This is a genomic window from Polynucleobacter sp. HIN6 (genome assembly GCF_030297575.1).
Taxonomy (GTDB): Bacteria; Pseudomonadota; Gammaproteobacteria; order Burkholderiales; family Burkholderiaceae; genus Polynucleobacter.
The window spans coordinates 1781932-1837376 of sequence record NZ_AP028137.1 but is presented as its reverse complement, the minus strand read 5'-3'; the positions used below and the strand labels follow the sequence as shown (position 1 = coordinate 1837376).

At 45.5% G+C, this 55445-nt stretch carries 65 protein-coding genes and 1 tRNA gene (2 of these 66 only partly in view); 45 read left to right on the top strand and 21 right to left on the bottom strand.

Annotation, left to right across the window (positions count from 1 at the left end):
* The 4 genes in view from rsmB to QUE66_RS09190 are tightly spaced (at most 2 nt apart) and all read left to right on the top strand, a layout consistent with a single transcriptional unit that may run on beyond the window.
* Positions 1-417, top strand: partial view of a 16S rRNA (cytosine(967)-C(5))-methyltransferase RsmB gene (gene rsmB, locus QUE66_RS09205; protein WP_286223731.1) — the 3' end only. 855 nt of this gene lie to the left of the window's left edge; only the last 417 of its 1272 coding nucleotides appear in the window; its start codon lies beyond the left edge, outside the window; its stop codon occupies positions 415-417.
* Positions 414-1001 carry a DUF4390 domain-containing protein gene (locus QUE66_RS09200; RefSeq protein ID WP_286223730.1) on the top strand — a complete coding sequence of 196 codons (588 nt, stop codon included), beginning with the start codon at positions 414-416 and terminating at the stop codon, positions 999-1001. Before rsmB ends, QUE66_RS09200 begins: the two co-directional genes overlap by 4 nt.
* Entirely contained in the window at positions 1001-3280 is a 2280-nt protein-coding gene (locus QUE66_RS09195; RefSeq protein ID WP_286223729.1) for a sensor histidine kinase, read from the top strand. The genes QUE66_RS09200 and QUE66_RS09195 overlap by 1 nt, the downstream gene beginning before the upstream one ends.
* Before the next feature lie 2 nt (positions 3281-3282).
* The gene (locus QUE66_RS09190) at positions 3283-3930 is read left to right on the top strand and encodes a response regulator (RefSeq protein WP_286223728.1); all 648 of its coding nucleotides are present in this window, start codon (positions 3283-3285) and stop codon (positions 3928-3930) included.
* A 192-nt stretch (positions 3931-4122) separates the two neighbouring features.
* Here the strand turns inward: QUE66_RS09190 and QUE66_RS09185 are convergent, their stop codons facing one another.
* Entirely contained in the window at positions 4123-4389 is a 267-nt protein-coding gene (locus QUE66_RS09185) for a cupin domain-containing protein (protein ID WP_286223727.1), read from the bottom strand.
* Between the two features lie 46 nt (positions 4390-4435).
* Positions 4436-4876 carry an organic hydroperoxide resistance protein gene (locus tag QUE66_RS09180; RefSeq protein WP_286223726.1) on the bottom strand — a complete coding sequence of 147 codons (441 nt, stop codon included), beginning with the start codon at positions 4874-4876 and terminating at the stop codon, positions 4436-4438.
* A gap of 428 nt (positions 4877-5304) precedes the next feature.
* Between QUE66_RS09180 and QUE66_RS09175 the strand changes: the two genes are divergently transcribed.
* The 9 genes from QUE66_RS09175 to QUE66_RS09135 all read left to right on the top strand — a co-directional run bounded on the left by QUE66_RS09175 (position 5305) and on the right by QUE66_RS09135 (position 15697).
* On the top strand, positions 5305-6147 hold the full coding sequence (locus tag QUE66_RS09175) for a hypothetical protein (RefSeq protein WP_286223725.1): 843 nt from the start codon (positions 5305-5307) through the stop codon (positions 6145-6147).
* Positions 6148-6237: 90 nt separating this feature from the next.
* A complete protein-coding gene (locus tag QUE66_RS09170) occupies positions 6238-7059 on the top strand; it encodes a cation transporter (RefSeq protein ID WP_286223724.1) in 822 nt (273 codons plus the stop codon).
* Between the two features lie 364 nt (positions 7060-7423).
* Positions 7424-7759 (top strand): cobalt-zinc-cadmium resistance protein, encoded by a 336-nt coding sequence (locus QUE66_RS09165; RefSeq protein WP_286223723.1) that lies wholly within the window; start codon positions 7424-7426, stop codon positions 7757-7759.
* Positions 7760-7829: 70 nt separating this feature from the next.
* A complete protein-coding gene (locus QUE66_RS09160; protein ID WP_286223722.1) occupies positions 7830-9113 on the top strand; it encodes a TolC family protein in 1284 nt (427 codons plus the stop codon).
* Positions 9114-9126: 13 nt separating this feature from the next.
* The gene (locus tag QUE66_RS09155) at positions 9127-9705 is read left to right on the top strand and encodes a hypothetical protein (RefSeq protein ID WP_286223721.1); all 579 of its coding nucleotides are present in this window, start codon (positions 9127-9129) and stop codon (positions 9703-9705) included.
* A complete protein-coding gene (locus QUE66_RS09150) occupies positions 9702-10742 on the top strand; it encodes an efflux RND transporter periplasmic adaptor subunit (RefSeq protein WP_286223720.1) in 1041 nt (346 codons plus the stop codon). Before QUE66_RS09155 ends, QUE66_RS09150 begins: the two co-directional genes overlap by 4 nt.
* 10 nt (positions 10743-10752) lie before the next feature.
* The gene (locus tag QUE66_RS09145; RefSeq protein ID WP_286223719.1) at positions 10753-13875 is read left to right on the top strand and encodes an efflux RND transporter permease subunit; all 3123 of its coding nucleotides are present in this window, start codon (positions 10753-10755) and stop codon (positions 13873-13875) included.
* Between the two features lie 14 nt (positions 13876-13889).
* Positions 13890-14258, top strand: coding sequence for a hypothetical protein (locus tag QUE66_RS09140; protein WP_286223718.1), 369 nt, complete (start codon positions 13890-13892; stop codon positions 14256-14258).
* Between the two features lie 224 nt (positions 14259-14482).
* Positions 14483-15697, top strand: coding sequence for a tyrosine-type recombinase/integrase (locus QUE66_RS09135; protein ID WP_286223717.1), 1215 nt, complete (start codon positions 14483-14485; stop codon positions 15695-15697).
* Here the strand turns inward: QUE66_RS09135 and QUE66_RS09130 are convergent.
* The 4 genes from QUE66_RS09130 to QUE66_RS09115 form a co-directional block, all read right to left on the bottom strand.
* Complete coding sequence (locus QUE66_RS09130; protein ID WP_286223716.1) at positions 15694-16212, bottom strand: hypothetical protein; 519 nt, start codon at positions 16210-16212, stop codon at positions 15694-15696. The genes QUE66_RS09135 and QUE66_RS09130 overlap by 4 nt on opposite strands.
* Positions 16213-16216: 4 nt before the next feature.
* Entirely contained in the window at positions 16217-16531 is a 315-nt protein-coding gene (locus tag QUE66_RS09125) for a hypothetical protein (RefSeq protein ID WP_286223715.1), read from the bottom strand.
* A 73-nt stretch (positions 16532-16604) separates the two neighbouring features.
* Positions 16605-17291, bottom strand: a complete 687-nt coding sequence (locus tag QUE66_RS09120; protein WP_286223714.1) for an AAA family ATPase — start codon at positions 17289-17291, stop codon at positions 16605-16607.
* A 61-nt stretch (positions 17292-17352) separates the two neighbouring features.
* Entirely contained in the window at positions 17353-18156 is an 804-nt protein-coding gene (locus tag QUE66_RS09115; protein WP_286223713.1) for a hypothetical protein, read from the bottom strand.
* 308 nt (positions 18157-18464) lie between these two features.
* Here QUE66_RS09115 and QUE66_RS09110 point away from each other — a divergent pair, with 308 nt between their 5' ends.
* On the top strand, positions 18465-19220 hold the full coding sequence (locus QUE66_RS09110; protein ID WP_286223712.1) for a hypothetical protein: 756 nt from the start codon (positions 18465-18467) through the stop codon (positions 19218-19220).
* On the opposite strand, the gene QUE66_RS09105 is transcribed toward QUE66_RS09110, so the two are convergent.
* Both QUE66_RS09105 and QUE66_RS09100 read right to left on the bottom strand, forming a co-directional pair.
* Positions 19217-19783, bottom strand: coding sequence for a tyrosine-type recombinase/integrase (locus tag QUE66_RS09105; RefSeq protein WP_286223711.1), 567 nt, complete (start codon positions 19781-19783; stop codon positions 19217-19219). The two genes, QUE66_RS09110 and QUE66_RS09105, sit on opposite strands and share 4 nt — an antisense overlap.
* A 298-nt stretch (positions 19784-20081) precedes the next feature.
* On the bottom strand, positions 20082-20540 hold the full coding sequence (locus QUE66_RS09100; RefSeq protein ID WP_286223710.1) for a hypothetical protein: 459 nt from the start codon (positions 20538-20540) through the stop codon (positions 20082-20084).
* 379 nt (positions 20541-20919) lie between these two features.
* Between QUE66_RS09100 and QUE66_RS09095 the strand changes: the two genes are divergently transcribed.
* The 4 genes from QUE66_RS09095 to QUE66_RS09080 all read left to right on the top strand — a co-directional run bounded on the left by QUE66_RS09095 (position 20920) and on the right by QUE66_RS09080 (position 23206).
* A complete protein-coding gene (locus QUE66_RS09095) occupies positions 20920-21360 on the top strand; it encodes a DUF6641 family protein (RefSeq protein WP_286223709.1) in 441 nt (146 codons plus the stop codon).
* Between the two features lie 260 nt (positions 21361-21620).
* Positions 21621-22175 carry a hypothetical protein gene (locus QUE66_RS09090; protein WP_286223708.1) on the top strand — a complete coding sequence of 185 codons (555 nt, stop codon included), beginning with the start codon at positions 21621-21623 and terminating at the stop codon, positions 22173-22175.
* A gap of 98 nt (positions 22176-22273) precedes the next feature.
* Positions 22274-22435 carry a hypothetical protein gene (locus QUE66_RS09085; protein ID WP_286223707.1) on the top strand — a complete coding sequence of 54 codons (162 nt, stop codon included), beginning with the start codon at positions 22274-22276 and terminating at the stop codon, positions 22433-22435.
* A gap of 30 nt (positions 22436-22465) precedes the next feature.
* A complete protein-coding gene (locus tag QUE66_RS09080) occupies positions 22466-23206 on the top strand; it encodes a hypothetical protein (RefSeq protein WP_286223706.1) in 741 nt (246 codons plus the stop codon).
* A gap of 276 nt (positions 23207-23482) precedes the next feature.
* Here QUE66_RS09080 and QUE66_RS09075 read toward each other — a convergent pair whose 3' ends face one another.
* Together QUE66_RS09075 and QUE66_RS09070 are read right to left on the bottom strand one after the other, a co-directional pair.
* Positions 23483-24292, bottom strand: a complete 810-nt coding sequence (locus tag QUE66_RS09075) for an energy transducer TonB (protein WP_286223705.1) — start codon at positions 24290-24292, stop codon at positions 23483-23485.
* Positions 24293-24295: 3 nt separating this feature from the next.
* The gene (locus QUE66_RS09070) at positions 24296-24976 is read right to left on the bottom strand and encodes an ArsR/SmtB family transcription factor (RefSeq protein WP_286223704.1); all 681 of its coding nucleotides are present in this window, start codon (positions 24974-24976) and stop codon (positions 24296-24298) included.
* Positions 24977-25010: 34 nt separating this feature from the next.
* Here QUE66_RS09070 and QUE66_RS09065 point away from each other — a divergent pair, with 34 nt between their 5' ends.
* The 7 genes from QUE66_RS09065 to QUE66_RS09035 all read left to right on the top strand — a co-directional run bounded on the left by QUE66_RS09065 (position 25011) and on the right by QUE66_RS09035 (position 29460).
* A complete protein-coding gene (locus QUE66_RS09065) occupies positions 25011-25436 on the top strand; it encodes a hypothetical protein (protein ID WP_286223703.1) in 426 nt (141 codons plus the stop codon).
* A gap of 5 nt (positions 25437-25441) precedes the next feature.
* Complete coding sequence (locus tag QUE66_RS09060; RefSeq protein ID WP_286223702.1) at positions 25442-26056, top strand: class I SAM-dependent methyltransferase; 615 nt, start codon at positions 25442-25444, stop codon at positions 26054-26056.
* 191 nt (positions 26057-26247) lie between these two features.
* Positions 26248-26323 (top strand) — tRNA-Phe (locus QUE66_RS09055).
* 112 nt (positions 26324-26435) lie between these two features.
* Positions 26436-26924, top strand: coding sequence for a hypothetical protein (locus QUE66_RS09050; protein ID WP_286223701.1), 489 nt, complete (start codon positions 26436-26438; stop codon positions 26922-26924).
* Positions 26925-27036: 112 nt separating this feature from the next.
* Complete coding sequence (locus tag QUE66_RS09045; protein WP_286223700.1) at positions 27037-27435, top strand: MAPEG family protein; 399 nt, start codon at positions 27037-27039, stop codon at positions 27433-27435.
* A 114-nt stretch (positions 27436-27549) separates the two neighbouring features.
* Complete coding sequence (locus QUE66_RS09040) at positions 27550-28404, top strand: methyltransferase domain-containing protein (RefSeq protein WP_286223699.1); 855 nt, start codon at positions 27550-27552, stop codon at positions 28402-28404.
* A 30-nt stretch (positions 28405-28434) separates the two neighbouring features.
* Positions 28435-29460 carry an NAD(P)H-dependent flavin oxidoreductase gene (locus QUE66_RS09035; protein ID WP_286223698.1) on the top strand — a complete coding sequence of 342 codons (1026 nt, stop codon included), beginning with the start codon at positions 28435-28437 and terminating at the stop codon, positions 29458-29460.
* A gap of 13 nt (positions 29461-29473) precedes the next feature.
* Here QUE66_RS09035 and QUE66_RS09030 read toward each other — a convergent pair whose 3' ends face one another.
* Positions 29474-29794 (bottom strand): DMT family transporter, encoded by a 321-nt coding sequence (locus QUE66_RS09030; RefSeq protein WP_286223697.1) that lies wholly within the window; start codon positions 29792-29794, stop codon positions 29474-29476.
* Between the two features lie 46 nt (positions 29795-29840).
* Between QUE66_RS09030 and QUE66_RS09025 the strand changes: the two genes are divergently transcribed.
* The gene (locus QUE66_RS09025) at positions 29841-30833 is read left to right on the top strand and encodes an NAD-dependent epimerase/dehydratase family protein (RefSeq protein WP_286223696.1); all 993 of its coding nucleotides are present in this window, start codon (positions 29841-29843) and stop codon (positions 30831-30833) included.
* Between the two features lie 155 nt (positions 30834-30988).
* Positions 30989-31171: a hypothetical protein gene (locus tag QUE66_RS09020; protein ID WP_286223695.1), complete on the top strand. Its 183-nt coding sequence runs from the start codon at positions 30989-30991 to the stop codon at positions 31169-31171.
* A gap of 69 nt (positions 31172-31240) precedes the next feature.
* Here the strand turns inward: QUE66_RS09020 and QUE66_RS09015 are convergent, their stop codons facing one another.
* Complete coding sequence (locus QUE66_RS09015; RefSeq protein ID WP_286223694.1) at positions 31241-32068, bottom strand: hypothetical protein; 828 nt, start codon at positions 32066-32068, stop codon at positions 31241-31243.
* Between the two features lie 74 nt (positions 32069-32142).
* Here QUE66_RS09015 and can point away from each other — a divergent pair, with 74 nt between their 5' ends.
* Together can and QUE66_RS09005 are read left to right on the top strand one after the other, a co-directional pair.
* Complete coding sequence (can, locus tag QUE66_RS09010; RefSeq protein WP_286223693.1) at positions 32143-32799, top strand: carbonate dehydratase; 657 nt, start codon at positions 32143-32145, stop codon at positions 32797-32799.
* A gap of 8 nt (positions 32800-32807) precedes the next feature.
* A complete protein-coding gene (locus QUE66_RS09005) occupies positions 32808-33101 on the top strand; it encodes a DUF1330 domain-containing protein (protein ID WP_286223692.1) in 294 nt (97 codons plus the stop codon).
* Here the strand turns inward: QUE66_RS09005 and QUE66_RS09000 are convergent.
* The 3 genes from QUE66_RS09000 to QUE66_RS08990 are packed head-to-tail and all read right to left on the bottom strand — an operon-like array spanning position 33098 to position 35129.
* A complete protein-coding gene (locus QUE66_RS09000) occupies positions 33098-33826 on the bottom strand; it encodes a pseudouridine synthase (protein WP_286223691.1) in 729 nt (242 codons plus the stop codon). The two genes, QUE66_RS09005 and QUE66_RS09000, sit on opposite strands and share 4 nt — an antisense overlap.
* On the bottom strand, positions 33826-34722 hold the full coding sequence (locus QUE66_RS08995) for an aspartyl/asparaginyl beta-hydroxylase domain-containing protein (protein ID WP_286224773.1): 897 nt from the start codon (positions 34720-34722) through the stop codon (positions 33826-33828). Before QUE66_RS08995 ends, QUE66_RS09000 begins: the two co-directional genes overlap by 1 nt.
* A gap of 14 nt (positions 34723-34736) precedes the next feature.
* A complete protein-coding gene (locus tag QUE66_RS08990) occupies positions 34737-35129 on the bottom strand; it encodes a c-type cytochrome (RefSeq protein WP_286223690.1) in 393 nt (130 codons plus the stop codon).
* 63 nt (positions 35130-35192) lie between these two features.
* Between QUE66_RS08990 and QUE66_RS08985 the strand changes: the two genes are divergently transcribed.
* Together QUE66_RS08985 and QUE66_RS08980 are read left to right on the top strand one after the other, a co-directional pair.
* Positions 35193-35555, top strand: coding sequence for a hypothetical protein (locus QUE66_RS08985; RefSeq protein ID WP_286223689.1), 363 nt, complete (start codon positions 35193-35195; stop codon positions 35553-35555).
* Positions 35556-35679: 124 nt separating this feature from the next.
* Positions 35680-35964: an HU family DNA-binding protein gene (locus QUE66_RS08980; RefSeq protein ID WP_108509234.1), complete on the top strand. Its 285-nt coding sequence runs from the start codon at positions 35680-35682 to the stop codon at positions 35962-35964.
* Positions 35965-36028: 64 nt separating this feature from the next.
* Here the strand turns inward: QUE66_RS08980 and rodA are convergent, their stop codons facing one another.
* The 5 genes from rodA to QUE66_RS08955 are packed head-to-tail and all read right to left on the bottom strand — an operon-like array spanning position 36029 to position 41580.
* Positions 36029-37180 carry a rod shape-determining protein RodA gene (rodA, locus tag QUE66_RS08975; RefSeq protein ID WP_286223688.1) on the bottom strand — a complete coding sequence of 384 codons (1152 nt, stop codon included), beginning with the start codon at positions 37178-37180 and terminating at the stop codon, positions 36029-36031.
* Positions 37162-39072 carry a penicillin-binding protein 2 gene (gene mrdA / locus QUE66_RS08970; RefSeq protein ID WP_286223687.1) on the bottom strand — a complete coding sequence of 637 codons (1911 nt, stop codon included), beginning with the start codon at positions 39070-39072 and terminating at the stop codon, positions 37162-37164. Before mrdA ends, rodA begins: the two co-directional genes overlap by 19 nt.
* 5 nt (positions 39073-39077) lie before the next feature.
* Positions 39078-39602: a rod shape-determining protein MreD gene (gene mreD, locus QUE66_RS08965; RefSeq protein WP_286223686.1), complete on the bottom strand. Its 525-nt coding sequence runs from the start codon at positions 39600-39602 to the stop codon at positions 39078-39080.
* Positions 39599-40513 carry a rod shape-determining protein MreC gene (gene mreC / locus QUE66_RS08960; protein ID WP_286223685.1) on the bottom strand — a complete coding sequence of 305 codons (915 nt, stop codon included), beginning with the start codon at positions 40511-40513 and terminating at the stop codon, positions 39599-39601. Before mreC ends, mreD begins: the two co-directional genes overlap by 4 nt.
* A gap of 23 nt (positions 40514-40536) precedes the next feature.
* On the bottom strand, positions 40537-41580 hold the full coding sequence (locus QUE66_RS08955; RefSeq protein WP_108509229.1) for a rod shape-determining protein: 1044 nt from the start codon (positions 41578-41580) through the stop codon (positions 40537-40539).
* A 62-nt stretch (positions 41581-41642) separates the two neighbouring features.
* On the opposite strand from QUE66_RS08955, the gene gatC reads away from it, so the two are divergent.
* The 13 genes from gatC to QUE66_RS08890 all read left to right on the top strand — a co-directional run bounded on the left by gatC (position 41643) and on the right by QUE66_RS08890 (position 54127).
* Positions 41643-41936 carry an Asp-tRNA(Asn)/Glu-tRNA(Gln) amidotransferase subunit GatC gene (gatC, locus tag QUE66_RS08950; protein ID WP_286223684.1) on the top strand — a complete coding sequence of 98 codons (294 nt, stop codon included), beginning with the start codon at positions 41643-41645 and terminating at the stop codon, positions 41934-41936.
* Positions 41933-43444: an Asp-tRNA(Asn)/Glu-tRNA(Gln) amidotransferase subunit GatA gene (gene gatA / locus QUE66_RS08945; RefSeq protein ID WP_286223683.1), complete on the top strand. Its 1512-nt coding sequence runs from the start codon at positions 41933-41935 to the stop codon at positions 43442-43444. Before gatC ends, gatA begins: the two co-directional genes overlap by 4 nt.
* The gene (gene gatB, locus QUE66_RS08940; protein WP_286223682.1) at positions 43441-44916 is read left to right on the top strand and encodes an Asp-tRNA(Asn)/Glu-tRNA(Gln) amidotransferase subunit GatB; all 1476 of its coding nucleotides are present in this window, start codon (positions 43441-43443) and stop codon (positions 44914-44916) included. The genes gatA and gatB overlap by 4 nt, the downstream gene beginning before the upstream one ends.
* 7 nt (positions 44917-44923) lie before the next feature.
* Complete coding sequence (locus tag QUE66_RS08935; protein ID WP_286223681.1) at positions 44924-45562, top strand: DUF484 family protein; 639 nt, start codon at positions 44924-44926, stop codon at positions 45560-45562.
* 21 nt (positions 45563-45583) lie between these two features.
* On the top strand, positions 45584-46540 hold the full coding sequence (locus QUE66_RS08930) for a tyrosine recombinase XerC (RefSeq protein WP_286223680.1): 957 nt from the start codon (positions 45584-45586) through the stop codon (positions 46538-46540).
* On the top strand, positions 46537-47745 hold the full coding sequence (locus QUE66_RS08925) for a class I SAM-dependent rRNA methyltransferase (protein WP_286223679.1): 1209 nt from the start codon (positions 46537-46539) through the stop codon (positions 47743-47745). The genes QUE66_RS08930 and QUE66_RS08925 overlap by 4 nt, the downstream gene beginning before the upstream one ends.
* Before the next feature lie 46 nt (positions 47746-47791).
* Positions 47792-48844: a CobW family GTP-binding protein gene (locus tag QUE66_RS08920; protein ID WP_286223678.1), complete on the top strand. Its 1053-nt coding sequence runs from the start codon at positions 47792-47794 to the stop codon at positions 48842-48844.
* 184 nt (positions 48845-49028) lie between these two features.
* Positions 49029-49514, top strand: a complete 486-nt coding sequence (gene dksA, locus QUE66_RS08915; RefSeq protein WP_286223677.1) for an RNA polymerase-binding protein DksA — start codon at positions 49029-49031, stop codon at positions 49512-49514.
* Positions 49515-49528: 14 nt separating this feature from the next.
* Positions 49529-50434, top strand: coding sequence for an acetylglutamate kinase (gene argB / locus QUE66_RS08910; RefSeq protein ID WP_108509220.1), 906 nt, complete (start codon positions 49529-49531; stop codon positions 50432-50434).
* A 10-nt stretch (positions 50435-50444) separates the two neighbouring features.
* Complete coding sequence (gene slmA / locus QUE66_RS08905; protein ID WP_286223676.1) at positions 50445-51098, top strand: nucleoid occlusion factor SlmA; 654 nt, start codon at positions 50445-50447, stop codon at positions 51096-51098.
* Positions 51095-52237: a homoserine O-succinyltransferase MetX gene (metX, locus tag QUE66_RS08900; RefSeq protein WP_286223675.1), complete on the top strand. Its 1143-nt coding sequence runs from the start codon at positions 51095-51097 to the stop codon at positions 52235-52237. The genes slmA and metX overlap by 4 nt, the downstream gene beginning before the upstream one ends.
* A complete protein-coding gene (metW, locus tag QUE66_RS08895) occupies positions 52228-52815 on the top strand; it encodes a methionine biosynthesis protein MetW (protein WP_286223674.1) in 588 nt (195 codons plus the stop codon). Before metX ends, metW begins: the two co-directional genes overlap by 10 nt.
* On the top strand, positions 52802-54127 hold the full coding sequence (locus QUE66_RS08890; RefSeq protein ID WP_286223673.1) for an AmpG family muropeptide MFS transporter: 1326 nt from the start codon (positions 52802-52804) through the stop codon (positions 54125-54127). The genes metW and QUE66_RS08890 overlap by 14 nt, the downstream gene beginning before the upstream one ends.
* Here QUE66_RS08890 and QUE66_RS08885 read toward each other — a convergent pair.
* Positions 54099-54881: an exodeoxyribonuclease III gene (locus tag QUE66_RS08885; protein WP_286223672.1), complete on the bottom strand. Its 783-nt coding sequence runs from the start codon at positions 54879-54881 to the stop codon at positions 54099-54101. The two genes, QUE66_RS08890 and QUE66_RS08885, sit on opposite strands and share 29 nt — an antisense overlap.
* 8 nt (positions 54882-54889) lie before the next feature.
* On the opposite strand from QUE66_RS08885, the gene pyrE reads away from it, so the two are divergent.
* Positions 54890-55445, top strand: the 5' portion of a protein-coding gene (gene pyrE / locus QUE66_RS08880) for an orotate phosphoribosyltransferase (protein WP_286223671.1). It continues 116 nt past the right edge of the window; the window shows 556 of its 672 coding nt (coding positions 1-556); its start codon is at positions 54890-54892; the stop codon falls past the right edge of the window.

Below are 55445 nucleotides of genomic sequence, written 5' to 3'. Positions count from 1 at the left end.
ACGCTTACTCGACTTCGGCTTCTTAATGATCAAGTGCGCGTAATGACAGGCGATGCCGGTCAACAGGATTGGTGGGACGGCAATTTATTTGACAAGATTCTTTTGGACGTTCCTTGTTCCGCATCTGGAATTGTGCGCCGTCATCCTGACATTGTCTTTTTACGCAGATCTGAGGACCTTGAGCGCTTGGTCAAGACTCAACGAGTCATTCTTGAGAATGCCTGGGCAATGCTAAAGAATGGCGGCACCTTGCTTTATCTAACCTGCTCTATTTTTCCTGAAGAGGGTGAAGAGCAGATCGCCCGGTTTGTGAAAGACCACCCAAATGCTTTACGATTAGAAGCACCAGGCCAGTTGTTGCCAAGCGAGTATCACGATGGATTTTTTTATGGCTTATTAAAAAAGCATCAACCATGACCACCTTCTTACGACATTCTTTGTGGGGACTGGCTTGCCTGATCGCGGTGTGCGTGACTGGCCCTGCCCAAGCACAAGTCATCAAGGTGAAGCAGGCAGAGTTGGAAAAGGTTGAAAGCGCTTGGTTATTAAACGCCAATTTTGGAATTGAATTACCACCCGGCCTAGAAAATGCCCTAAAAAAAGGGGTAACACTTCATTTCCTGGTTCAGTTTGAATTAACCCGCAGTCGTTGGTATTGGTTTGATGAAAAAGCGGTCAATGTTCAGCGTCAAGTTCGCCTATCGCATCAACCACTGATTAATCAATACCGCATCAATGCTGGAGGGTTGGCATTAAATGCGAGCTCATTAGTGGAGGCATTGCGCATCGCTGGCACGATTGGTGGCTGGAGCGTGATTGAGGCTGCAGCGATTGATGCCGATAAGCAATACGAGGCTGCGCTACGAATGACCTTAGATCTTGGAAAGCTACCAAAACCTTTTCAGGTGGACGCGCTCAATAGTCGAGACTGGTCTTTAAGCGGAGAGTGGTTGCGCTTTCCGTTTAACGCATCGATGACCTCTGTATCGGGGCGTAAATAATGAGCCCTGTATTTACCCTCAGCAATAAAGACTTTATTAAGCGCAGAGCCTTGCCGCTGGTTACTTTATTAAGCGGTCTGATTGCCTTGATTTTGCTGCTTCTCTTATCAACCGCTACATCCAATACTGAGTTCTTTGATCAATATTTCATTTGGTTGTATGCCGCCAATATTGTGGTGGGTATCTTGCTCTTACTCACCATCATTATTTTGGTGGTGGTTATTAGCATTCGTTGGCGCAAGGGTCGATTTGGTACGCGTTTAATTGCGAAGCTCGCCATGATTTTTGCTTTGGTTGGGGTAGTGCCAGGCCTTATTTTGTATAGCGTATCGTGGCAATTCGTTTCAAAAAGTATTGAGACCTGGTTTGACGTCAAGGTGGAGTCTGCTCTGAACTCCGGCTTGGAATTAGGACGCGTGACCTTGCGCATTGCCCAAGAAGAAATTCTGGCGGAGGGAAAGTTTATTGCGGAGCAGGTAGTTCAGGTTCCGCCAGGCACGAGCTCCGAACAGGTGGGAAGCATGATTGCCAAGATACGCAATCAGTTTGGGATACAGGAGGTGAGCTTATTTAATATGCAGCGCACCTTGATTCTCAGCACTGAATCCAGACCGAAACAATTTTTCCCGGCGCCCAGTGCCGAGGTCGTAGCTGAGGCCTTTCAGAAAAACGGCATCACCTTCCTCGATGAAATTGAGCTTACCAAGGGGCAGCCTGGATACCGCGTGCGCGCAATCGTCCCCATTGTTCGCCAAAAAGCGGTTCCAACCAAGACCGGTGCCTCACGATACGTCGACGATAAGTACTTCTTGCAGCTGGTTCGATTCATTCCGGAGCCATTAGCCAAAAATATTTATGCGGTTGAGTCTGCCTATAGCGAATACCAAGAGAAAGCACTGGGGCGTATTGGGCTACGCAAGATGTATATCGGCACGCTCACTCTCACACTATTTTTTGCTCTATTTGTTGCAGTGACTTTGGCACTTCTCTTAGGTCGTCAGTTGGCGCAACCGCTGTTAATGCTTTTACGTGGAACCCAGGCGGTCGCACAGGGCGATCTAAGCCCCAAGCCTGAACTTGATACTGGTGATGAGCTGGGCATGCTGACCCGTCAATTTAATGTCATGACCAAGCAGCTCTCGGATGCGCGCGATTCGCTCCAGGAATCAAAGTCGTTTTTGGAGACCGTACTGGGCAACTTAACAGCCGGCGTTTGTATCTTTGATAACAACTTTAATTTGGCATCTAGCAATCCCGGGGCGGCTAAGATTTTGGGGCAAGACCTGTTGCCCATTACTGGTAAGCCCCTTAACTCGGTTGCTGAGCTGGCTGAGTTTGATGGCGCAGTCCGTGAGGGCTTTGCTACCCAAAATTTAATTACCTCTGCCAAAACAGGGGAAGCTAACAAAGCCGAGTTAGTTTGGCAAAAGCAAATTCAGGTACACCCTGTTAATGAGTACGAGAACGATCTTGGCTCAACCCTATTTGTACGTGGAACCCAACTTTCCCCCAGCCTAAAGATGATTGTGTTTGATGATATTAGTGACGTGATTGCGGCACAGCGTTCGATCGCATGGAGTGAAGTCGCCAGGCGCTTGGCGCATGAGATTAAGAACCCACTCACGCCAATTCAGTTATCGGCAGAGCGCCTGCAGCAAAAGCTCGTTGGCAAATTAAGCCCCGACCAAGACGAGATGATCGAGCGCAGCACTAATACTATTATTGGTCAAGTACAAGCCATGAAGCAGATGGTTAATGAGTTCAGGGATTTTGCTAAGACCCCTAGCCCAGCCTTGGGAAGTCTTGATTTAAATGGTTTGATTCAAGAGGTGATGGGTTTGTATGAGGGCAGCAACATCGAGGTTCGTTTGGATTCCAGGTGCCCGCGGGTCATGGGCGACCCAACGCAATTGCGGCAAGTAATTCATAATCTCTTACAAAACGCTCAAGATGCTAGTTTAGAAACCAATCGTCCTCAACAACTTATCGAGATCACAACGGAGCTTGTGCAAATTCAAGATGCCGATCAAAATAGATCTGCAGTGCGCATGACGATTACTGATAGTGGGCCTGGTTTTCAGGCTAAGATATTAGCAAGAGCATTTGAGCCCTATATAACAACTAAGGCTAAGGGAACTGGATTGGGATTGGCGGTCGTGAAAAAAATTATTGATGATCATGGTGCAAAAATTGAGATCCGTAATCGCAAACAAGGAGACGATGTATTGGGCGCCCAAGTATCTATTTTGTTTGTAAAGCTTGCTAAAGAGGCGACCTAACGATGGCGAGCATTTTGGTAGTTGATGATGAGATGGGCATCCGTGAGTTATTACACGAGATATTGACCGAAGAGGGTCATACGGTATATCCCGCTGAGAGTGCCAATCAGGCAAGAGCAGTGCGAGAGCAAATGGAGCCCGATTTGGTACTCCTCGATATTTGGATGCCAGACACTGACGGCATCACTTTATTAAAAGAGTGGGCTCGAGATAATTTGCTAACGATGCCAGTGGTCATGATGTCTGGTCATGCAACTATTGATACGGCTGTTGAAGCAACACGTATTGGCGCCCTTAATTTTCTGGAAAAGCCCATCGCGCTCCAGAAGCTTTTAAAGACAGTCAGTAAGGCTCTTGAGCGCGCTCCCCTGAAAAAACCAGACGAACTAGAACCTCAAGCCCAGCCCAAATCAATTGATTTACCTAAAACTACGAATCAGGATGAATACATTAGCGGAATTGCAAAAAGCTACTACTCCCTGCCACTTCGTGAGTCGCGCGATCTCTTTGAGAAGGCCTATTTTGAATACCAAATGGTGGTCACGGGGGGTAGCATGACCCGTATCTCAGAGTTCACTGGCCTTGAGCGAACCCATCTCTATCGCAAGCTAAAAGCACTCGGTATTGATGTCACCAAAAAGCAAGAGTAACGATTTATGGGCCTAACTCTTAACTTAGCTCGTTCTATAGAGCAGAGGACTGCTGATCCGTTCTGACGGAAATTCCACCGCGATTTCAGGTATCTAGCGATAGCAAAAATCAGGCGTGTTACAAAATGTCCTTTTAAAGGACAAACTGTGCGTGTGGTTACGTTTTGATTGTTCAATAGTCTAATTTTTATACTACTTTCTGCCAGCAAGATATTTGACACCATGAAGACCATAACTTTCCTCATGGGGCTGTTGATACTTTAAGTGGAAAATATCGCCCACTGAATAATTTGATCGAACGCCATCGGTTGTAATGGTCATGGATCCCTCAATGATGAGTGCTAAAGCCTCAAAATTATGGGTATGAATATCTAAGCCTTTATTTGCTGGATATTCTACGAGGACAGGATCAGGAAACCCACGCTCTTTGAGTAACGCTAAGAACTCGGGTTTATCCATACAAACATCTCCTGTAATACAAAGGACCATCTTTTGCTGTCGATTTCTAGACTAGCGCTAAAGTGACTTCTATGTTACCCCGCGTAGCGTTTGAGTAGGGGCATACTTGATGCGCCGTATCAATCAGGTCTTGAGCAACCGCTCGATCCAGTCCTGGTAATGAAATCATTAATTTCACAGCAATACCAAATCCTTGAGGGATTGGGCCGATATCAACACTGGCATCAATTGCTATCCCATCGGGTACTTTAATTTTCTTTAATCCTGCCACATGCCGAAGTGCGCCGATAAAGCAAGCCGAATAGCCTGCCGCAAACAGTTGCTCGGGATTTGTGGCGGTTCCAGTACCACCCATTACTTTAGGGAGTGCCAGATTGACGTTCAATAAGCCATCATCGCTAACCGATTTACCATCCCGACCACCGGTGGTGTGGGTTTTGGCGGTGTACATGATTTTTTCTAGTTTATTCACTGGGATTCCCTTCATTCATCTATAGAAAAAGTTTATCCGAAATGCGTGCGGTGTGATAAGCCCAAGACAGAGTCTATATTAGTATTTCACTAATTGGTAGGACGCAGGTTTGGGTTCGACAGTTTTTATTGCGTGAAATCAGCCCTGTTCGCTTAAAAGACAACTCAACCCCACCTGACCTATCAGGCAAGAGTGATTGATCCTATATAATCTCAACTCTTGGCCTGGTAGCTCAGTCGGTAGAGCAGAGGACTGAAAACGTAGGATAGAGGACTACAACAGTTCTGCACATTGACGCTAAGCACAGCAAGACTCACTGCCCAATCGGCACCGAATCTCTTGGCTCCGAGTGGTTTCAGATATCGCCCATGCGGCATCGACAGCGTTGAGTTGGCGACCGAAAATACTTTTCCTGTTTGTATTGCGCATAGCAGAGTTTCATTATGGGAGAGCGAAAAAGAAAATTGCAGCAATTTCTGAGTCAACACAAGAAATGTATTTTTTGTGGCGGAACTGTAAATGCGACAACTATTGAGCATTGCCCTCCTCGCGCATTATTTCAAAATCGAACTGCTCCTGATGGGTTTGAATTTCCATCATGTGTCCCATGCAATAACTATTCATCTGATGAGGACTTGATTGTTGCTGTAATTGCAAGAATGGGCTCTCCAAAGTTTGGCGATTCTGATGGCAAGTTGGTGGGAATGATGAAGGCTTTAAACCGACAAAGGCCCGAGTTCTACAAAACCTTTTTGCCTTCAGCGACTGAAGCAAGGGCAAACAATCGCCAACTAGGCATTGAACCTGGCACAGGAATGACTCATCAAGAGATGGGTGTTTTAAACATCAATGACGAAACAAGAGCGGCGATTAGAGTTTTTGCGAAGAAGTTGGCCAAAGGAATTACATATTTTGAGTCAGGGCTTATTTTTAAAAATGAGGATTGTCTGGCGCTCAATTGGTTTACAAATGCAAATGTTATTAAAGATGGCGGCCATAAAGTATTTGAAATGCTGAGTCACATTAATGGGGTGACGCCTGAGCTTAGTAGAAACAGGGTTATATTGAATAACCAGTTTGAATATAAATTCTCGCTCTCTGATGATAAAAATTTAATTCTTATACAGGCAAAATTTGGAGAATCATTCTTCCTGGTAATAACAGGCTGTATGACCCCTGGACATCTCGAAGATCTCTTGGAAAAAACCCATCAAGATTTGGAAAGAGACTATCAGCCATTTGAAATTATCCAAGGTAAAGGGGCCAACCCAGTCAAGCCTCGATAGATAGAGGATCGATTATTGTCTGTTCTAAATGGAACAAGTTTATTGAGCGTCTAGTTACGGGACGCTGTAATTCCGCTACACTATTGAGGTATGAGTTCTGACCAGATCTTTACTGTTACTGAAACCACTTTTCTAGTGCCAGCGATGGATTGCCCATCCGAAGAACAGATGATTCGTATGGCATTAAGCTCATTGGTAACCCATTCAATGAGTTTTGACATTCCTAATCGCAAAGTGGTGATTTGCCACTCAGAAGACCCCAATCAAGTTCTAGAAAAGCTATTGTCATTAAATTTTGGCGCAAGCATTCAGAGTAGTAGATATCTTAATTCGGTGCCCACACAAGTTCAAGATAAAGAAGAAACAGCTAGAGAGCGTCAAGTCTTAGTTTGGCTGTTAGCACTCAATGGCGCCATGTTCTTTGTGGAAATCATTGCTGGTTGGCTGGCGCAATCAGCGGGCTTAATTGCCGACGCTTTGGATATGTTCGCTGATGCAGCAGTCTATGGGGTAGCTTTATATGCGGTAGGCAAAGCGGCAATAGATAAGTTAAGCGCCGCAAAGCTGGCTGGAGTGGTTGAGCTATTTTTAGCAGCAGGTGCAATTTGGCGAGCGGGCTATCAAATTTATACAGGAGCAGAGCCTGAAGCTAATACGATGATTTGGATTTCTGTGCTGGCTTTAGCGGTCAATGTCACTTGCTTATTCTTAATTTACAAACGCAAGAATGATGGAGTCCACATGCGGGCAAGCTACATCTTTTCTGCCAATGATGTTCTAGCTAACTTGGGAGTGATTATTGCTGGTGTATTGGTAGCTTGGTTTAATAGCCCGATTCCCGATTGGATTATTGGTTTAGCTATTGGTTTCTTGGTATTAAGTGGGGCAATTCGGATATTGAGGTTGAAATAGGTTTGGACATCGTCGCCCTCACTCCACCAGCCTCGATAGATAGAGGGCTGTTTATGTCTGTTCCAGGTGGAACAATTTTGAGAGGCGTCTAGTTACTGGACGCTCAATGGCAGCTATCGGCCAATAGCAGACCTTCTGAGATTGTTGAGCCGCCTCTTTCACCAGAGTCATTAGGGTATTCAACAGTTTGTGGCAATACAGCAGCCTGATTACCTGAATCGCTTCCAAAGCCATCCTACGGGCTGGCTTTTATTTTGGGGTACGGGGCTCGAGTAAGATAGCAGCTATTTGAATGATTAATCCATTTGAATTACGTGGAAAAGCTCTTAATGCGAAATAAATGGAAATATGATTTAATTAGTTTATGAGAAAAATCTTGATAATCCTAGCCCTGCTAGCTTTATCGATTCAAACCTCCTATGCTACGGTTGCTGCTTACTGCCAAGAAGAGCAAGCAGCAACTTCTCATGTTTCTCATCACGAGCATGAGAAACCAGCCAGTATTGCCTCAGCTAGCGACTCTACAGGCTACGATTCTGATTGTGGAGTCTGTCACTTAGCACATTCTCCAGCATTGCATTCCACTTTTATCATTTCAATTGCCACTAACATCTTTCATTATGAAGATACTCGAGTGGAGTTTTTAGTCAATATTTCTCCTCCCCCTCCTGAAAAACCCAATTGGTTCGGTCTCGCCTAAGTTAGCGAGAGCCTCAACCTAATTCTTCTCCTCTCGCTAACTCTGTTTTGAATAAACAAATGGAGTTTTTATGTTGCGAGAATATTCTGGCGTAGTTCGTCGCTGCGTCATTCAATTTACTGGATTGGTTTTTATATTGGGATCGCCAATAGCACTGGCTAATGGTGAGCGCAAAGGTGAATCAGCCCTAAAGTCCTTCTATGAATCCTCATGGGAGCGCCAACCTGACTCTAAGTCCTATCAGTATCGAGTAGAGGCCGCGCTTGCTAGGCAAAAAATTGCTAGCAGCCTTTTGGTGAGCCCAGCTTCGGTGGAAGTGTCGCAAAAGACCGATAGAGCTAACAGTAATCAAGGCGCCAGTGAAACCATACTGGGTTTAAATATCCCGCTGTGGTTATGGAATGAGCGGTCAAGCTCAATTAATTTAGCGGATGCTGAATATAAAAAGCTTTTGTCTCAATACTATCTATCCCAATTGAGAATTGCAGCAGAAGTAAGGGATGCCTATTGGAATTATCAGAAATCAAAAATTGAGTCTGATTTAGCGCTACGTAGGCATGAGAATGCAAAGAGCTTAGCTCTTGATGTTGAAAAGAGATTTAAGGCTGGAGACTTATCTCGCGCAGATCTTCATCAGGCCAATGGGGCCCTCGCATCATCAGAAGCTTTTTTAGTCGAAGCGCAGGCCAATGTCATTAATGCTGAGCAAAGGGTAAGGTCTCTGTTGGGAAGTGAGTACTTTAGGAAAATTCAATTTGGTGACATAGATAAAAATATTGAACCGTTACCAAAAGTTCCTGAAAAATTATCAGGATTAGATTCTAGTTTACCAATCGTTGTAGCACTTATAGATCAGTTAGAGGTTGCTAAAAAGGCAGTTGACTTGGCAAAGTCTCAAACTCGGGCTTCTCCACAATTGCAGATATGGACTACAAAGGGCCGTGAAGTTTATGGCGTTCCGTATCAGCAATCGGTTGCTATTGGATTAGTGATTCCTTTTGGCTCAGATGCTCGTAATACCAATAGACTGGCCAGTGCTACTGCTGAGATGGTGGATTCAGAGATTCGATTGTCCTATGAGCGAGAGTCTGTATTAAATAATGTGGAGTCAAATGCGGCTTTGGTGAAGTCAGCACAAATGAAGCTTGCCGCTGCAGATAAGAGGTCTAACTTAGCCAACGAAACGCGTCAATTTTTTGATAAATCATTTCGCCTTGGTGAAACCGATTTACCTACAAGATTACGTATTGAGCTTGAAGCAGTAGATGCAAGCAGACAGGCAGCGATTGCAAAAATCAATTATGCAGTTTCAGTTTCAAATTTACGACAGGCTTTAGGTCTGTTACCAGAGTAAGGTCACTTTAGCTATGAATTTATTAAATAAATACACTCAGTTGTCATCAAAACTATTAATTGCACTATCTCTGACAATCACATCGGTAGCTTATGCAGGGCCTGGTCATGATCATGGGGAGGAAAAACTCACTACGATACAAACTCAAGCATCACCTCGCTTTTATGCTGAATCTGATCTCTATGAGGCGGTAGGAGTGATCAATGGAAAGGAAATCACACTCTACCTAGATCGCTACTCCTCCAATGAATTGGTCAAAGGAGCTAAGGTTGAAATTGAGCTTGAGGGCTTTAAAATTAGTTCAGAGCCCCATGGTGATGGAGAGTATCTTTTTCGCCTAAAAAATAAAATTAAAGATCAGCCTACTGCGATCACCATCACGGTTAACGATGATGGTGTTACCGACATACTAGCAGCCACTATCGATCTAAGTTCCTTTGAGCACTCCTCATTGATTTCTTGGAAATCAGCAATAAAGATCTTGCTTTATTTCAGCCTCTTGATGGCAGTCGCCTATTTTTCTTATCGTAAGAAAGAGGTGTTGATGACGCATGCAAAAAAATTAATTAAACAAATAAAGGAGCGGGTATGAATCGCAAACAAAGAGATTTTGGATTTCGCTCTATTGTCCTTATTGGTTTATCTGTGACGCTATTTGCTTTTAAGGTTCATGCTGGGCAAGGTCATGGCGAGTCGGAAGCATCCCAAGTTCAGGGCGACGTCCCGAAAAGACGGTCGGACGGCAGCCTTTTTATTCCCAAGCCTGCGCAACGCCAGTTACAAGTGATGACAACTCCTGGCCAGTTCGGTGAATATGCCAAAACCTATGATTTAGCTGGAAAAGTCATCATGGATCCCAACTTTGGCGGTAAAGTGCAGGCGATTGTTGCTGGCCGTATTACGCCGGGACCAGCTGGTTTTCCATTGCCCGGACAGAAGGTAAGTAAAGGCGATGTCTTGGCGTATGTAACGCCAGAGGCTGGCCCAGGAAAATCAAGATCACTTGCGGAAAGTCGACTGAAGCGTTTGAGAGATCTTAGCGATACGGTTCCACGTAAGACTATTGAAGAGGCAGAGGCGGCTGTCGCAAACGAGGAATTAAGAGCCCCAGTCAGCGGAATTATTTCTACTACGGGTGTCGTATCTGGCCAAGTAGTGCAAGCAAGAGATCTAATCTTTGAGGTCGTTAATCCATCCAAGCTATTAATAGAAGCGCTTGCCTATGATTCAAGTCTGAGTAAGAACATTGCTGATGGCAAAGTGGATGTTAATGGCAAAGTGATTGGGCTCAAGTATCTTGGTGGTGGACAGACCTTAAGAGAGCAAGCTTTACCTCTTACTTTTTCTGCTAAATCGGATGATCTCCAATTTTTACCCATAGGCCAGCCCATTCGAGTGTTTGTAAATACCGATAGCAAAGTCACTGGAGTAAAGGCGCCTTCAAAATCATTAGTCAAAAGTAGCTCGAACCAAACAATTGTCTGGATTAAAAAGTCTCCAGAAATATTTGAGCCCAGAACAGTTATATATGAGCCTTTAGATGGTCAAAACATTGTTATCACTAGCGGCATTAAAGATGGTGAACGAGTCATTACTGATGGGGTATCACTCATCAATCAAATTCGTTAAGGACTAAGACATGTTTACTTGGTTATTAGATTTCAGCTTAAAAAATCGCATGATAGTGATTTTGCTCAGTGTTATATCTATGGTCTATGGCGCGTACACTTTAAGCAAGATGCCTGTGGATGTCTTTCCCGATTTGAATAAGCCTACTGTCACCATCATGACTGAGTCTGGCGGAATGGCTTCAGAGGAAGTTGAACAACTCATTACATTCCCACTCGAAACGGCTATGAATGGTTTACCGGGAGTAGAAGCCATTCGCTCGGTATCTAGCGCTGGCCTTTCTTTCATATACGTTACTTTTGACTGGTCTGTAGACATCTATCGCGCCAGACAAATGGTTTCAGAAAGACTCTCATCTATGGACGGAGCAATTCCGGATGGCATTGTTTCGCGTATGGGGCCCATTAGTTCGATCATGGGTGAGATTATGCAAATTGCCATTCCGATTGATGAAGCTAAGATTTCATCCATGCAGGTTCGCGAGTATGCTGATTGGGTTCTGCGACCTAGGTTGATGGCTATCCCCGGGGTAGCGCAAGTCATTCCTATTGGCGGACAAGTCAGGCAGTTTCAAGTACAACCGAATACTCGTCGTATGGCGGAGCTAGGTCTTAGCATATTGCAGATTGAAGATGCATTGCGGGGCTACTCTGCAAATACGTCTGGTGGATTTCTTGAGTCCAATAATCGTGAATATCTTATTCGTCATATAGGGCGAACTTCTAGCCTTGAAGATTTAAAGAACATTGCCGTATCGAACCGCAACGGACAAACAATACTTTTAAGACAAGTTGCCGATATTACTTTTGCACCAGCAGTTAAGCGAGGCGATGCCGGTTATGAAGGTGGGCCAGCAGTCATTCTAGGTGTACAAAAACAACCTTCAGCAGATACGGTAGTGCTAACAAAAAAGATTGAATCGGCTATTACAGAATTAAAGCAGGGTTTGCCAACTGGCATGGATGCTCCGAAAGTAACATTTAGGCAGGCGAGCTTTATTGATGCATCCATTAGCACTTTAGAGGGTAAGCTCATTGGCGCATCAATTTTTGTTGCTGTAGTGCTGTATTTCTTTTTAGGAACAATTCGTCCAGTTCTCATCTCATTAACAGCAATTCCAGTTTCAATTCTGTTAACTGCTCTGGTTTTTAAGTATTTTGGTTTATCAATTAATACGATGACTTTAGGAGGCTTAGCCATTGCAATCGGCGGCCTGGTTGATGATGCAGTGGTTGATGTGGAAAACGTGATTCGTCGCCTAAGAGTAAACCTGGATAAAGCATCTTTAGATCGATTAAGTCCACTAGCAATTGTGAGAGCCGCCTCGCTTGAGGTAAGAACCGGAATTATCTATGCTACAGCCATCATTGTTTTGGTATTCATCCCATTATTTGCACTACCAGGTATAGAGGGGCGACTATTTGCGCCTTTGGGTATTGCATTTATAGTCTCTACTCTTGCATCACTTTTAGTTTCAGTCACTATCACGCCAGTACTCTGCTTTTACCTGCTGCCCTCAATGCAGTCCCTGAGGGATCACGATACAAAGATTGTCACTTGGCTTAAAAGCCATTATGAGGTTCAGTTATCAAGGTTGTTAACGACGCCTAAAAAGCCTCTGATGTATGCTTTTGCATCTGTCATAGTAGCTGCTGCCAGTGTTCCCTTTATGGCGAGCTCATTTTTACCGCCCTTTAACGAAGGGACTTTACTGATCGGACTGCGTTTAAATCCTGGTGTCTCTCTCTCTGAATCGGCAGGCGTAGCTAGCCAAGCAGAAAAGTTAGTCAGGCAGGTTCCTGAAGTGACTTATGTTGGACGCAGGAGTGGCCGCGCAGAGTTGGACGAGCATGCGGAAGGTGTACACGTTAGCGAGTTAGATGTTGGTTTAAAGCCTGCGGGTGATTTAGATCGCTCCATGGCTGAGATACAGGCAGATATCAGGTCAAGATTAGTTAACTTACCCGCTGCAATTGCGATCGGTCAGCCAATCTCACATCGAATAGATCACATGCTTTCAGGAGTTCGGTCCCAAATTGCAATTAAGATTTTTGGCGATGATTTAGATGTGCTGCGTAGCCAAGCCGATCTTTTGAGATCCAAATTAGCGGGCATTGAAGGCTTAGTTGATCTAGAAATAGAAAAGCAGGTTTTAGCGCCACAAATTAAGGTCCGAATTGATTACGATAAAGCAGCGCAATACGGGGTTTCAACATCTCAGATTATGGCCACCTTGCAGGGCATGGTTGAGGGGGAGAGACTCTCACAAATTATTGAAGGTAATCGACGGTTTGCCTTAGTGATCAAGTTACCAGACTCAGCAAGAAATTTAGAAGGTCTTGCTGATATCTTGATTGATACGCCAAATGGAAAAATTCCACTCTCAAAAATTGCTAGCATTGAGGATGGGGATGGCCCAAATCAAATTAGCAGAGACGGCGGTAAGCGAAGAATTGTCTTATCGGCTAATGCATCAAAGCGTGCCCTGTCGGATATAGTGGCTGACATTAGAGCTGTTATTTCTAATCAGACTCTTCCAGAGGGTTACTTTATCACCTTGGATGGTCAATTTAAAGCGCAAGAAGAGGCATCTAAAGTAATTGGTTTGCTATCAATTGGATCATTTCTTTTGATGTTTGCGGTTTTAAATAACCGCTATAAGTCCATACGCTTATCTTTAATGATTATGTCTAATATTCCATTGGCTATGGTCGGAGCAGTGATTGGTTTATGGATTTCAGGCCAGCCACTCTCGATTGCTGCATTAATAGGATTTATCACGCTAGCAGGAATATCTGTGCGTAACGGAATCTTAAAAATTAGCCATTACCTAAATTTGATGCAGTCAGAAGGTGAATCGTTTAGTCTGGAAATGATCATTCGCGGATCAATTGAGCGCTTAAGTCCTGTATTAATGACAGCTTTGGTTACAGCTTTTGCCTTGGCGCCATTGTTATTTGAGGCAGAGCGTCCTGGTACAGAGATATTGCATCCGGTAGCGGTAGTCATTTTCTCTGGGCTTATCAGTTCCACCTTATTAGATACCTTTTTAACACCAATTATGTTTTGGCTTTATGGGAAAAAGGCATCTGAAATAGCGTTGAGCAACATGAAAACTAACGAAGTATTTTAATTTTAGGAGCATTTATGAAATCAATGATGGTGATTGCAACCTTGCTAATCAGTTTTATTGGCCTAGCCTATGCTGGAGCCGGCCATGATTTAAAGCCAATGCATGGTGGTGTCATAGTAGAAGCTAAGGACATTGATATTGAATTGGTTACAAAGCCTGATAGCCTATCGCTGTATTTGACCGACCACGGTAAACCGCTACCTATAGACGGTGGGACAGCAAAGCTGACAGTCTTAATTGGATCTGACAAAAAAGATTATGAGCTTCTGCCTAATGGAGGCAAATTCGAGCTGAAAGGAAGTTTTGCTATTCCCAAAGGGGCTAAAGCCATAGCAGTTATCAAGATAAAGGCGAAAGTAATAACAGCAAGATTTAATTTATAAATTACTTCAATTCAATCTAGTCTATAGATCGTTTTGAAGTGATCAGGTTGCTATCGTTGATTGGTGGAGCCATGTTTCGCCAAAGTCTGCTTTGAGTCGTTAGCAGCCGCTCATATCAAGCCGCGATAGGAAGCAGGTTAGCTATTACTTTTCTAAATAAAAGAGGTCGCTCAAACCCCAATCTGAAGCTAAGCTAGCAAGCGTCCCGTAACTGGACGCTGAACTTGCAAAATTTACAATATCTTTTCCTCAATCCTGCCACCCAAGCTTCGTCTAAAACGGTCGCATTGCTTGGTGGCGAATTAACCCTCTTCAAACGATCTCATAGCCGTAACTGGCAATGTCGTTTCAAGTTGCCCAGTGGCCAATGGCATTCAGCCTCTACAAATACTGAAGATTTGGCTTTTGCAGAGACCCAAGCCATAGCCATTTACGAAACCATCAAAGTCAAGATTGGTGCTGGACTGTCCCCCATCGCTAAAACCTTCAAGCAAGTAGCCCAGGATGAGGTCAGCCGTATGGCCCTGGCCATGAACAATCAAGTGGGCAAGCGCACTTATCGAGACTATACCTTTGCCATCAACAAGTATCTGATTCCCTTCTTTGGCAAGTATGAGGTGGGAGCGATCACCACGGAGTTGATCGTTGATTTTGAATCTTGGCGCACCAGCGAGATGGGCAAGATCCCCATGGCCAGCACCAAACGCAATCACGCCAGTGCCTATGCCCGTGTTATCAATCTGGCTAGAGATCGTGGTCTCATTGGCATCAATCAACCAGTACCCATGCTGGATGCCAAAGGGAAATCTAGCCAAGCAAGACCCGCCTTCACTGAGCAAGAAATCGCCGAGCTATTGAGCTATACCCAGACTTGGCAACGCAGTTCATACACTACCCGAACGGCGCATATGCGAACCTTGTGCACTTACTACATTGAGTTTTTGGTCAATACTGGTGTTCGTCATGGAACAGAAGCATTACCACTCAGATGGCGGCACTTACAGTGGCATTGGATCGGCAACAAAAGATATTTGCGGATATGGGTATCAGGTAAGACGGGCCCCAGATACTTGATCGCAAAAAATGCCGTGATCCGGGTGTTCGAACAAATCATTCGCTGGCACAGGCTACCTTATTCAGGATTGGCAGCCGTGATTGAAGCCAAGCTAGATGCTTTGATATTTCGTCTGCCCACGGGCGAGCAAATCAGTAACATGGAAAACATCTTTCGAAACTTAATGGTTCGCAGTCATATGCGAACAGATGGCAGTGGACAGAATCGAACCTTATACAGTCTGCGCCACACCTATGCCACACTGGCCTTGGCCAAGGGTGTAGATATACACACATTGGCCAGGCAAATGGGCACTAGCGTGGGCATGATTGAGCGGCATTACTCGAAGTTGACACCAATGATGAACGCGGAGAAGTTGGCTTAGCCCAGTGACGAAATATATCTTTGTTTGATCAGCTTACGAACAAACGCACCTGTTGCTAAATTATTAGAATTAATTCTTTCAAACATACGCAAATCTCGCTGAGTAATTCTAGAGTTAACAAACAGAGTCTGTGGTAGCAAATGATGAATCAAACAGTGCAAGCGACTTTCAGCATCATCAATACTTTTTAATAGACCATCAAGCGGGAAGATAATGGAGTTAATACTTGCCATTAGCTCATAATCTACCTGATTTCTGACATAGAGTATTAGAGCAGACGGATCAATCAGAATAAATTTAAAAATATCTAATTTTTTGGTACCTGTAAAAACAGTTAGATTAGGATATTTTTTTCCAGAGTAAAACTGACTGATATTAAATGCATAAATGTAATCCACAGGCAATTCCCCTTCATCAATTTCTTCAGTTACCTCATGAAAACAAAAAGCAAAATCTATCGTGTTTGGATCTACGCACAATGGCTGATCTGAAAAAATATAAGCTTTAGGAAACATGGTATTACCCCAAGCAAGCAACGACGTCGCCTGAATAGCAAGGCAATAACGTTACTTCGGCACCAGCGAGATTGACAAAGGGATTGCGCTTTTTAAGCTCTTGCCCAAACCAAGCTAGCTTGGCATTGGCGCGATAGGCCCCACGGAATTTACGAATACTATCTGTGCCATTGACAAGCTCGAGCACTCCATTGAATTTAGCGCCACGATACGTGGCGTTTTTGACTTCAATGGCAAAAACATCGTGCACTCGTTGCAGTTTGCTCACGCGAGCTTTTGTAGTTGTATTAGGAATGGATTTGTTTGATACGTCGTTCATTTTTGAGTCCTTTGCGAATTAGATAAATGGAAAATTGCTCTAGCGTCTAGTAGCTAGACGCTAGAGTCTTGGGTTACACCACTGAAAAACGTACCTTGTTTCGTGTGATACCTGGAACAGGTGGAAAGGTTCCTGATATTTTGTGCAATAACAAGATTTCATCCAACTTGGCTAAGTACTTGCGCAGGTCACCGTGATGCTCAATCTGCGTGAGATAGTGCAAGACCTGGTGATCAGGCAAGCTCACACCTTCTGCAGCCAGTATTTTTTGTGCACGCGGTAATACTTGGCGTGCAGTGAGCGCTGGAAAATGAACATTGTCACAGCGTGAGCGCAAACTAGGGTGAACATTCATGGGATTATTGGTGGTAATAATCAGCATGAGTTTGTCCGAGTATTTGTCTAACGCTGTCCATAGCTGGTGAACGTCATCAGCGGCATTGTCAAACTCATGAAACACCATGAAATACTTAGGCTGACCACACATGCTGGCAATGTGGCAGCTATGGGCAATGTAGCCCTGTAAGTCAGGCTTTTGCAACAGCGCCGCGTAGTCCGTGTCAATTTGCGCATTTGGCCCACTGATGTATTGAGGCAAAAGATTTGCCACTGTAGTTTTGCCAGTGCCGTTGGGCCCCCACAGCAGGAGATGGCCTTCCAGCTGTGACGACATGTAGGCTTGAATGCGAACTTTTACAGCTTCATTGGGGTATACCACTTCACCCAGATTTTGTGGAGAGTACTTGTCTGCTATTTTCATACCTTGATCCTTTTTGGTTAGGTGTTTGTGAGGCAGCGGGTGCTGCCCCACAAACCATTGCTTAGGCTGCTAAGCGAACGGGTTCTTGATTGGCTGCGCTGATGCTGCCCGCAATCAAATCCGAACCTTCTTTGCTAAGTGCCTTGTTTTCGGCGTTGTCTGCCGCTTTGTTGCGAGCCATTCTGATCAAGCAAGCGTTGTAAAACGCGGCATTGATGTCAGAGAGCACGCCCACGATGGACAACATCCCATCGGGTTCGGGCTTGGCCAGTAGCAAGGCATACTCGCCAGAGACGCCCGACATGGGCAACTTGGCCAAGGGATTGACGGCCGCTTGCTCAATGCCAGCTTTGACTTGCGCTTGTGCTGCAGCCAAGTCAGCTTGACGTTGCAAGGCCTCTTCGCTGACGATCATGCGACGCTTGACCTCCTCAATGCCCCCTTGCTCAGCGATCCAGCCAGGCAAGTTCACAGCAGCGACATCGTGAGAAATTGCTGCTTTGAGCACGTAGGTGTAACCGTGGGCCCTTTTTCTATCGCTTCCGAAAACAAACCGCACAAACATGGTCAAGGTTGTGGTGTTGCGTTGAACGCGAACCCCGTCTGCGGTCAAGCGAGCTTTGAGCTCCGAGCGCAAGGTCTTTTTGTCTTCGTCGCTGGCGATGACGAACTTGCTATTGAACACATCCAGACAGCTTGCTAACAAGCTATACAAACCCTCGTTGGCTTTTTTGTAATCCGTGGCTTCCCACTGTTTACGCTTGGTGACCAAGCTGTCCAACTGCGTTACCAGTCCACCTGCGAAAGCCAGGTTTTCTGCGCTGGGTTCAAATGCTGCTTTTGTTGTAACAATTACTTGTGCCATGTTTCCTCCTTATTAAGTAAATGGCATTTAGAAAATGCTGCGTTGCGTGATTTGCAAGACAGCAATCGTGAATCCTGCGCATAGCTTTACGGCGGCTAAACGCAGGTTGTAATGGCGTCATGTTGTGAAAGAACAGTGACCGTAATCACGATGTATTGATTATCAAGATTTGTCATTTTTTTAAATACATTCACGTATTTTTATTAATATTTGTGTTAACACTTGTTGATATCCATTGCCATTTAGGCGATTTAATGTCATGTGAAAATCAGGATAAAATCCATAAACCACGTTTTTTTGATAACACCATGGACGAAAAAGAATCCTTTGAGCCCTTACCCAACAAGCACCTACGGGGAAGCTTGACCCGCGGTTTGGGGCTTCAGGAGGAAATCCGCGAAGCTAGAAAAACACCCATTTATTGGTGGTTCATGACCCTGCAAGCCAGCGAGGACTATTTGCAGTGTTGCCGCAATTTGGGCAAAGGCAGGCTCGCTAATTTGTACAAGGACTTTGGGGATGTGGATAAAAAATCCTTTGCCCAATGGTGGACTGCACAAGGAAGAAAAATATTTGCCGAGCGCAAAAAATTAAAGCGAGTAGAAGCGATTGAAGAGCGCAGTCAATTAGAGCGTCTAGCCATTACCGAAGATCGCTTAATCATTGAAGTGCCGCTGACATTGCGTCGCCAAACTGCCATTCGGCAAATTGGTAAAGAATTAAAAAAAGCCTATGAAGGTCGCGACATTGATATTTGGCAACAAAGTACTGCCAAACGACAAATCATCAAAAGTAAAGTGCGCATGAGCACCGTGGAAACTATATTGCGGGTTTTCAAAATCCGTGATGAAAACCCCAGACTTAGCAATTACGAAATTGGCCTCAAATCGGGAATTGATTTGGATTTGTTGGCGCGCACCACAGATGGTGAAGTAATTGATGAAGCATTAGAGCGTCGCCGAATGACCATTGCCGTGAGCCGCTACCTAGCACAAGCGAAGAATTTAATTGCCAATGCAGAGAATGGAATATTTCCATCTCTGCAAAAGCCAAAGAAAACCTAAATCAAATTCATCGCATTACGCATCATTTCAGGATTGGCATCAATGTACTTTTGCGTGACCGCAATCGAGCGATGCCCTGCAATTTCAGCAAGCACACGCACACCAATACCTTTGTTGGCCAAGGTGGTGATCAAGGTCCTGCGCCCACTGTGGCTGCTGGCGCCGCTGATGCCCGCATTGCGATACAAGTGAAAAAACCACACACACAGGCCATTGGGCGAGAAGCCAAGCTTGTTGTCCGTATGAAATAGCGGCATTGAACAATCTTTAACGTGACGAGTCTTGATGTAGGCCTGGAATTCGGGTTTGAGTTTTTCTGGCACATACACGGTGCGTGGATGACCGCCTTTGGTTTGCGAGCCCGCCAAACGGATTTCATTTTTGATGGAGCCATCCTCATTGACCACATCACCTAGCTTTAATAGTGCAATCTCTGCCACCCGTAGCCCGAGATAAAAGCTGGTGAGAATAAGTGCACGATTGCGTTCGGGGTATTGCCGCGAATTTGCGTAGCGTAAAACTTGATCGAGTTCTACTGTGGTTAGTGTTTTTGCTTGAGCCATGTTGTTTACCTTTCATAAATAAAAACACGCATACAGTATGTTTTCTTATTGCAAAAAGGTCGACCACATTTACAAACACAAAGACCTTCCAAGAATCAATGACTTAGTCAATCAGGTTAAGAAAAGCTGAGTTTTCTTAACCTGTAATTCACACAAGTATTTATGCAAATTTGTCGTCTAAAGACGACAACATGCAGCAAGGTTTCAAATCAGCCCTACACGCAACGAGCGGTGTGTCCAGCAACTAGACGCCCAGAACCCAGAAGATCACAGCGCATAGGGCATTTTTGAGGGGTTTTTACTGTGTAGCGTTTAAATCCACGTTGGTAGCAATAAACACGGGCTTGTTGGCACCCGTGTTTTTGCATAGCCGCGTGGGTAATGACCATTCCTCCATGGTTTCATTGGCGGGATCATCAATGCAGATATAAAGCTCTTGGGTTTGTGGGGCGTATACCGAAAATCCTGCTACTTTGGTTTTGACTTTGCTCACAGGGTTGTAGTGCAAGATCCATGAGCAGTAGACGTCATCGGCTTCGCTGACACCGGCTGCTTGCATTTTTCGTACTGCCGCCATTTGCTCATCGGATTTGGCAGTGTTTTGCCAATCCGCATAGCTGTAATAGTCCACTAAATACTTTTCCTTGGGGTTAGCCAGCTCCACCGAGCCATTGAATACGGCCCGACGAAACAGACCCTTGCCAAAGGTGGTATTGAACTTGTCGTTGATAAATCCTCGTACTGCGATATCTCTCATGATCATTCTCCTTTTTTCATTGATAGAGTTCTCGTTGCCAGTTGCCAAGTCTGGTTGCCTAGGAGTAGATCTCAAAAGATGTCGCTGATGAGTTGGTTGCTGAGTCAGTTTCTCAGTCAGAGTTACTCATTTGCCACTCACTCAGTAACCCACTTGCTAACTCACTCAGTTGCAACTCACTCACTAGCAACTTGCTTTATTTCTTGCGACTACTACTTTGTAACCAAGCAACTCGCAAAAGTATTTAGTCGGGCTTAATAAAACCCCTGGTTTTTCGGCTCAAAATTAGCCAAATTCGCCACAAATCAAAAAGAGGTCGACCAAATCGCATGATCGAAAACAAACTACATGTGCCCATTAACCCAATAGGAGAATGAAAATGAGCACATTAAGTAATTTGAAGTTGGTCGCAGTTAAAAAGCCACGAAACATGCCTGCCATTGTGATTCGTAGAAACAAGCTGGCCACCAAGCTGTGGGAGCAGATTAATTTGGCGCAGAGCCAGTTGGACGGCAAACCCTTCGTGGTCATGAAGTACCGCTCAATCAAAGACGGTGAAACAGGCTTGCGTAAACAAGTGGAAGTGCCCAAGCGAATCAAGCCTTGGTGGTTTCAAAGCGAGACTGGCAAGGTCTGCGTAGCGGTCAAATACGGCAGCTGGACCATTGAATTAGCCAAAGGCAAACCCAGTGTGGAAGTGTCTAGTGGTGAGGAGTTGGTCAAGGCCTTGACTGCTATCAAAGCTGCCGTGGAAGCGGGTGAGTTAGATGCTCAAATTGAGACTGCCAGCGCCAGTTTGCGCAGCGGGTTTAGACGTTGATTGCGAGGGGCGCTCTAGGCGCCCCGGCAGTCGGGACAGCGCAGTCCCGACGACCCTGCGCAGCTCAAGCCATGCACACCAGCACTGAGCTCAGTGCAGGCTTTGGTGTCCGGGCGTTCGGGCTTTTTCAGTCCCACATGGGGCGAGTTTTGAAAATGCCCGATGAGGCGGAGCAACCCATCACAAAGGTGGGCCACATTGGCAGGAACCTTTGTGACTGATATTGATAAGATAGGATATTTTATAAATCAGGAAGACACATGAAAATTATTGATTGGATCATTCATGCCTACTCAATCAATTTTGAGCAAATGGGTCTTTACAGCCAACTTGAATCATCAACTATTGATCACCGAGAAGAAGGCGATTTAAGAATAATTGAGGACAGTGTCAAATACACTGAAAATGATCACGAAAGATATATTCCCATTCGTTTGATAGCAAATGAAGAAAAATTGCTTGCTGAGCTTTATATAACTATTCCAGTGGATCTAAGCAAGGCAGACGAAGTCGATATTCTCAAAGTTCTTGGGCGCATGAATCACAAAGCTGGACCTTTTTCCACTTATTTTGATGAACAAGATAAAAAGATAAAAATTTACTCATATTTGGCTTACGCTGGATCTTATGCGATAGAAGATTCAAATGATTCCGCTAATTTTGAGGTAAGAATTTTTTCAAATGTTATGCTGAGTGCGTTAGATCATGCGCATTACTGGTCCAACAAAGTCGAGCTCTTAGAAAACCAAGATTTTGTTGCGGAAGATGTATTCAAATTAGTTGATAAAAAAGTTACATTTCAGGTAATCAAGTAAATCTAGGCGTCTATTAACTAGACTCTTGTCAAAGTTAACCAAGGGGCTTTGATAAGAGAGGCTAAATATTTTGCAAGCATGCAAACATATTCATAGTCATGATCATTCGAGAAATCACAGCCGCAAAGCCACCCACACCCGAACAACAGCGCATCAAAGCCCTGCAAGCACAAGCCAAACGTGCCAGAGATGCTGTCAAGGCTGAGCGGGCAAGACAGAAAATAAAAAATGCTCAACAAACCCTAATGAATATAAACTGATAGTTATCCTATTTATAAAGGTTTTTGACTATGCCGCTCACGCTAAATTCTCCAGAACAATTGGCCTTTTATGAGGAGCTAAAGAAAGAAGGAAAGCTCGCCGATATTTATTCTGAAAATCAACATTCAATAATTGAAAATTATGGAGAAGATTGGCTCAGGGAGTTGGATGAAAAACATGGCCCTGCTTATAGAAACCATTTATTAGTTGCCCAATTACTTTATTGGTCCGATGAACAAATGAATAAATTATTCAATTTGTTCCCATCTTTAAAAGCGCAATTTATTCCAGGAAAGCATCACCCTACAATTTTATTTTTCAATTTAGCTACACAACAAATCTTGTGCGTCGGCTTAGGAAGAAAGAATAGCTCATTTTATTTCGACTCAGAGACAAACGAACACGTTAAGCCAAGTTATCAAGAAAAAATGCCAACCCCATATTTTGATAAGTTCTATAAACTTGATCATCATTGGTTTGTAAATCAATTACTAAATGAACTAGAGGCATTTGCAACGTCTCACTATGAGTGGTCATGCCTCCCATCTGAGGAGGAAATTTATGAATTGCTAGAAAACGGTCCAAATGATGATGGCCAATACAGATTTAGCCATGAAGATTCTGAAGATGATGGGCACTCTAAAGAAGAACTCGAACAAATGCTTGAAGATATGGAAAAATTGCAGGACTATATGGATGATGCAAAAGATACTTTCATTCAATATTTCCCAAATATGGAGTTTTATGAATTAAGTCCGGGAGACTTCTAGATCCCCCGATCCATCACTGCCATTCACACCGTCAGCAGGATGGAGGACTCGCACCCATGCAGGATGGAAAATGTCTGCAGAGTCAACACAGTTAACACATTTATCAAGCCCTTCAGTAGTTTGCGTATAATGAGCACTCTTTCGTGGCCTGGCACCTCAGTCAATAGAGCAGAGGACTGCTGATCCGTTTTGACGGAAATCCCACTGTAATTTCAAGTGGCTAGGTACAGCAAAAAACGGGTGTGTTACAAAATGTCCCTTTAAAGGACAACTCCCCTATTTAGTTTGATCCAAACTTTTTGATCTCCACTGGTCCAGCTGTCTTTGATTGTGCGCAGTGATTGATTCAATGGAATCCCGTGGTAATTGCTTAAGGCACTCTGCTAGTGCTTCGGGGCTCAGTTTTTCAGTAGGCTTGCTTAGCTTAATCTCTTGCGGTGACCTACCGTCCCAAGCAAATGGATTTGAAAAAGATGGGGGATCGGGTAGGCAATCATCGCCGTAAAAAGGGGTGTCGTCGTTGGCAAACGGAGTAAATGAAATCGTCTTTTCAAAAACAAGTGGTTTACCAGTAGGCGTTGGTGGTGGAGGCGGCATGGAGTAAATGGCTTTGCGAGCCAGAGTTTCAGCTTTATCAGAGGTCTTCCAAAGTGTTTCTACGGAAGTAATGTTGCCATTTGGAGCGATCTCAATTCGGAATCGCACCTGTCCTTGATCGGGGCCCTCAACAGCAGTCCCCATCATGCTTCGAACTTGTTTGCCCCACGCATGTCTGTAGCCCTTGCTATTTTTGAGAGTGTATTGGGATGCGAAAGCCCATTCTTCTGCTGTTGGAGCTGGAGGCGCTTCTTGGCTTGCTAGCGCATTCGGTATTGGTGATTCTTTTGACGGAATCTTGACAGGCTTTTCAATTTCCTCTGGCTCATTTAGTTTAATTACAACGATATCGTCATTAGTCTTTTTTAACGATTTTGCTTTTAAAGGAAACCATAAAAGTAGCAAGAAAACATGTAAAGCCAAAGATAAAACAATCGCCGCTTTAAAAACGGATTGTGGCGTTTGAATAAGGCGCTTAAGACGGAACAATCACTACTCGTCTTGTTTAGCTAGTTTCAGATTCATATTGAGCCAGTTGGGAATGCCATCCTCAGCCCGCACGGCCTTAAAGCCTTTCTCTCTTAAACGTTTAACGGCTTCGTATGAGAGAACGCAATATGTGCCTCGACAGTACGCCACAATCGTTTTTGATTTCGGAAACTCGCCTAGGCGTTCTCCCAGTTCTTCAAGAGTAATATTGATTGCGCCTGACAAATGTGAATGGGCATATTCTTCGCTTGGCCGAACATCTAAGAGCGTGATCTCTCCACGCTTAGCTAATTTAAGCACCTGATTCACTGGCATGCCCTCTAGACTATCGCGAGCAGTGAGGTACTTATTCACAAGGCTATCAATTTCTTCAATGTGGCGTTGCCCAACACCTTGTAGCTTTAAAAATAGGTCAATCACGTCAGAGTCCGCAATTTCATAGACGATGGACTTGCCTTGCCTATTCGTGCTCACAAGACCCACTTGCTTCAGTACTTGAAGGTGCTGTGACACATTGGCAATTGGCAGCTTAACCTTTTTAGCAAGGCCTTCAACGGCCGTAGGACATTGAATAATGAGTTCAATGAGCTCTAGACGTACCTCCGAACCAAGGGCTTTCCCGAGTTTGGCAAATTGCTCGAACAGTTTTTGCTTGAAAGTTGATTTTTGTTTGGGCATAATCATTCAATGATTTTATTGAATATAAGTGAGGGTGTAAATGCTTAAAAGAGTCTTGGGTGTGATTATCGCTTTGTTCTCATTGAGCGTTTTGGCTAACAGCCCTGTTCCGCTAGAGATTAATGGTCAAAAAGCCTTGGTATTCATTAATCAAGATCCTCCCGGAACCAGATGTAATACCAATGTTCAAATTGCCGCTGAGATTGCCAATGCGTACCGATTACCTATCCTAATCCTTCCTCAAACGGCAGTTCCACCACTAACGCCTGCTCCATCGGTATGGTTTAACGGACAGAATGTTGCGGCCAGTGGTGGTGCTCACAATGGTATGGTGAGCTATCAAATCATTGCGGAAATTCTGGAGCTTGAGGGAACGCTAAAACAAAAGAAGCAAGGAAAGTTATTTAATCAAAGCGTGAGACCTGAGTTTGATAAGTTCAAATCAACCATTAAGACTGGACAATAATCGCTATGAGTAACAAGTCTCATTGGGACAATGTCTATGACACCAAAGCGCCTGAAACGGTAAGTTGGTATGCCCCTCACCTTGAAACATCTTTAAATCTCATTCATCAGGCAACCTTAAATAAAGATGCCGCAATTATTGATATCGGTGGTGGAGAATCTACTTTAGTCGACGACCTTTTAGCTGAGGGTTATCAAGATATTAGTGTTTTAGATATTTCTCAAAAGGCTATTGATGTGGCAAAAGCACGGATTGGCAAGCAATCCCATCAAGTTCACTGGTATTGCGCTGACATCACGCAGGCCACATTGCCCCAAGGCTATTTCGATGTTTGGCATGACAGAGCAGTTTTTCATTTTTTAACTGAAGAAGCTCAGCGAGCCAGATATGTAGAACAAGTGATGCGCTCAGTTAAGCGTGGTGGCTATGTGATTATGTCGACCTTTGGACCCGAGGGGCCTGAAAAATGTAGTGGTTTAGATGTGGTTCGCTATGACGCAGAGCATCTTCATGGGCAGTTTGGCAAGAAATTCAAGCTAATTAACAGCTCAACCGAGCTTCATAAAACCCCTACAGGCAGCACACAGCAATTTCTTTATTGTTTTTGTAGGATGGAGTGAACTTTTCCAATATCAAATTAAAAAGCGATATATTTGAGCCAATTTTTTTGCCTTAGCCAATTCCAGGGCTGGACGCTCACTTCTCGAACTGTCCTTTTAAAAGACAAAGTAACAAATCCACCCTTACCGAACCCGTATCCCCACCTGACCTATCAGGCAAGAGTAACTGATCCTATATAATCTCAACTCTTGGCCTGGTAGCTCAGTCGGTAGAGCAGAGGACTGAAAATCCTTGTGTCGGTGGTTCGATTCCGCCCCGGGCCACCAAAATGCATCAAAACCACCTTCGGGTGGTTTTTCTTTTTACACAGCAAACAAGAGCTTCATCATTATTTAATGGTGTAATAAGCGACAAGAATTACTTATTGGAGAGCTCGTAATGAGAGAAATTTCAATTGATGATTTATCTTCTTTTGGTTTGTTGATCGGATTTATCGTAGTCTTTTTCATATTAATCGTGTATCACGGACTATGTTTGTGGGGTGCTCAATCTATATATCACCGGCACGCTAAAACACTGATTGCCAAAAATCAATACTTCAGAATGGAAATTTTTTTCTTCATGGGCCTATCCGCCCTTGCCTTAATTCATTTAAGTGAAATTGGAATACTTTCTATATTGGGACTAAAGCATGGAGTAGCAACCAGTATTGATCACGCAATTTTTGTGATTGGTAGTATTTACACGACTATTGGGGCAGAGGGGGCCGTTTCAAATTTACCAAGCCGATATCGCATTCTTGCTGTGGTTCTCTCTATGAGCAGCCTTTTTTGTTTTGCTTGGAGCACGGCCGTAATGATGGATATGATGCGAACTTATCGCAATATAAGAGCGATTAACCAAAGCCCTGAATCTAGTTCTAATTAGTTCAGAGAAGTCATAGGATTTTTAATACCGACCTATCAAATATTAACCATATGCCACTCTTCTAGATCTTTTGGGGTTACGTTAATGTCTTTAGCTTATCTAGGATCTCAACATGCTACTAGTAACCTCCATCATTGCTGCTACTCTGACCATTATTTTTATTAAGCTATCTTTCAATGTGATTAGTTTGCGCAGAAAGAATAAGGTTGGCTTGGGTAGTGGAGGCTACGAGGACTTGGAGAGGGCAATTCGTGCACAGGGCAATTTTGCCGAATATGTCCCTTTCGGAATTATTATGATTGCCTGTTTGGAGTTAAACGGAGCACCGTGGTGGTTAGTTCTTGTGCCAGGAATTTTTCTGATTATTGGACGTTTAATTCATGCCAAGGGGATCAATACTCCGCCTCCAGATTTCAGTTTGCGTGTGCTCGGCATGAAATTTACATTCAATACATTAATTGCCCTGGTGGTCTTGAATTTATGTTGGACCCTCTATCAATTGATGATTTAGGCGCTCTGTTTTAAATAAGCACTATTGACTGGCTCAACCTAAAAACTAGAGGGTTATTGTCTCCGGGTAGATGGCTTCCCCATACAATGCTCAAAAATAACTTTTAGGACATTTATGCGCCTTTTAGCCATCATCATATCCACCATTTCACTGTCAACCGGTTGTGCATTACATAACTATGGAGATGACCAATTTCAATTGAGAATGGCTGCCCATGGAAAAGACATTATGTGGGTACCCACGAGGGTCGATACAGCAACGCAGATGCTCGTACTAGCGCAAGTAAAGCCTGGCGATATAGTCTATGACCTTGGCTCGGGTGATGGCGTCATTCCAATTCAAGCGGCCAAGCGCTATGGTGTTCGTGCCGTTGGAATTGAATACAACCCCGATTTGGTTGCGCTATCAAAGCGCAATGCGATTCGTGAGAATGTACAAAACTTGGTGACCTTTAAACAGGGCGATATTTTTGTAGAAGACTTTTCATCAGCAACAGTTCTAACTTTATTTTTGGGTGAAAGCCTAAATTTAAGACTGATGCCAACGATTTTGAAGATGAAACCTGGGACTCGAGTGGTTTCCAATACATTTCGGATGGAATCTTGGATTCCTGATCAAGAGGTATCCGTTAGATTAAGTGAGACCACGATTGGCACATTAAATGAAACCATTTATTTATGGATCGTGCCCGCAAATATTGATGGCACATGGGAGTTTGCGGGTTTGCCTGGCTTAGATAAAACCGCAATTCGGTTTGTTCAGAAAAAGCAGTTCTTTGATGGCAGCATTACCTCACAAGGTAAGCGCTCGATTGCATTTGAGGATGGTCGAATTCGAGGGGATGGGATTCGGTTTGATTTTGAGGGCAATGGAAAAAAATATTCGTTTAATGGACAAGTGAATGGATCTCAAATGCGGGGCACTCTCAATGGAGACCCCAAATTAGTCGTTGTTGGCAAGCGACTTTAGCTGGCTGTATTCATGGTGGATTGATAGAGTATGTTTTCATTCGCCAATCTTTCTATCCCTCTGATTCAGGCGCCAATGGCTGGGGGCATTACCACCCCAGCCTTGGTTTCGGAGGTTTCTAATGCGGGCGGTTTAGGAAGCTTCGGTTTTGCTTATAGTTCTCCCGAAACAATTGGCCACGACCTAAAGCTTGCACAGTCATTAACGCAAGGCCCGATTAATGCCAACTTTTTCATATTTCCAAGTGCCGAATTACCTGATTCAAAAACGATAGGGCAGGTAATTGAGCTTCTTCAAGAATTGACTCCTGATATTGATTTCGTTGTTCCAAAACCACCCTTTTGCCCCGACCTTGAAACGCAATTAGAGCCCGTTTGGCAGTTGCAGCCAGCGGTTCTTAGTTTTCATTTTGGTATCCCGCCTGAATGGGTTATGCAGCGGGCCAGGGCGCTTAGTATCACCATCGGAATTACAGCAACCAGTCTTGAGGAGGCGCTAAAGATTGAGCAAGCGGGCGCCAGCTTTATTGTTGCTCAAGGCATTGAGGCGGGCGGCCATCGCGGAACATTTGAGATCGATAGTCCTGATGAGCGTTTATCAACATTTGATCTTTTGCATCAATTGGTCAAGCGCTGCACTATCCCGGTGGTTGCAGCCGGCGGCATCATGAATGGCCGTGATATTCGAAAGGCCTTGGATCTTGGAGCAAGTGCTGTGCAAATGGGGTCCGCATTTTTGTGTTGCCCTGAATCGGGAGCCTCTTCTGAATATAAGGCCCTTCTCTTAGATGAGAATCCGCGACCAAGTATTTTTACAAAAGGCTTCTCGGGGCGCTGGGCTCGGGGGATTGAGAATACGTTTACTCGCCACATGGATGCTAAGTCGACATTACCGTTCCCAATCCAAAATACACTCACTGGCCAATTACGCCAAGCAGCAGCCCGCTCACATAATGCAGAGCATCAGAGTCTATGGGCTGGCAGCGCTTTTTATAAAGCCCGAACTCTTACAGTTGGTGAGCTCATGAAAGCGTTGCAAATTGAGTTTGTGAGCTAGAAAGCATTAAGCATCAGCCCATTTTTAGCAGGATCACCCCAAGCAAAATTAGCGCAACACCAATCCAGCGAATCGGAATATTAGGGTCACCAAAAACTAAGACTCCGAGAGTAAACGTACCCACAGCTCCAATCGATGTCCAAACTGCATAGGCGGTTCCAATCGGAATTTCCTTTAGTGAGTACCAAAGCAGCACCCCACTAAGGGCCATGCTGATTACAGCAATACCAATGCCCCAAATTTTCATATTGGGAAGATCGGCGAGTTTCAAACCTAAGGGCCAGCCTATTTCACAAGCACCAGCGAGAAGTAGTGAGATCCAGTAAATACTCAAGAGTAATTAATCATCCATGTATGTGAATTACGCTAGCATAGCAAAGATGAAAATATTGATCACTGGCGCCACGGGATTTATTGGGCGGCATTTAGTAAGTCGCCTATTAGAGGAGGGTTACTCGATCAGTGGCACCGCCAGATCTGAGGCGGATGCGAAATCTTTAAATCAGCGTGGGGTCAATACGACCCAGATCGATCTTCTGTCGACGAATGATTTGCAATCCTTGGTTCGTGGTCACGATTGCGTGATTCATTGTGCGGCCCACGTTGGGCTATGGGGTCCCAAATCGCTCTATCAGAGGCTGAATATTCAGTTGACGAAACGACTGCTTGAGGCTGCGACTCAAGTGGGCGTTGGTAAATTTATTTACATGAGCTGTGCAAATGTGGCGCTCAATGACTCGGTGCCGATCGAAAATGCTACAGAAGACGTGCCAATTTGCCATCAAGATTCATTGCATTATGCTCACTCAAAAGCACAAGCTGAACAATTGGTGCTATCGAGCGCATCAGAGCGTTTTACCGCAATCGCATTGCGACCCGCCTTGGTTTGGGGTAATGGAGACATCATCGATCGCCAAATCGGACCCGCGGCAGATCGTGGACAGTTTGGTTGGTTTGGTCACGGTCGCTATCCCTATTCCACCTGTTATATCGGCAATTTATGCCAAGCAGTCTTGCAAGTTCTTATAGCAAATGTTCCTAGCGGAGCATTTTTTATTCGGGATGAGGAGCAAATGACCCTGCGCGAATTTCTGAGTGCACGACTTGAGGCCAGCGGCTATGCAGTACCAACCCTATCGATCCCACTATCGCTTGCTTGGCCTTTGGCACGATTTACAGAAAATGGATGGAATTATTTGCCACTCAAAGGAGACCCACCACTTGTACGTGAAGCAGTGCGTACTATGGGCTATCCATTTTCCGTCTCCATGAATAAGGCAAAAATTGCATTTGACTACCGCGCTCTATATTCGGTGGCTGAGGGGATGGCGGCAATTGAGAAGGGCGCCAATAAATCGCTGAATATTTCGTAATACGAAATGGTGTGCTGAAAAATGAAACAGGCCTTACAAAAAACCCATCCGTAAGTAATGCTAATAACATAAGCTTCTGATTTATATAGATTTATTTTGTAATTTCCTATGCTACATTGATTCCATCTAATTATTTTTTTACTTTTGGAGGATCTATGAATAGCAAGCTGGTTGATGAAGCGCCGTATCACCCTGGTTATGAGGATGCGTCTTTTGAGCAGGTTGAGAACCCATTAATGGCTGAATTAGCTCAATACCGCAAAATGAATGAGCGCTATATTGAAACTGCCAAGAAAATTGTTGAATTTTTAGGGGCCGGTAATAAAGCCGCGGCTTAAGCACTCTTTTTTCAAACAAAAACCACCTTCGGGTGGTTTTTTGTTATCCATTAAATAGAGAGAAATTGCTCAAAATCGCAAGGAAACCTTTCCATAGATGGACCAATCATAGGACTTAAAGGTTTGAACTACTTGCTTACTGGCCCCAACGGCAAATAAAAGATGTTTGCTGATGGAGTGTGTCACCATCGCATCAAGTGGTACAAACCAACCACCACCTGCGGTGTTATAGAGAATCCCGTTTTCATCCCAAAAGCGGATTTGAGTTCTTGGAGTTAATTGCAGGCCTACGGTTGGAAAAAGTTGCAGCGATCGCAATAACGGTGGTTGCGATGGATTAACTGCAAATGAATTATTTTTGCTATCAAATCCATACATGTAGCGAACAAGCGGAGAAAAATCAGATAGTAGAGATTGACTGGGCGATTGCGGCACAAATGATGCGCTCACTTGTGGGCCAACCGCCCACTGACCATTATTACCAAACGGAAAAATAATTCGACCGCCTAGGTTTAGATTCCATTTGGGGAAAAAATCAGGTGGCATACCCCAGATGGTGAGCATCGTATTACCTGCACTAAATTGACCACTACTTTGACCCGGGGCTGCTGGCCCCCAAGTGGAGTTGTAGGCAGTGTCAATCCGCATCATGCCCTTCCATTGATTAATCGATAGTGGTTGATAGAATCGAAGTCGATAAATATCGCTCAGATTGCCATCACCATATCCATTTTGATAAACCCATAACTCTAAAATCGAATCCTTGCTGTAATTAAACGAATCAGTTTTTAGTCTTAAGAGATTATCTGGTTCTCCCGCAGTATCTTCATCTTGAGCAAAGCTGCACTGAGTAAACAAAAAAGAAAATACACAGAATAGAGTTCTACAAATTCTCATAACTTCATTGACATATATATGAGGGAATAACAAGATCTTGTATATTAGACTTCATTGCCACCAAAGGTATAAAAATGGGTAATCACAATTCAAAGCCCGATCTTGAGCGATTGTTTGAGCAAAATCGCCAGTGGATCGAATCGGTGACAAAAGCAGATCCAGATTATTTTTCACGATTGGTTGATCAGCAAAATCCTGAGTATTTATGGATTGGATGCTCGGATTCGCGGGTTCCCGCCAATCAAATCGTCGGACTTAAGCCTGGTGAGGTATTTGTTCATCGCAACATCGCGAACATTATCGTTCATACCGATTTCAATGCGCTGTCGGTCATTCAATTCGCAATTGATCGCCTAAAAGTTAAGCATATTATTGTGGTTGGCCATTACGGTTGTTCAGGAATTGCTGCTGCCATGAATAACACCCGCATTGGAATCGCCGATAACTGGATTCGACACATTAAAGATGTGCACGATAAGCATCATCATGAGCTTTGTGCCATTGAGGAGGAGAATGCTCGGTTAGATCGTCTTTGTGAGCTTAATGTATTAGAGCAAGTAATCAATATTGGACAAACTAATATTGTGCAAGATGCTTGGGCAAAAGGACAGACTATTTCAATTCATGGATGTATTTATCGATTGCATGACGGCTTACTTAAAGACCTTCATACTAGTATCTCTGGTCCCCAAGAGCTGCATGATCGATATCATGCACAGTTAATTAGTTAAGGACAGTCATGAGCGTTCATGTCATCGGAATATTTAAAACACAGAGCCCTAAAGACTTTGATGATTATCGAGCCCAGGTTAGTGCAACGGTCGAGCTGTATGGCGGCAAGATTTTACGCAGAGGAGTTTGCGAGAAACCGTTTTGGAACGAGTTAAACGCCGCAGCTTTTGATACGTTTGTTGAGCTTAGTTTTTCAAGTCTAGAGGATGCAAAGCGCTGGGCCGGCAGCCCTGAATACGCAGCATTGCTTCCAGTGCGTGAGCGAGCAATGCACTTGACACTTTTCCCCCTGGTGGTCTAAAAGCGCTCTTCTTTGCCTAAGATGCGCCACTGCCCGCTTGGCAGTGATCCGAGACTTATTTGGCCAATGCGGATTCGTTTTAGACCAACAACAGTGAGCCCAACGAGCTCACACATGCGACGAATTTGTCGTTTACGACCTTCCCGTAATACAAAACGAAGTTGATCTTCATTTTGCCAACTTACTTTGGCTGGTTTTAGTGCCTTACCATCAAGCGATAGCCCATGCTGCAAAGAGCGCAAACCCGTATCCGACAATTTGCCGCTGACACGAACCAGATACTCTTTTTCAATCGGGCTATCCTCGCCGATTAATAGCTTGGCAATCCGCCCATCTTGGGTAAGTACTAATAAACCTGAGGAGTCAATATCAAGCCGTCCAGCAGGGGCGAGACTTTTAAAGATGGTGCGCTCGGTTCGTTGAGGTGCGTTCGCATATTGATTTTCAGGGACGATGAGGGACGCTGCTGGCTTATATTGCTCTTCATCATCTAAGTGCGAAATATAGCCTACTGGCTTATTAAGCAAAATCGTGAGGCGTTGCTCTTGTTGGCGTTTAGCGCCAGAGCGTAACTCAATCGTTTGATGCCGAAAGGCTCGCGTACCTAATTCTTGAACAACCTCTCCGTCAACGGTTACCAGTCCCTGTTCAATATAAGCATCTGCTTCCCGCCTTGAACACAAACCACGTTCGGATAGTAGTTTGGAAACCCGAATTTTTTCCATTACCAAAAAATCAACCAAATAAGGCCAATAATTAACACCCACTTAGCAATGTAATAGATCCCTCGGTGTGAGGCCTTCAGCTTTTTGGTCTGCATCCGCAGCCGATAAAAATAGGTAAAGAGAACATTCACAAAACCGAGTGACTCGCCCTCAACATTTTGTGAGGCTGCCGCACTCATCACTTGTAAACCAAACCAGCGATTAAAGCTTCGCATGATTTTGGTATGCAATGGCCTTTCAATATCGCAAAACAAGACAATCCGTTGATGTTCAGTATTGTTGGCCGCAAAGTGGATGTAGGTTTCGTCAAATACAACCGCTTCGCCATCTTTCCAATAATAGGGTTCACCATCGACATCAATAAAACACTTTGGGCTGTTTGGGGTTACAAGCCCTAAGTGGTAGCGCAATGATCCGGCATAGGGGTCCCGATGGCGAACCAATTTTGCTCCAGGCGGCAATGAAGCAAACATAGCCGCTTTGATGCTTGGGATCGATTTAAGGAGTGCTACTGTTTGGGGGCAGGACTCTTCGGCCGACGGGAGATCTTTGCCGTACCAATATAAATAAAAACGCTTCCAGCCAGTACGAAAAAACGAATTAAAGCCAATATCGTTATAGCCAGTTGCTTGACGAATTTGCCCGCTATCTTGAAGCGCCAAGGCTTCATCCCGGATGATTTGCCAGCGATCTTTTAGGGGCTGTAATTCTGGGAATTGATTAACGGGTAGGTAGGCGCTACGTCCTACTTTTGAAAACAAATAAATCAATGTGTTGATGGGCGCCAATAACACCACATAATCAGTGAGGGAGCGCAATAGACCAAAGCGTACCTTACCCCGAAAATAAATAAATAGTGCCGACCCCAAAAAGACCAGAAAAATACTATGCCGAATCTCCATGCCGCTTCCTATTTACGAAGCTGTGCCTGTCGACGTTGGATTTCCGCATCGATTTTTTTCAACATGGCATCATCTGGATTCTTCCAGTTTGCGCCCGCCTGATTGGCCATATAGACAACCGATGCCGCAAAATCACTGGCGCTCAAATCTGGCTTTCCCCCCTTGGCGGGCATGCCACGAACCCCAACGTAGCCATGGGCCGTAATCTGAACCTGACCTTCTTTAATTAGCTTTGCCCATTTTGCTTTGTCGCCCAGCTTCGGAGCCCCGGCTACTCCGGGAGTATGACAGCTGGCGCAAACTTGCTGATAGGTCGACTCACCCGTGTTGGCCAATGAGACACCTGGGAACATAAGCAAGGTGCTGACGCTAAATAAATAAGAAGCTGTAATGGGGCGCATTATGAACTCATCCTCTTTGGTCAATTTAATCCAGTAAGATAGCTTTTTAATTCAGTAACTTATATGGCACGTTTCTTTCGATCACTCCTTATTTTAATTCTGATTGGCGGCGTTTTAACTGCCGGCTATACCTATTTAATGCTTCATTGGAGCTATGCGGAGGGCGAACGAGCCGGCTATGTGCAAAAGTTCTCTAAACGGGGCTGGCTCTGTAAGACCTGGGAAGGCGAGTTAGCGATGGTCTCGATGCCAGGAACCATGTCTGAAAAGTTCTTCTTTTCGGTGCGTGATGATGCCGTTGCCAATAAGATTAACGCCAATATGGGGCGTAAAGTTGCGTTGCAGTATGAGCAGCACGTTGGTTTACCGACGAATTGTTTTGCAGAAACCCAGTATTTTGTCGTTGACTTGGTCGTTTTGGATTAGTCATATCCTAAAAGGCTCCGCGGCCAATTTTTTTCAAAAGATTATTTATTTTTATAACATTTTGTGTTTACAATTGCGTCAGCGCATGTGCGCGACACAATGAACAATCAACAAGGAGCTTCACTTGAATAAAGCAGACTTAATCGCAGCAATTGCTGACGATGCCGAGATTTCTAAAGCAAAAGCAGAGTACGCATTGAATTCTGCTATTGAGCACATCATCAAAGCAGTAACCAAAGGTGACTCGGTGCAATTAATTGGTTTTGGAACATTTGCTTCTGGCAAACGTGCTGCTCGCATGGGCCGCAATCCAAAAACTGGTGAGCCTCTCAAAATTGCCGCTTCCAAGACTGTGAAGTTTTCTGCTGGCAAGGCATTTAAAGACGCTGTGAATAAGCGTAAAAAGTAATCGAGAGCAATCTCTTATCAACCCAGCTTTGGCTGGGTTTTTTATTGCCGTTTTTTGTTACTACTTAGCTTTGTACGAGTCGTCGATGGCGATGAATGCTCATCAAGATACCAGCCCCAAACCCAAGCGTGACAAGGGCTGTGCCGCCATAGCTAAGGAGCGGGAGGGGGACGCCTACTACGGGTAGGAGTCCAGTGACCATGCCGATATTGACAAAGGCATAGGTGAAAAAGATCATGCTGATAGCGCCTCCCAAGAGGCGTGTAAACAAAGTAGGTGCATTGACTGAGATCGCCAAGCCACGCTTAATCAGTGCAAAAAAGAGTAGGATCAAAAGAACATTGCCAAGAAATCCAAACTCTTCAGCAAAAACGGCAAACACAAAGTCAGTATGTTTTTCAGGAATAAACTCCAAATGAGATTGAGTTCCTTCGCGCCAGCCTTTGCCAAAAAACCCACCAGCACCAACCGCAATGACAGCCTGAATGGTATGAAAGCCCTTTCCAAGGGGATCGCTTGATGGGTCTAGCAATGTACAAACCCTATTTTTTTGATACTCCCGAATCAATGGCCAATTGACGTCAGGAGCACAAATGCTGCCACTAAATACAACTAGTAAAAGAATCGCAATTGTGCCAATCGCCACCACAGGAATGATCCAACGCCAAGGAAGGCCCGCCAAAATAATCACATAAAGGCCAGAGGCAAGCACCAACAAAGAGGTTCCTAAATCAGGTTGACGGGCAATTAAAAATACTGGTAAGGCCAACAATAGCACTGCCACTAAATAATCAAACCCCGAACGAATGCCCTCGCGTTTCTGGAAATACCAGGCGAGCATCAGCGGTACCGCGATCTTCATAATCTCGGATGGCTGAATCACAATACCAACATTAATCCAGCGCCTTGCCCCCTTTTTAACCAATCCAAAAATAGCAACAGCAATTAGCAGAGCAATGCCAATGCCGTATACCCAAATCGCAGCTATCTCTAGCCATTTGGGCGGAATCTGTGAAACCAGCCACATAATCACAAAGGCAATTAGCAGGTTGCGGACCTGATCGATAAGCGCTACGGGCGTTCCCTGGCCTGCCGATAAAAAGACAAAGAAACTAATTAGGGCAAGGGCTAAGAAAATGAGGCCCAGACGAGGATCAAAGCCACTAAAGGCTTGCGAGAGTAATAATTTGAGTCGGACTAAGGCACTCTTTTCCATTCCGGAATCTCCTTAGGCCATTTACCATCAATGTAGTAATCAAGTGCTTTGCGAGCAATCGGCGCGGCTTGCGTAGAGCCGAAGCCCGCATTTTCAACGATCATTGCAATGGCAATTTTGGGTTTGTCGTTAGGCGCGTATGCCACGAATAAAGCATGGTCGCGCAGAAACTCAGGGGTTGAGGCATGGTTATACTTTTTTGAGTTCAAACTGAAGACTTGGGCCGTTCCCGTTTTGCCACCGGAGGTGTAGGCCGCGCCACGGAATGATGATGCTGATGTACCCGTTTTATTGGTTTCCGCCATTGCCTTTTTGATGATTTCAACATTTTCGGGTTTGAGGGTAATGCGATAACTTTCTTTGGGTGTTGTGAGTTCTTTTTGGCGTGTAAATGGATCTTCAATCGCCTTTGCAATGTGAGGCTTCATCACGACACCGTAGTTGAGCATATTGGCGAGTCCGTGCGCTAATTGCAAAATCGTAAACGCGTTATATCCCTGCCCAATTCCGAGTGAGATGGTTTCGCCTTCGAACCACTTTTGTTGTTCAGGCTTCTTAAAAGCAGTTTTTTTCCATTCCGTCGACGGTAATACGCCTTTTGCTTCTCCTTCTAAGTCAATTCCTGTCAGCTGACCAAAGCCAAATGGCTTCATAAAATCATGCATCATGTTGACGCCCATGTCGCGCGCTAACAGGTAGTAGTAGGTATCGCAAGACTCCACTAGAGATTTCTCCATATTCACCATCCCATGACCACCCACCTTAATATCACGAAAGGTATTATTGCCAAATGTAAAAAACCCTGGATCGGCAATCGCATCTTCAGGCTTGCGCTTATTGAGCTCAAGGGCCGCGAGTGCCATAAAGGGCTTATAGGTTGATGCGGGAGGATAAATTCCTTTCAAAGGTCGGTTATAGAGCGGCTTTTCCTTGGATTCATTCAATTCCTTCCAAGTCACAGGATCAATGCCTTCGACAAAATCATTGGGATTGAAATTCGGTTTTGAAACGAAGGCGAGAATATCGCCCGTTTCAGGTTCAATGGCGACAAATGCCCCACGATAGTTACCGTAAAGCTGTTCAACCAAGGCTTGCAATTTAATGTCAATCGACAGAATGACGTTTTTGCCAGGGATGGATGGCCTACTTGATAGAGTGCGCACAGGCTTCCCACCAGCGGTGATTTCAACCTCGTCGTAGCCTGGAACGCCGCGTAAGACCCTTTCATACGTTTGTTCAATGCCAATCTTCCCAACATATTGAATGCCAGGCAAGAACGCGCCTTGAAGCGCATAAGGGTCTTGACTGCCTTTCGTAGCCTCAAGCTCATTTTGCATCCGCTCCTTATCTTTTTGTGAGACTCGCCCAATGTATCCAATCAGATGGGAGGCTAATTCGTTGTATGGGTATTCACGAAAATTACGTGCACTGACATCGACACCCGGAAAGCGATAGCGATTTGCTAGAAATCGAGCCATCTCAGCTTCAGTCAACATGGAGCGTAATGGAAAAGTACCCATGTTTCGAGAATCTTCCAAGGCGCGCTTAAAGTTGCGACGATCTCTTGGGCTAATCTGAATAATCTCAGATAGTTGATTAATTAAATCATCAACATTTCCTTTAATTTGAGAGGCGTCCACCTCTAGCGTTAGCGCTGAATAATTACGTCCAATCACAATGCCATTGCGATCAATCAGTAAGCCACGATTAGCGGGAACTGGGACAATCGCAATCCGATTACTCTCAGCAAGCGTTGAATATTGCTGGTGACTAACAATTTGTAACCAAAATAAGCGGACGACGAGTAAGCCAAAACAGACGCCTACGAAGATGATTGCGATCCGCGCTCGCTCCTGAAACGAATAGAGATCGGGTTTTTTAATTGAGGACATGCAGCTTATAGAGGTCGATGTGGGTCGACATCAATCGGTCGTCGTTGCGGCAAGAGCAAAAGATAGCTGGCGAGAGGCCAAAGCAAGGCCTCAATGGCCGCTTGGATAAGGCTTGTAAGCCCCCACCAATAGATTTGCTCATTTAGAGCCCAAAGCACAAGGACTGGAAAAACAGACACTAAAGCAAAGATAGGAAATACATTCAGAATTTGAGTGGTCACAGGCAAAGCAGTGATGCGGTGATGCCAGGCAATTGCAATGTATGCCACCAGAGAGTAACTAAAGGCATGAACCCCGAGCAAGGCCCCGCTATGAATATCCATCACCAATCCAAATACAAATGCGGTAATCACGCCAACAAAGCGATGCTGATGAATATTCCAAAATACAATGCAAATAATGAGCCAGTCTGGAACCCACGCATGATTGCCCCACGGTAAAAAATTTAGCAACAGCGCAATGAGTAGGCTAAAGTAAATGAAGGGTGGCTTGACTGGGCGAAGAATATAGCCGCTCTGATAATCAATCATAGCTGCCCCTTTGGTCGCGTTTGTCGTCGACCGGTCGATGACGGTGCATTACTGTTAGACGCTGGCTTGGCGTCTAACTGCGGATCGTAGATTAAGGCAAGTGCTTGGAGGTGACGATTGACCTCAGCAATCGGACTACAGAAGACATTTGCTGAGTTTTGATCAAGATTGCGCTCGATCTTGGTAATTACTGCTACCGCAAACCCTGGGGGATATACCCCATCAACCCCTGACGTTAAAAGAATGTCGCCCACTTCCAGATCGCTGGCTACGGGTAAGTAACGGAGTTGCAATAATTGACCGCGTCCGCTTCCAACCACCGCAGCGCGAAGCCCATTGCGAGCGACAAGAACGGGGACTGCAAAATCACGATCTTCCAATAAAGATACTTCGGCCGAATTGTCATACAGACGAACCACTTGACCGAGAATGCCCATGTCATTGGCAATGGGTGAGCCTAATCGAAGGCCTTGGTTTTCACCCCGATTGATCACGACGCGTTGTGAGACGGGGTTGGGTGGATTAAATAAAATTTCCACAGGGACAGTTTTGAACGCCACCTTCTTTTGTAAATCTAAGAGGCTGCGAAGATTTTGATTTTCAATCGCCAGAAGTGCGGATTGATTGGCTAGCAGGGAGAGTTCTGCTTGTCGTAACTTGAGAGCCTCATTTTCTTTTTCAAGCGTGCTGCGACTTGTTAAATAGTCACTACCTCCTGAAATCATCGAGCCAGGCAGGAGCATTAGCTGCTCCAATGGACGTAGAACAACGCTGACTTGATTGCGAATAAAGTCCAGCGATTTGATCTGAAAATCAATAATCATCAGTGCCAGGCTAATTACAAGGCACGCAATTAATTTGGCAAGCGCTGGAATGCCTTGCTTGAAAAGTGGTGGGGCGCTATATTGCACAGCCCGCTCCGGCGCTTAGCCGCCTATTCTTGTGAGAACACTCCACCTAATTTATCCATGCGCTCTAATGCAATGCCGCAACCACGAGCAACACAGGTCAAAGGATCTTCTGCGACATGGATTGGCAAGCCTGTTTCTTCCATCAAAAGGCGATCGAGGTCACGTAGCAAGGCACCACCGCCAGTGAGCATAATGCCGCGTTCAGCAATATCGGCAGCTAGCTCAGGCGGAGTTTGCTCAAGAGCTGCTTTTACCGCTGTCACAATTTGATTGAGTGGATCAGTTAATGCTTCTAGGATCTCATTGCTGGTCACAGTAAAGCTACGGGGAATACCTTCTGAGATATTGCGACCTTTGATTTCTAGCTCTTTAACTTCTGCACCCGGGAAGGCTGAACCGATTGCTTTTTTAACTGCTTCAGCCGTTTGTTCGCCAATCAGCATCCCATAGTTGCGTCGGATGTAATTCGTAATTGCTTCATCGAACTTATCTCCACCAACCCGAACCGAACCTTTGTAAACGACGCCACCTAAGGACATCACACCCACTTCGGTGGTTCCGCCACCGATGTCAACCACCATGGATCCCGCAGCTTCAGAAACTGGCAGCCCTGCACCAATGGCAGCTGCCATTGGCTCTTCAATCAGAAATACTTGAGAAGCTCCTGCACCTAAAGCTGACTCACGAATCGCACGACGCTCAACCTGTGTTGAACCGCAGGGCACACAAATAATGATTCGAGGGCTGGGTTTTAATAGCTTGCTCTCGTGAACCATTTTGATAAATTGCTTGAGCATTTGTTCGGTAATGGTGAAATCTGCAATCACACCATCTTTCATAGGGCGAATTGCTTCGATGTTTCCAGGCACTCGACCCAACATACTTTTTGCTTCACGACCCACCGCCAAAATGGTTTTTTTGGCATTTGGGCCACCCTCTTGGCGGATCGCAACCACCGAGGGCTCATCAAGCACAATGCCCTTATCACGCATGTAAATTAAGGTGTTTGCGGTACCTAGATCAATGGCTAGGTCATTGGAAAAATAGCTACGAAAGAGACCAAACATAATGTAAGTGGGAAAATAGAAATAATAATTAGCTCAAAGATGAAATGATACTCTAGCACCCCATGGATATAAATGAAGTTCACCGCATAGCGAAGCTCTCGCGCCTGGAGTTAAGCGCCTCAGAAGCCGAGGCAGTGCTGCCACAATTAGAGGCCGTTTTTGCTCTCGTCGAACAAATGCAAGCGGTCAATACTGAGCAGATTGAGCCTTTGCCCCACCCCATTTTGTTTATAGAAGATTTGGCTCAGCCTTTGAGGGCCGACGCATGCACCGAGGCAAATACGCGGGAACAGAATATGGCGAACGCACCCGCCCAAGCCGAGGGTTACTTTTTGGTCCCGAGGGTGATCGAATGAATTGGCAGCACCAAACCCTAAAAAGCTTATCTAAGTCATTGATTAGTAAGGAAATATCCAGCCTAGAGTTATGTGAATTTTTTCTGGGGCGGATGACAAAATATCAGCATCTAAATGCCTACCTTGATGTTTTGCCAGATCAGACGCGAGCGCAGGCCAGACGTGCTGATCAGTTGATATCACAAGGGGTTACTGGCCCCTTAACCGGAATCCCGATTGCCCATAAAGATGTCTTTGTTACCAAAGAATGGGCCACCACAGCCGCCTCAAAAATGTTGGCAGGCTATAAAAGCCCTTTTGATGCAGCCGTGGTGGCAAGTTTGGGCTTGCCAGACGCAGATAATCCAAAGGCTGCAGGAATGGTGTGCCTAGGCAAAACCAATATGGATGAATTTGCAATGGGTTCCTCCAATGAGAACTCAGCATTTGGGCCGGCACTTAATCCTTGGAATACACAGCGGGTTGCTGGTGGTTCTTCAGGCGGCTCAGCGGTCGCAGTTGCCGCAGGTTTGGCGCCGATTGCGACGGGAACCGATACCGGTGGATCGATCCGCCAGCCCGCTGCTTTTTGTGGCCTGACCGGCATCAAGCCAACCTATGGACGTGTTTCACGATACGGCATGATTGCTTACGCCTCCTCATTGGATCAGGCGGGCCCAATTGGAAAAACTGCCGAGGATTGCGCCCTATTACTAAGCGCGATGTCGACGCACGATCCGCGCGATTCAACATCCCTTGCTGATAGCGGCGAAGACTATGGGCGTTTTCTCAATCAAGCTTGGTCGGGCGAAGATTCTAAAAAACCCTTAACTGGTCTAAGAATTGGTTTGCCAAAAGAATTCTTTGCCGAAGGCCTTTCGCACGATGTAGCGCAAGCGGTTCTTGCTGCTAAAGATGTGCTTCAGTCTTTGGGCGCTGCTGTTTGCGAAGTGAGTTTGCCTAAAACTAAGCTATCAATCCCGGTGTATTACGTTTTAGCTCCCGCTGAAGCGTCGAGTAACTTGAGTCGTTACGACGGGGTGCGTTATGGTCATCGCGCGAGCGAGTACTCTGATTTATTAGAGATGTATCAACGTTCCCGTAGTGAGGGTTTTGGTGCGGAAGTGAAGCGACGGATCTTAATTGGTAGTTATGTCTTATCGCACGGTTATTACGACGCTTACTATCTGCAAGCCCAGAAGATTCGTCGCATCATCGCAGCAGATTTTGCACAGGCCTTTACTCAGTGTGATGTGATTTTGGGGCCAGTAGCTCCAGATGTTGCTTGGGGTCTGGGTGAAAAGACGAAAGATCCCTTACAGATGTACCTTGAGGATATATACACTTTGTCAGCGAATTTGGCGGGCTTGCCAGCGATGAGTGCGCCCTGCGGATTCTCAAGCGCTGGATTGCCAATTGGTATGCAATTGATTGGAAATTATTTCTCTGAGGCTCGACTATTGCAAGTTGCGCACCAATATCAGCAAGCAAGCGATTGGCATTTGCGCAGACCCGAAGGGATTGCATGATGAAGTGGGAAATTGTCATCGGACTTGAAACGCATACGCAACTGTTAACCCATTCCAAGATATTTAGTGGGGCGAGTACGCAATTTGGGGCTCAGCCAAATACGCAAGCATGTGCAGTTGATTTAGCGTTACCGGGAGTATTACCCGTTCTTAATCGTCAAGCAGTTGAGCACGCGATTCGCTTTGGCTTGGCGATTGGTGCCCAGATTTCTCCGCGCAGTATTTTTGCCCGTAAAAATTATTTTTATCCTGATCTGCCTAAAGGCTATCAAATCAGTCAATATGAGATACCAGTAGTCGTCGGTGGACAAATTGAAATCGTTGTCGATGGCCAGACAAAGGTAGTTGAGTTAACGCGAGCCCACTTAGAGGAAGATGCTGGTAAATCCGTTCACGAGAACTTTGTTGGCCCTCATGGCGAACCAGCTAGCGGGATTGATTTAAATAGAGCCGGCACTCCTCTTTTAGAAATTGTCACTGAGCCCGTAATGCGCAATGCTGCTGAGGCGGTTGCTTATGCCAAAGCCCTTCATGCCTTAGTGGTGTGGTTAGGGGTATGCGATGGCAATATGCAAGAAGGCTCGTTTCGATGCGATGCCAATGTATCGGTGCGGCCCATGGGACAGAGTGAATTCGGGACGCGTTGCGAGATTAAGAATTTAAATTCTTTCCGATTCTTAGAGGAGGCCATTCAGTATGAAGTGCGTCGCCAAATTGAATTGATTGAAGATGGCGGTACGGTCATTCAGGAGACACGTTTATATGACCCTGATCTTCAGGAAACGCGCAGCATGCGCAGTAAAGAAGATGCACAAGATTATCGGTATTTCCCAGACCCTGATTTATTACCGCTCGTCATTCATTCGGATTGGATTGAAGAAATTCGTGCTGGTATGCCAGCATTACCAGCCACGCTACGCGCGCAATGGCAATCTGAATATGGACTAAGCCCTTACGATAGTCAAATCCTCAGCCAGGATCGCGCCACAGCCGATTTATTTATTGAGCTAGTCCGTCGTTTAGGCGCAAAACATGCAAAGACCATTGCGAACTTCATTGCAGGTGATTTGGCCTCGGCGTTAAATCGTTCGAATTTATCTGTTCATGAATTACCAATTGATATTGCTCAGATCGAGGCGCTACTTAATCGTTCTTTAGACGGAACGATTTCCAACAAGATTGCAAAAGAGATATTCATCTTCATTTGGGAAGATGCGCTTGCCAATAAACCGGCTATCTCAATTGATGAAATCATTGAGCAACGGGGATTAAAGCAAATTACCGATATTGGCGCCCTTGAGGCGCTTATTGATGGGGTATTGCAGGCCAATGCAAAATCCGTTGAGGAGTTTAAGTCTGGCAAAGAGAAAGCCTTTAATGCCTTAATTGGGCAGGTGATGAAAGCCTCGCAAGGTAAAGCAAACCCTCAGCAACTCAATGAGTTACTGCGCAAGAAATTACAAAGTGGATAGGAAAGAAATGAGTGCTCCAGAACTTAGTCAGGATGAACAAGAAGCCTTAGTGGCCCAATGGCTAAAAGCTTGCCCAGGTTTTTTTGAGCGTCATGCTGAAGTGTTGCAAGAGGTTCGCCTAAAAGATCCCAATAGCGATCGAGCCATCTCCTTGCAAGAGCGGCAAATGCATTTGTTACGTTCACAAAATCAAGAACTCAACTCCCGCTTAAACGAAATGCTGCGTTTTGGCAGTCGCAATGATAAGACCCAAGTAGCAATGGTTGCTTGGTTACAAAAGCTGATTGAAGCGCAAGATAGCCAGCAAGTAAGTAGCGCAATTGAGAGTGGCCTTTCCTCTGTCTTTGAGGTCGAGGTTTGTAAAGTATTGCCAATCGATTCTGCGTTTGAGGCATTGCTAGAACGCCCCATTTGCCAGTCCTTCGCGAAATGCCCAGATGTATTTAAAGAAAAGCTAGCCCATTTACAGGCCGATGATGATTGGCAGAGCGTTGCGATATTAGCAATACCATTGGAGCAAAATCGCTTTGCTGGCTTAGCCCTTCTTAGTAAAGACGGTGAACGTTTTACAGAGGATATGGGCGTGTTTTATTTAAGACAAATTGCTGGTTTGGCTGCAGCAGCGTTGCGGCGGGTTGCCGGTTAAGCTCAAGATAAGTAAACGATTGTGGACGCTCTCTCGGCAAAGATCGAGGCTTACCTAAATAACTTGCATGTTGTGCGGCAATTATCAGTTCATACGATTAAAGCGTATCGCGCCGATTTAAAAATTCTCTGCGAGAATGCGCAAGCCGAGAAGTGTGCGATCGATCAAATAAATCATGCGCTCATTCGTCGTTGGACTGCAACACTTCATGCGAAGGGATTGTCTGCGCGATCGATTGCTCGGGTTTTATCGGCATGGCGCGGTTTTTATGACTGGCTCCTGTTGGAAAGTAAAGGTCAGCTCGGACTAGGATCAAATCCGGTTGCTGATATCAAGGCTCCCAAACGCAGTAAGTTACTCCCAAAGGCATTATCGGTAGAACAAGCACTAGCCCTCATCGAGTTTGCTGCCAAGGAGGCAACTGAAAACGACAATTGGGAACTGAGTCGTGATCATGCTTTGATCGAACTTTTGTATTCATCAGGCTTGCGCCTATCAGAGCTCCTAGGCCTAGATAGTGATCCTAGTCGAGATTCTTTAGGTTGGATTGATTGGGGCGCAAGTGAAGTTTCGGTTCTTGGTAAGGGCAATAAGCGTAGGACCATTCCAGTTGGAAAGCCTGCCATGGCAGCGCTACAGCGTTGGAAATCGCAACGCGCTTTATTAACGTTGCAGGATCAGCAAGCTTTATTTGTATCTATTGTGGGTAAGCGGCTTGCGCCACGAACCGTTCAGGCCCGTTTGCGATCAATGGCTATTTGTGCCGGTTTGCCGACTCATGTGCACCCACATATGATGCGCCACAGCTTTGCCAGCCATGTTCTGCAATCGTCCCATGACTTGCGAGCCGTACAAGAAATGCTGGGTCACGCGAGTATTGCCAGTACGCAAATTTATACTGCGCTGGATTTTCAGCATCTAGCAAAAGCCTATGACAATGCTCACCCCCGCGCCAAAGTGAAGAGTAATAAAGCGTGAACTACAACATCATCCTTGAGGCCGGAAAAGAGCGGCCCATTGTGCGCAGGCACCCTTGGGTCTATGGCACTGCAATCAAGCGGGTTGATGGAAAGCCAAAAGCGGGCGCAACAGTTCAGATCCTTAGTCAAGATGGTCGTTGGATTGCTAAGGGAGCCTACAGTCCGCTCTCGAAGATCCGTGCGCGCGTTTGGTCATGGAATGAAACCGAAGCCATCGATCATGCCTTCTTCAAGCGCAAAATTAGTACCGCAATACAGCATCGGCAGCAATGGATAAAAGGCACAAATGCAATTCGATTAATTGCTGGCGAGGCCGATGGATTGCCTGGTCTGATTGTTGACCAATATGACCGCGTAATTGTTTGTCAATTTCTAAGTGCAGGTGTGGAATATTGGCGAGATGCCATCATCAGCGCCTTACAAGAGCAAACCCAGTGCTCTTTGATGGTCGAGCGATCGGATGCTGCAGTGCGAGCCCGAGAGGGATTAGCTGAGCAGAGTGGTATTTTGTCTGGCGAGCATGATGGAGAGCTCATTTTGGTCAATGAGCATGGGGTTCAGTATGGAATCGATGTACTAGAAGGCCATAAGACCGGTTTTTATATTGATCAGCGCGATAACCGCAAGCTGTTGTCTGAGCTCGCAAGCAATCGCCGGGTGCTCAATATGTTTTGCTACACCGGCGGCTTCTCTTTGGCGGCTTTGCAAGGAGGGGCGAAGAGCGTTATGTCGGTTGATTCATCGGGGGATGCCCTAGCGTTGGCGCAGCGTCAAATGGCAATGAATGGCTATTCTCCGGAATTGGCCACTTGGCATGATGCCGATGCCTTTTCTACCCTTCGAGAATTACGAAGCGCCCAAGAAAAATTTGACTTAATCGTCTTGGATCCCCCAAAGTTTGCCCCATCGGCTCAGCATCTCGAGCGTGCCCTAAAAGCTTATAAAGAGATTAATCGTGCCGCCTTGCAATTGCTCAACCCGGGCGGTCTGCTATTCACATTTTCCTGCTCGGGCGCTGTTAGCCCCCAGCATTTTGAGCAAATGATCACCTCATCCGTGAATGAGGCCATGGCACATATGCAAGATCATGGAACAAGCTACCGGGTCATGCGGCGTTTGGCGGCGGGATTGGATCACCCGGTTCTGGCTAGTTTTCCGGAAGGGGAGTATCTCAAGGGATTGCTGCTTCAGCGTACCCAATAATCGGTAAGATAGCTCTTTATCCATTCTTTTTAGAAATGACATCACGATGGCATTAATACCAGTAACGATTCTCACGGGATTTTTAGGCAGCGGCAAGACCACTTTGTTAAAGCATATTTTGACCGGTGAGCATGGCAAGAAAATTGCGGTGATTGAAAACGAGTTTGGTGAAGAGAATATCGATAACGATATTTTGGTTCAAGATACGCAAGAGCAAATTGTGCAAATGAGCAATGGCTGTGTCTGTTGTTCAATTCGCGGCGATTTGGTTGAAGCATTAAATCAGCTATGGGAGCAGCGCAAGAGTAAAAAAATTCAGTTTGACCAGGTTGTCATTGAAACGACTGGTGTGGCAAATCCTGGTCCGGTTGCGCAAACGTTTTTTATTGATGATGACATTGCGAATCATTACGTGTTAGATGCCGTTGTTACGCTGGTCGATGCTAAGCACGGACAGAAACAACTCAACGAGCACGAGGAAGTGCAGCGCCAAGTTGGCTTTGCCGATCGCATCTTTATTACTAAAACAGACCTTGCAGGCCCAGAAGAAATTGCGGCTCTAAAAAATCGGTTGATGCATATGAACCCGAGAGCACCTATCCAAACAATTACAAAGGGTGTTGTGCCGCTCGATTCCGTCTTGGATTTGCGGGGATTTAATTTAAACGCGAAGCTTGATATTGACCCCCATTTTTTGGAAGAGGATGATCACGACCATAGCGAGTGCGGTCATGATCACCACCATGATCATGAGCATCACCATGACCATGGCCACAATCATCACAATCACCATGGTCATACCGATCGGATTCAATCATTTGTTTTTAAGAGCGACAAACCCTTTGATCACCGCAAGTTAGAGGACTTCTTAGGAGGGGTCTTGTCTGTGTTTGGGGAGAAGATGTTGCGCTACAAAGGCGTCTTGTATGTGAAGGGCTCGGCCCGCAAAGTGGTTCTTCAGGGCGTTCATGAAATGATGGGTAGTGATTTGGCTGGCCCATGGGGGGCGGAGCCCAAACAAACTCGGATGGTATTTATTGGGATTGATCTACCAAAAGATACTTTGCTGGCCGGATTAGAAGGCTGCTTGGCTAACTAATTGAATTAATTGAATTACTGTACAATGCGCCGCCACGGTTGCATTTAAAAAGCCATTGAAACTTTTATAGAAAGCGTAATAATGCACCCTTGAAAGTGCAATTAAGTAACTTTTAGTAGTAACCCTGATTGGCGATTTTGCTCTAGGGTTTAAGGTGTTGATTATTTGGAACGAAGGAAAAACGATGACGACAAAAGAAGCGAGTACCAAAGCGAAGTCTGCTGAGTCCAGCAAGAAAGCTTCTGGATCGTCCGCTAAGGGCGCCCCCCTAACTGAGGCTGAATTACTAAAAATGTCTGAAAAGGACTATATGAATGCCGCTCAGTTGGAGTTCTTTCGCTCCAAATTGCAGACGCTCAAAGAGGATATTTTGAAGCACGCGAGCGAAACAACCGAGCACTTACGTGAAAACATACTGGTCCCCGATCCTGCTGATCGGGCGACGATTGAAGAGGAGCACGCGTTAGAGCTTCGAACCCGGGATCGTGAGCGTAAGCTCTTAAAGAAAGTTGAGCAAGCGTTGGCAAGGATTGAGTCGGGTGACTATGGATGGTGCGAAGAAACCGGTGAGGCGATTGGCTTATCGCGCCTAATTGCCCGTCCAACCGCTAATCTCTCACTCGAGGCTCAAGAGCGTCGTGAGCTGCGCCAAAAGTTATTTGGTGAATAGGATTTCTATTCATCATGACTAAAGCAGTACCAACACTCGCTGACATCCCCCCATTATTGAAGGCCGAGATTCTGGCCGAGGCCTTGCCTTATATTCGGCAATACCATGGCAAAACCATTGTGATTAAGTACGGCGGCAACGCCATGGTTGAAGAGCGTCTCAAAGAGAGTTTTGCGCGCGATGTGATTTTGCTAAAACTAGTTGGCATGAACCCTGTTGTCGTTCATGGTGGCGGCCCTCAAATTGATGAGGCCCTCAAGAAAATTGGTAAGACCGGCACCTTTATTCAGGGAATGCGGGTTACGGATGAGGAGACCATGGAAGTGGTTGAGTGGGTGTTGGGCGGCGAAGTGCAGCAGGACATCGTGATGTTAATTAATCATTTTGGCGGTCAAGCGGTTGGTCTAACTGGCAAAGATGGCGGTTTGATTCATGCCAAGAAAATGATGGTGCCTAATGAGCAAACCCCCTCTGGTGCCCCAATCGATCTCGGCTTTGTCGGTGAAATCGAATCGATTAATCCGGCCGTGGTGAAAGCCTTACAAGATGACGCCTTTATTCCCGTAATTTCACCGATTGGCTTTAGTGAAGAGGGTCAGGCCTACAACATCAACGCGGACCTAGTTGCGGGCAAAATGGCCGAAATCCTCAAAGCTGAGAAATTGGTGATGATGACCAACATACCGGGCGTCATGGATAAATCAGGTAAGCTCTTGACCGATTTAAGTGCGCGCGAGATCGATGCGCTCTTTGCAGACGGTACGATTTCAGGGGGCATGCTACCCAAAATTTCATCTGCGTTAGATGCCGCCAAGAGCGGCGTCAACTCGGTTCATATTATTGATGGGCGTATTGAGCACTCTCTACTCTTAGAAATTCTGACCGAACAAGCTTTTGGTACCATGATACGTTCTAGATAAAAAATAAATCATGAACAGTAGCGGTAGCCCCCTTCATCAAGAATCAGCTTCTGAGGTTAGCGGGGGCGATACCAAGACGCGTAAGCGCCCACGCCCGGGCGAGCGTCGTTTACAAATTCTGCAAATTTTGGCCGAGATGTTGCAAAACCCAAGTGGGGATCGCGTCACCACAGCCGCTTTGGCTGCCAAGATTGGCGTTTCAGAGGCTGCTCTCTATCGACATTTTGCTAGTAAGGCGCAAATGTTTGAGGGATTAATAGCATTTATCGAGCAAACCATTTTTGGACTGATTAATCAGATCAATCAAAAAGAGGAATTGGGCATTGCACAAGTGAAGGGGATGGTGCAAATGCTCTTGGTTTTTGCTGAGAAAAATCCTGGTATGGTGCGCGTTTTATTGGGCGACGCATTGCTGCAGGAAGACGAGCGGCTACAAGAGCGTATCAATCAAGTTTTGGATCGCGTCGAAACATCCTTAAAGCAATCATTGCGGATTGCACAGAGTCAACATCAGGATGGAGCTGTTACCGATACGGCTGGCTTGCAGTCTGCGCTTCTGATGAGTTATGTGGTTGGTCGCTGGCATCGCTTTGCTCGAAGTGGTTTTAAGAAGTTACCCAGCGAAGGAATTGAGCCAAGCCTACGAATTCTGCTGACTGCATGAGTGAGTTGTATCTTTCAAAGAAAACCTATCATTTTGATGCACCGCTGAGGTTGCAAAGCGGCGCTAGCATTAGTCAATACGATTTAGTCGTTGAGACTTATGGACGGCTGAATGTAAATGCAAGCAATGCGGTTCTAATTTGCCATGCGCTCAATGCATCGCATCACGTTGCAGGCATTGATCCAGACAGTGCCAATGAGTTGGGTTGGTGGGACAACATGGTTGGACCTGGCAAGCCAGTCGATACCAATCACTTTTTTGTGATTGGGGTAAATAATCTAGGCTCATGTTTTGGCTCAACGGGCCCGATGAGCATTAACCCACAAACCAATGAACCCTATGGGGCTCGCTTTCCAGTGCTCACCGTTGAGGATTGGGTTAACGCACAAGCACGTTTAGCCGATCAGATGGGGATTGAGAAGTTTGCGGCGGTTATGGGGGGCAGTTTAGGTGGTATGCAGGCCATGTCATGGGCGATCCAATATCCAGAGCGTGTTGCCCATTGTGTGGTTATTGCCTCGACGCCAAAGCTTAGTGCACAAAATATCGCATTTAATGAGGTTGCGCGCAATGCAATTTTGTCAGACCCTGATTTTTATGGCGGCGATTATTACAAGCATGGCGTCGTTCCCAAGCGAGGCTTGCGCTTAGCGCGGATGGTGGGACATATTACTTATCTATCAGACGATGATATGGCTGAAAAGTTTGGGCGTGATTTGCAGCGCTTAGCTGGCGCGCCAGACGAATATCGTTTTAGTTTTGATGTGGAGTTTGCCGTTGAGAGTTATTTGCGGCATCAGGGCGATAAGTTCTCGGGATATTTTGATGCCAATACGTATTTGCTAATTACGCGTGCGCTAGACTATTTTGATCCAGCAAAACGTCATCAGGGGGACTTGAGTCAAGCCCTAGCGCATGCTCAAGCTAAATTTTTAGTCATCAGTTTTTCAACGGACTGGCGGTTTTCACCTGATCGTAGTCGCGAAATCGTGCAAGCTCTACTCAACAACAAAGCAGATGTGAGCTATGCTGAAATTGATGCACCGCATGGACATGATGCATTCTTGCTTAATGATGAGCGCTACCATCGCCTAGTGCGAGCCTATTTTGCGACGATGGCGGGGGCGCAATGCAATTAAGATCTGATTTTGATGCGATCGCTAATTGGGTTGAAACGAACAGCTCTTTACTAGACTTGGGTTGTGGTGATGGATCGTTCCTCGAGTTCATTCGTACAAAGCGTCAAGCGATTACTTATGGTGTTGAAATTAAAGATAGCGCGGTATTGGCGTGTGTGGAAAAGGGCTTAAACGTAATCCAGCAGGATTTAGAAGGTGGTTTAGCGCTTTTCAAGGATCAAAGCTTTGATACTGTTGTGCTGTCTCAAACTCTACAGACGATCCATCAAACCGAGCGAATCTTGCGTGAGGTGGTGCGGGTTGGAAAGCAATGCGTTGTATCTTTCCCAAACTTTGGACACTGGTCACACCGCTATGCAGTCGCGCTTGGTCGCATGCCTGTTTCGAAATCCTTGCCCTATGAGTGGTTCAATACCCCCAATGTACGAGTTCTGACCATTGCTGATTTTGAAGCCTTGGCACACAAATTAGGAATTGAGATTTTGGGGCGGGTTGTTTTGCATCATGGCAAGACAGTCCACTGGTTACCTAATTTATTTGGTAGCTTAGCAATCTACCGCGTGCGTGGAGCCAAATAGCATTCGCTCGTGGTTCAGTGATTTACGGGTCTATTTTGAGTGGCCTAGTATTCGTATTTTCTTTTTAGGATTCTCGGCCGGTCTTCCACTTCTCTTAGTATTGGGCACCTTAAGTTTTCGTTTAAGGGAGCTTGGCATTGATCGCAGCACCATTGGCTATTTATCGTGGGTGGGTCTGTTCTATGCTGGTAAATGGCTCTGGGCTCCCTTAGTGGACCGGGTACCAATTCCTGGGGTTACAAAATACTTAGGGCGTCGGCGCAGTTGGTTGCTATTCGCTCAAGCGCTCATCATGATTGGTCTAGTCGGTATGGCCATGAACGATCCTAAACAAGATTTACAGATCATTATTTGGTTTGCATTGTTGGTTGCCTTTGCTTCAGCCACACAAGATATTGCACTGGATGCCTTTCGGATCGAGTCGGCCAAGCCAGAGTACCAGGCTGCTTTAGCAGCGAGTTATCAAACGGGCTATCGCTTAGCCATGATTTGGGCAGGAGCTGGAGCATTGTGGCTGGCGGCCCGTGCTGAAGAAAGCACCAGCCTCTACTTTGCCAACGCTTGGCAATTTGCGTATTTGGTAATGGCATTGTCGATGGGCGTTGGTGTGATCACCACTTTACTAAGCCCTGAGCCCCAAATGGTTCAGCTACCCAAAGCGCGTACCACAGGCGAGTGGTTGCACCAAACCCTGATTCAGCCATTTGCAGATTTTATTGGCCGCTACCGCTGGCATGCTCTTTTGATTCTGGCACTGATTGCGGTCTACCGCATCAGTGATGTTGTGATGGGGATTATGGCGAACCCGTTTTATGTGGATATGGGCTATACCAAGGATGAGGTGGCGGCAGTCACTAAAGTATTTGGGGTCATCATGACCCTATTGGGCGCATTTATTGGTGGGGTTCTGGCGCTGCGTTTTGGAGTGATGCGCATTCTGTTTTTAGGAGCCATTCTCTCGGCGGCCAGCAATTTTCTTTTTGCATGGCTCAGTACGCGAGGCCATGATCTGACCGGTTTAGTTTGGGTGATCTCAGCCGATAATCTGAGCTCCGGCATTGCGTCAGCTGCGTTTATCGCCTACCTTTCTTCATTAACCAATGTGCAATATTCAGCAACGCAATACGCATTATTTAGTTCGATGATGCTGTTGCTGCCAAAATGGCTGGCAGGATTTTCTGGGGTGTATGTCGATCGCTTTGGCTATGAGAGCTTTTTTATTTCAACCGCATTGATTGGTATCCCAGTACTCATCTTGATTGGAATCGCGATTCGGATGCAGGCTAAAGTTTCCAGTCATATTCAATCGTAAGCGGCGCATGGTCTGAGAAGCGCTGTTTTTTATAAACACTCGCCTTCTTAGCGGATTTGCCAAACTCTGGTGTGGCGATTTGATAATCAATGCGCCATCCAACATTATTGGTATACGCTTGGCCGCGCTGACTCCACCAGGTATAACAAGTGTCACTCGCATGAGGCTCGAGATGTCGATAGACGTCCATATAGCCTTCTTCGGTAAACAGTCTGGTTAGCCAAGCGCGCTCTTCCGGTAAGAACCCAGAATTTTTTAAATTACCTTTCCAGTTTTTAAGATCAATCTCTTGATGCGCAATGTTGACATCCCCGCACAAAACAATTTGCCGCCCTTTGTTTCGAAGTTTGATGAGGTGGGGTAAAAACGCATCTAGAAAACGAAATTTAGCCTCTTGTCGTTCAGGAGAACTTGAGCCAGAAGGCATGTAGACCGAGACCACTGACAGGGAGCCTATCGAGATCTCGACATAGCGCCCTTCGGCATCAAATTCAGGGTTACCAAAACCAATTTGTAAGTCATCGATGGGATGAGGGGTGAAGATCCCGGAGCCACTATACCCTTTTTTCTCGGCGTAATGGAAATAGGTATTTAGTCCATCGGGTGAGAGGATTGTGCTTTCTAGGTCAGCTTCTTGAGCCTTGAGTTCTTGGACACAGATAAAATCAGCACGCTGATCCTGCATCCACTCCATAAAGCCTTTTTTGGCTGCTGAGCGAATACCATTGAGATTGGCAGAAATGATGCGTAACATACAGGCCTATGAGTGTAAATTCAGAACAAATTCAATCGGACTTTATTCAATTCGCGCTTGAGGCAAAAGTATTGTCCTTTGGCGAGTTTAAAACGAAGGCTGGGCGACTGTCCCCCTATTTTTTTAATGCCGGACTCTTTAATGATGGTGCACATCTGGGAAGGCTAGGTGAGTTTTATGCCCAAGCACTACTGGAATCCAAAATTGATTTTGATATGCTCTTTGGGCCCGCATACAAGGGCATTACTTTGGCGGCGAGTACGGCAATCGCACTAGCGCATGCCGGTTGTAATACCCCGTTTGCCTATAACCGCAAAGAGGCCAAAGATCACGGTGAAGGCGGAACCCTGATTGGTGCTCCAGTTTGTGGTCGGGTTGTCATTATTGATGATGTGATTTCAGCGGGCACCTCGGTGCGTGAGTCGGTTGATTTAATTGAACGGGCCGGTGCCAAGCCCTGCGCGGTATTAATTGCGCTCGATCGCATGGAAAAATCAGGAGACGCAGTCAACATTGGCCAATATTCTGCGGTACAAAGTGTCGGGCAAGAATTTGGTTTACCAG

Excerpts from the sequence above, each read along its gene's own strand:
- QUE66_RS09200 (WP_286223730.1), top strand. The coding sequence starts at position 414 with ATGACCACCTTCTTACGACATTCTTTGTGGGGACTGGCTTGCCTGATC.
- QUE66_RS09195 (WP_286223729.1), top strand. The coding sequence starts at position 1,001 with ATGAGCCCTGTATTTACCCTCAGCAATAAAGACTTTATTAAGCGCAGA.
- QUE66_RS09190 (WP_286223728.1), top strand. The coding sequence starts at position 3,283 with ATGGCGAGCATTTTGGTAGTTGATGATGAGATGGGCATCCGTGAGTTA.
- QUE66_RS09185 (WP_286223727.1), bottom strand. The coding sequence starts at position 4,389 with ATGGATAAACCCGAGTTCTTAGCGTTACTCAAAGAGCGTGGGTTTCCT.
- QUE66_RS09180 (WP_286223726.1), bottom strand. The coding sequence starts at position 4,876 with ATGAAGGGAATCCCAGTGAATAAACTAGAAAAAATCATGTACACCGCC.
- QUE66_RS09175 (WP_286223725.1), top strand. The coding sequence starts at position 5,305 with ATGGGAGAGCGAAAAAGAAAATTGCAGCAATTTCTGAGTCAACACAAG.
- QUE66_RS09170 (WP_286223724.1), top strand. The coding sequence starts at position 6,238 with ATGAGTTCTGACCAGATCTTTACTGTTACTGAAACCACTTTTCTAGTG.
- QUE66_RS09165 (WP_286223723.1), top strand. The coding sequence starts at position 7,424 with ATGAGAAAAATCTTGATAATCCTAGCCCTGCTAGCTTTATCGATTCAA.
- QUE66_RS09160 (WP_286223722.1), top strand. The coding sequence starts at position 7,830 with ATGTTGCGAGAATATTCTGGCGTAGTTCGTCGCTGCGTCATTCAATTT.
- QUE66_RS09155 (WP_286223721.1), top strand. The coding sequence starts at position 9,127 with ATGAATTTATTAAATAAATACACTCAGTTGTCATCAAAACTATTAATT.
- QUE66_RS09150 (WP_286223720.1), top strand. The coding sequence starts at position 9,702 with ATGAATCGCAAACAAAGAGATTTTGGATTTCGCTCTATTGTCCTTATT.
- QUE66_RS09145 (WP_286223719.1), top strand. The coding sequence starts at position 10,753 with ATGTTTACTTGGTTATTAGATTTCAGCTTAAAAAATCGCATGATAGTG.
- QUE66_RS09140 (WP_286223718.1), top strand. The coding sequence starts at position 13,890 with ATGAAATCAATGATGGTGATTGCAACCTTGCTAATCAGTTTTATTGGC.
- QUE66_RS09130 (WP_286223716.1), bottom strand. The coding sequence starts at position 16,212 with ATGTTTCCTAAAGCTTATATTTTTTCAGATCAGCCATTGTGCGTAGAT.
- QUE66_RS09125 (WP_286223715.1), bottom strand. The coding sequence starts at position 16,531 with ATGAACGACGTATCAAACAAATCCATTCCTAATACAACTACAAAAGCT.
- QUE66_RS09120 (WP_286223714.1), bottom strand. The coding sequence starts at position 17,291 with ATGAAAATAGCAGACAAGTACTCTCCACAAAATCTGGGTGAAGTGGTA.
- QUE66_RS09115 (WP_286223713.1), bottom strand. The coding sequence starts at position 18,156 with ATGGCACAAGTAATTGTTACAACAAAAGCAGCATTTGAACCCAGCGCA.
- QUE66_RS09110 (WP_286223712.1), top strand. The coding sequence starts at position 18,465 with ATGGACGAAAAAGAATCCTTTGAGCCCTTACCCAACAAGCACCTACGG.
- QUE66_RS09105 (WP_286223711.1), bottom strand. The coding sequence starts at position 19,783 with ATGGCTCAAGCAAAAACACTAACCACAGTAGAACTCGATCAAGTTTTA.
- QUE66_RS09100 (WP_286223710.1), bottom strand. The coding sequence starts at position 20,540 with ATGAGAGATATCGCAGTACGAGGATTTATCAACGACAAGTTCAATACC.
- QUE66_RS09095 (WP_286223709.1), top strand. The coding sequence starts at position 20,920 with ATGAGCACATTAAGTAATTTGAAGTTGGTCGCAGTTAAAAAGCCACGA.
- QUE66_RS09090 (WP_286223708.1), top strand. The coding sequence starts at position 21,621 with ATGAAAATTATTGATTGGATCATTCATGCCTACTCAATCAATTTTGAG.
- QUE66_RS09085 (WP_286223707.1), top strand. The coding sequence starts at position 22,274 with ATGATCATTCGAGAAATCACAGCCGCAAAGCCACCCACACCCGAACAA.
- QUE66_RS09080 (WP_286223706.1), top strand. The coding sequence starts at position 22,466 with ATGCCGCTCACGCTAAATTCTCCAGAACAATTGGCCTTTTATGAGGAG.
- QUE66_RS09070 (WP_286223704.1), bottom strand. The coding sequence starts at position 24,976 with ATGATTATGCCCAAACAAAAATCAACTTTCAAGCAAAAACTGTTCGAG.
- QUE66_RS09065 (WP_286223703.1), top strand. The coding sequence starts at position 25,011 with ATGCTTAAAAGAGTCTTGGGTGTGATTATCGCTTTGTTCTCATTGAGC.
- QUE66_RS09060 (WP_286223702.1), top strand. The coding sequence starts at position 25,442 with ATGAGTAACAAGTCTCATTGGGACAATGTCTATGACACCAAAGCGCCT.
- QUE66_RS09050 (WP_286223701.1), top strand. The coding sequence starts at position 26,436 with ATGAGAGAAATTTCAATTGATGATTTATCTTCTTTTGGTTTGTTGATC.
- QUE66_RS09045 (WP_286223700.1), top strand. The coding sequence starts at position 27,037 with ATGCTACTAGTAACCTCCATCATTGCTGCTACTCTGACCATTATTTTT.
- QUE66_RS09040 (WP_286223699.1), top strand. The coding sequence starts at position 27,550 with ATGCGCCTTTTAGCCATCATCATATCCACCATTTCACTGTCAACCGGT.
- QUE66_RS09035 (WP_286223698.1), top strand. The coding sequence starts at position 28,435 with ATGTTTTCATTCGCCAATCTTTCTATCCCTCTGATTCAGGCGCCAATG.
- QUE66_RS09025 (WP_286223696.1), top strand. The coding sequence starts at position 29,841 with ATGAAAATATTGATCACTGGCGCCACGGGATTTATTGGGCGGCATTTA.
- QUE66_RS09020 (WP_286223695.1), top strand. The coding sequence starts at position 30,989 with ATGAATAGCAAGCTGGTTGATGAAGCGCCGTATCACCCTGGTTATGAG.
- QUE66_RS09015 (WP_286223694.1), bottom strand. The coding sequence starts at position 32,068 with ATGAGAATTTGTAGAACTCTATTCTGTGTATTTTCTTTTTTGTTTACT.
- can (WP_286223693.1), top strand. The coding sequence starts at position 32,143 with ATGGGTAATCACAATTCAAAGCCCGATCTTGAGCGATTGTTTGAGCAA.
- QUE66_RS09005 (WP_286223692.1), top strand. The coding sequence starts at position 32,808 with ATGAGCGTTCATGTCATCGGAATATTTAAAACACAGAGCCCTAAAGAC.
- QUE66_RS09000 (WP_286223691.1), bottom strand. The coding sequence starts at position 33,826 with ATGGAAAAAATTCGGGTTTCCAAACTACTATCCGAACGTGGTTTGTGT.
- QUE66_RS08990 (WP_286223690.1), bottom strand. The coding sequence starts at position 35,129 with ATGCGCCCCATTACAGCTTCTTATTTATTTAGCGTCAGCACCTTGCTT.
- QUE66_RS08985 (WP_286223689.1), top strand. The coding sequence starts at position 35,193 with ATGGCACGTTTCTTTCGATCACTCCTTATTTTAATTCTGATTGGCGGC.
- rodA (WP_286223688.1), bottom strand. The coding sequence starts at position 37,180 with ATGGAAAAGAGTGCCTTAGTCCGACTCAAATTATTACTCTCGCAAGCC.
- mrdA (WP_286223687.1), bottom strand. The coding sequence starts at position 39,072 with ATGTCCTCAATTAAAAAACCCGATCTCTATTCGTTTCAGGAGCGAGCG.
- mreD (WP_286223686.1), bottom strand. The coding sequence starts at position 39,602 with ATGATTGATTATCAGAGCGGCTATATTCTTCGCCCAGTCAAGCCACCC.
- QUE66_RS08955 (WP_108509229.1), bottom strand. The coding sequence starts at position 41,580 with ATGTTTGGTCTCTTTCGTAGCTATTTTTCCAATGACCTAGCCATTGAT.
- gatC (WP_286223684.1), top strand. The coding sequence starts at position 41,643 with ATGGATATAAATGAAGTTCACCGCATAGCGAAGCTCTCGCGCCTGGAG.
- gatA (WP_286223683.1), top strand. The coding sequence starts at position 41,933 with ATGAATTGGCAGCACCAAACCCTAAAAAGCTTATCTAAGTCATTGATT.
- gatB (WP_286223682.1), top strand. The coding sequence starts at position 43,441 with ATGATGAAGTGGGAAATTGTCATCGGACTTGAAACGCATACGCAACTG.
- QUE66_RS08935 (WP_286223681.1), top strand. The coding sequence starts at position 44,924 with ATGAGTGCTCCAGAACTTAGTCAGGATGAACAAGAAGCCTTAGTGGCC.
- QUE66_RS08920 (WP_286223678.1), top strand. The coding sequence starts at position 47,792 with ATGGCATTAATACCAGTAACGATTCTCACGGGATTTTTAGGCAGCGGC.
- dksA (WP_286223677.1), top strand. The coding sequence starts at position 49,029 with ATGACGACAAAAGAAGCGAGTACCAAAGCGAAGTCTGCTGAGTCCAGC.
- argB (WP_108509220.1), top strand. The coding sequence starts at position 49,529 with ATGACTAAAGCAGTACCAACACTCGCTGACATCCCCCCATTATTGAAG.
- slmA (WP_286223676.1), top strand. The coding sequence starts at position 50,445 with ATGAACAGTAGCGGTAGCCCCCTTCATCAAGAATCAGCTTCTGAGGTT.
- metX (WP_286223675.1), top strand. The coding sequence starts at position 51,095 with ATGAGTGAGTTGTATCTTTCAAAGAAAACCTATCATTTTGATGCACCG.
- metW (WP_286223674.1), top strand. The coding sequence starts at position 52,228 with ATGCAATTAAGATCTGATTTTGATGCGATCGCTAATTGGGTTGAAACG.
- QUE66_RS08885 (WP_286223672.1), bottom strand. The coding sequence starts at position 54,881 with ATGTTACGCATCATTTCTGCCAATCTCAATGGTATTCGCTCAGCAGCC.